This window comes from Lelliottia sp. 7254-16, assembly GCF_002922995.1.
GTDB classification, from domain to species: Bacteria; Pseudomonadota; Gammaproteobacteria; order Enterobacterales; family Enterobacteriaceae; genus Enterobacter; species Enterobacter jeotgali.
The window spans coordinates 113,254-169,527 of the sequence record NZ_PQVS01000004.1 but is presented as its reverse complement, the minus strand read 5'-3'; the positions used below and the strand labels follow the sequence as shown (position 1 = coordinate 169,527).

59 protein-coding genes, 1 pseudogene and 1 other annotated feature (2 of these 61 cut by a window edge) are annotated in these 56,274 nt (G+C 54.0%); of the genes and pseudogenes, 34 read left to right on the top strand and 26 right to left on the bottom strand.

Annotated elements, in window-relative coordinates; all coding sequences use genetic code 11:
- On the bottom strand, positions 1–263 hold the 5' portion of the coding sequence (gene gapA / locus C3708_RS07700; RefSeq protein ID WP_095281667.1) for a glyceraldehyde-3-phosphate dehydrogenase. It extends 733 nt beyond the left edge of the window; the window shows 263 of its 996 coding nt (coding positions 1–263); the start codon lies at positions 261–263; its stop codon lies beyond the left edge, outside the window.
- A gap of 341 nt (positions 264–604) precedes the next feature.
- On the opposite strand from gapA, the gene msrB reads away from it, so the two are divergent.
- Entirely contained in the window at positions 605–1,018 is a 414-nt protein-coding gene (msrB, locus tag C3708_RS07695) for a peptide-methionine (R)-S-oxide reductase MsrB (protein WP_095281668.1), read from the top strand.
- A gap of 41 nt (positions 1,019–1,059) precedes the next feature.
- Complete coding sequence (locus C3708_RS07690; RefSeq protein WP_095281669.1) at positions 1,060–1,332, top strand: YeaC family protein; 273 nt, start codon at positions 1,060–1,062, stop codon at positions 1,330–1,332.
- A 111-nt stretch (positions 1,333–1,443) separates the two neighbouring features.
- On the opposite strand, the gene C3708_RS07685 is transcribed toward C3708_RS07690, so the two are convergent.
- The 5 genes from C3708_RS07685 to sppA form a co-directional block, all read right to left on the bottom strand.
- Positions 1,444–2,700, bottom strand: a complete 1,257-nt coding sequence (locus C3708_RS07685; RefSeq protein WP_103948569.1) for a glycoside hydrolase family 18 protein — start codon at positions 2,698–2,700, stop codon at positions 1,444–1,446.
- Between the two features lie 187 nt (positions 2,701–2,887).
- Positions 2,888–3,232: an HNH nuclease YajD gene (gene yajD, locus C3708_RS07680; protein ID WP_095281671.1), complete on the bottom strand. Its 345-nt coding sequence runs from the start codon at positions 3,230–3,232 to the stop codon at positions 2,888–2,890.
- A gap of 35 nt (positions 3,233–3,267) precedes the next feature.
- A complete protein-coding gene (gene pncA, locus C3708_RS07675; RefSeq protein ID WP_103948568.1) occupies positions 3,268–3,909 on the bottom strand; it encodes a bifunctional nicotinamidase/pyrazinamidase in 642 nt (213 codons plus the stop codon).
- Between the two features lie 9 nt (positions 3,910–3,918).
- Complete coding sequence (ansA, locus tag C3708_RS07670) at positions 3,919–4,935, bottom strand: asparaginase (RefSeq protein ID WP_095281673.1); 1,017 nt, start codon at positions 4,933–4,935, stop codon at positions 3,919–3,921.
- Between the two features lie 60 nt (positions 4,936–4,995).
- On the bottom strand, positions 4,996–6,852 hold the full coding sequence (gene sppA / locus C3708_RS07665; RefSeq protein WP_095281674.1) for a signal peptide peptidase SppA: 1,857 nt from the start codon (positions 6,850–6,852) through the stop codon (positions 4,996–4,998).
- A 167-nt stretch (positions 6,853–7,019) separates the two neighbouring features.
- Between sppA and C3708_RS07655 the strand changes: the two genes are divergently transcribed.
- The 3 genes from C3708_RS07655 (at position 7,020) to C3708_RS07645 (ending at position 10,642) form a co-directional block, all read left to right on the top strand.
- Positions 7,020–7,571 (top strand): NAD(P)H nitroreductase, encoded by a 552-nt coding sequence (locus C3708_RS07655; protein ID WP_095281675.1) that lies wholly within the window; start codon positions 7,020–7,022, stop codon positions 7,569–7,571.
- Between the two features lie 115 nt (positions 7,572–7,686).
- On the top strand, positions 7,687–8,730 hold the full coding sequence (gene selD, locus C3708_RS07650; RefSeq protein ID WP_103948567.1) for a selenide, water dikinase SelD: 1,044 nt from the start codon (positions 7,687–7,689) through the stop codon (positions 8,728–8,730).
- 4 nt (positions 8,731–8,734) lie between these two features.
- The gene (locus tag C3708_RS07645; protein WP_103948566.1) at positions 8,735–10,642 is read left to right on the top strand and encodes a DNA topoisomerase III; all 1,908 of its coding nucleotides are present in this window, start codon (positions 8,735–8,737) and stop codon (positions 10,640–10,642) included.
- Positions 10,643–10,762: 120 nt separating this feature from the next.
- On the opposite strand, the gene gdhA is transcribed toward C3708_RS07645, so the two are convergent.
- A complete protein-coding gene (gene gdhA, locus C3708_RS07640; RefSeq protein WP_103948565.1) occupies positions 10,763–12,106 on the bottom strand; it encodes an NADP-specific glutamate dehydrogenase in 1,344 nt (447 codons plus the stop codon).
- A 235-nt stretch (positions 12,107–12,341) separates the two neighbouring features.
- Here gdhA and C3708_RS07635 point away from each other — a divergent pair, with 235 nt between their 5' ends.
- Positions 12,342–12,614, top strand: a complete 273-nt coding sequence (locus tag C3708_RS07635) for a YnjH family protein (RefSeq protein WP_095281680.1) — start codon at positions 12,342–12,344, stop codon at positions 12,612–12,614.
- On the opposite strand, the gene C3708_RS07630 is transcribed toward C3708_RS07635, so the two are convergent.
- Positions 12,574–12,990, bottom strand: a complete 417-nt coding sequence (locus C3708_RS07630; protein ID WP_103948564.1) for a pyrimidine (deoxy)nucleoside triphosphate diphosphatase — start codon at positions 12,988–12,990, stop codon at positions 12,574–12,576. The genes C3708_RS07635 and C3708_RS07630 overlap by 41 nt on opposite strands.
- Before the next feature lie 75 nt (positions 12,991–13,065).
- Here C3708_RS07630 and C3708_RS07625 point away from each other — a divergent pair, with 75 nt between their 5' ends.
- Positions 13,066–13,635: a carboxymuconolactone decarboxylase family protein gene (locus tag C3708_RS07625; protein WP_103948563.1), complete on the top strand. Its 570-nt coding sequence runs from the start codon at positions 13,066–13,068 to the stop codon at positions 13,633–13,635.
- Complete coding sequence (locus C3708_RS07620) at positions 13,628–14,245, top strand: CDP-alcohol phosphatidyltransferase family protein (protein ID WP_103948562.1); 618 nt, start codon at positions 13,628–13,630, stop codon at positions 14,243–14,245. Before C3708_RS07625 ends, C3708_RS07620 begins: the two co-directional genes overlap by 8 nt.
- On the opposite strand, the gene C3708_RS07615 is transcribed toward C3708_RS07620, so the two are convergent.
- The 6 genes from C3708_RS07615 to xthA all read right to left on the bottom strand — a co-directional run bounded on the left by C3708_RS07615 (position 14,242) and on the right by xthA (position 20,424).
- On the bottom strand, positions 14,242–15,543 hold the full coding sequence (locus C3708_RS07615; protein WP_103948561.1) for a sulfurtransferase: 1,302 nt from the start codon (positions 15,541–15,543) through the stop codon (positions 14,242–14,244). The genes C3708_RS07620 and C3708_RS07615 overlap by 4 nt on opposite strands.
- A gap of 77 nt (positions 15,544–15,620) precedes the next feature.
- The gene (locus tag C3708_RS07610; RefSeq protein WP_103947568.1) at positions 15,621–16,238 is read right to left on the bottom strand and encodes an ATP-binding cassette domain-containing protein; all 618 of its coding nucleotides are present in this window, start codon (positions 16,236–16,238) and stop codon (positions 15,621–15,623) included.
- Positions 16,238–17,773: an ABC transporter permease subunit gene (locus C3708_RS07605; protein ID WP_103948560.1), complete on the bottom strand. Its 1,536-nt coding sequence runs from the start codon at positions 17,771–17,773 to the stop codon at positions 16,238–16,240. The genes C3708_RS07610 and C3708_RS07605 overlap by 1 nt, the downstream gene beginning before the upstream one ends.
- Positions 17,746–18,909 carry an ABC transporter substrate-binding protein gene (locus tag C3708_RS07600; RefSeq protein ID WP_233210408.1) on the bottom strand — a complete coding sequence of 388 codons (1,164 nt, stop codon included), beginning with the start codon at positions 18,907–18,909 and terminating at the stop codon, positions 17,746–17,748. The genes C3708_RS07605 and C3708_RS07600 overlap by 28 nt, the downstream gene beginning before the upstream one ends.
- 21 nt (positions 18,910–18,930) lie before the next feature.
- A complete protein-coding gene (locus C3708_RS07595) occupies positions 18,931–19,611 on the bottom strand; it encodes a TVP38/TMEM64 family protein (RefSeq protein ID WP_103948558.1) in 681 nt (226 codons plus the stop codon).
- Between the two features lie 6 nt (positions 19,612–19,617).
- Positions 19,618–20,424 (bottom strand): exodeoxyribonuclease III, encoded by an 807-nt coding sequence (gene xthA, locus C3708_RS07590; protein ID WP_095284245.1) that lies wholly within the window; start codon positions 20,422–20,424, stop codon positions 19,618–19,620.
- Between the two features lie 433 nt (positions 20,425–20,857).
- Between xthA and C3708_RS07585 the strand changes: the two genes are divergently transcribed.
- From C3708_RS07585 to ves, 7 genes are all read left to right on the top strand, one after another.
- Positions 20,858–22,078 carry an aspartate aminotransferase family protein gene (locus tag C3708_RS07585; RefSeq protein ID WP_095281689.1) on the top strand — a complete coding sequence of 407 codons (1,221 nt, stop codon included), beginning with the start codon at positions 20,858–20,860 and terminating at the stop codon, positions 22,076–22,078.
- Positions 22,075–23,109, top strand: a complete 1,035-nt coding sequence (gene astA, locus C3708_RS07580; RefSeq protein ID WP_103948557.1) for an arginine N-succinyltransferase — start codon at positions 22,075–22,077, stop codon at positions 23,107–23,109. The genes C3708_RS07585 and astA overlap by 4 nt, the downstream gene beginning before the upstream one ends.
- Positions 23,106–24,593 (top strand): succinylglutamate-semialdehyde dehydrogenase, encoded by a 1,488-nt coding sequence (gene astD / locus C3708_RS07575; protein WP_103948556.1) that lies wholly within the window; start codon positions 23,106–23,108, stop codon positions 24,591–24,593. The genes astA and astD overlap by 4 nt, the downstream gene beginning before the upstream one ends.
- On the top strand, positions 24,580–25,905 hold the full coding sequence (gene astB / locus C3708_RS07570) for an N-succinylarginine dihydrolase (RefSeq protein WP_103948555.1): 1,326 nt from the start codon (positions 24,580–24,582) through the stop codon (positions 25,903–25,905). Before astD ends, astB begins: the two co-directional genes overlap by 14 nt.
- Before the next feature lie 9 nt (positions 25,906–25,914).
- Positions 25,915–26,880, top strand: coding sequence for a succinylglutamate desuccinylase (gene astE / locus C3708_RS07565; RefSeq protein ID WP_103948554.1), 966 nt, complete (start codon positions 25,915–25,917; stop codon positions 26,878–26,880).
- 326 nt (positions 26,881–27,206) lie between these two features.
- Positions 27,207–27,695, top strand: coding sequence for an ATP-independent periplasmic protein-refolding chaperone Spy (gene spy / locus C3708_RS07560; RefSeq protein ID WP_103948553.1), 489 nt, complete (start codon positions 27,207–27,209; stop codon positions 27,693–27,695).
- A 299-nt stretch (positions 27,696–27,994) separates the two neighbouring features.
- Positions 27,995–28,552 (top strand): environmental stress-induced protein Ves, encoded by a 558-nt coding sequence (ves, locus tag C3708_RS07555; protein WP_103948552.1) that lies wholly within the window; start codon positions 27,995–27,997, stop codon positions 28,550–28,552.
- Here ves and cho read toward each other — a convergent pair.
- Both cho and nadE read right to left on the bottom strand, forming a co-directional pair.
- A complete protein-coding gene (gene cho / locus C3708_RS07550; RefSeq protein ID WP_103948551.1) occupies positions 28,530–29,408 on the bottom strand; it encodes an excinuclease Cho in 879 nt (292 codons plus the stop codon). The two genes, ves and cho, sit on opposite strands and share 23 nt — an antisense overlap.
- 244 nt (positions 29,409–29,652) lie before the next feature.
- A complete protein-coding gene (nadE, locus tag C3708_RS07545; protein WP_095281698.1) occupies positions 29,653–30,480 on the bottom strand; it encodes an ammonia-dependent NAD(+) synthetase in 828 nt (275 codons plus the stop codon).
- A 231-nt stretch (positions 30,481–30,711) separates the two neighbouring features.
- On the opposite strand from nadE, the gene osmE reads away from it, so the two are divergent.
- From osmE to chbG, 7 genes are all read left to right on the top strand, one after another.
- Complete coding sequence (gene osmE, locus C3708_RS07540; RefSeq protein ID WP_095281699.1) at positions 30,712–31,053, top strand: osmotically-inducible lipoprotein OsmE; 342 nt, start codon at positions 30,712–30,714, stop codon at positions 31,051–31,053.
- A 263-nt stretch (positions 31,054–31,316) separates the two neighbouring features.
- Positions 31,317–31,637: a PTS N,N'-diacetylchitobiose transporter subunit IIB gene (gene chbB, locus C3708_RS07535; protein WP_095281700.1), complete on the top strand. Its 321-nt coding sequence runs from the start codon at positions 31,317–31,319 to the stop codon at positions 31,635–31,637.
- 81 nt (positions 31,638–31,718) lie between these two features.
- A complete protein-coding gene (chbC, locus tag C3708_RS07530; protein WP_095281701.1) occupies positions 31,719–33,077 on the top strand; it encodes a PTS N,N'-diacetylchitobiose transporter subunit IIC in 1,359 nt (452 codons plus the stop codon).
- A 46-nt stretch (positions 33,078–33,123) separates the two neighbouring features.
- Positions 33,124–33,471 carry a PTS N,N'-diacetylchitobiose transporter subunit IIA gene (gene chbA / locus C3708_RS07525; RefSeq protein ID WP_095281702.1) on the top strand — a complete coding sequence of 116 codons (348 nt, stop codon included), beginning with the start codon at positions 33,124–33,126 and terminating at the stop codon, positions 33,469–33,471.
- Positions 33,472–33,495: 24 nt separating this feature from the next.
- Entirely contained in the window at positions 33,496–34,317 is an 822-nt protein-coding gene (gene chbR / locus C3708_RS07520) for a transcriptional regulator ChbR (RefSeq protein WP_095281703.1), read from the top strand.
- A 115-nt stretch (positions 34,318–34,432) separates the two neighbouring features.
- Complete coding sequence (locus C3708_RS07515) at positions 34,433–35,782, top strand: 6-phospho-beta-glucosidase (RefSeq protein ID WP_103947557.1); 1,350 nt, start codon at positions 34,433–34,435, stop codon at positions 35,780–35,782.
- Positions 35,783–35,793: 11 nt separating this feature from the next.
- Positions 35,794–36,552 carry a chitin disaccharide deacetylase gene (gene chbG / locus C3708_RS07510; protein WP_095281705.1) on the top strand — a complete coding sequence of 253 codons (759 nt, stop codon included), beginning with the start codon at positions 35,794–35,796 and terminating at the stop codon, positions 36,550–36,552.
- 171 nt (positions 36,553–36,723) lie between these two features.
- On the opposite strand, the pseudogene katE reads toward chbG, so the two are convergent.
- A pseudogene (katE, locus tag C3708_RS07505) lies at positions 36,724–38,802 on the bottom strand (catalase HPII); the annotation flags it as partial.
- A 79-nt stretch (positions 38,803–38,881) separates the two neighbouring features.
- Between katE and cedA the strand changes: the two are divergent.
- Together cedA and C3708_RS07495 are read left to right on the top strand one after the other, a co-directional pair.
- Positions 38,882–39,265: a cell division activator CedA gene (cedA, locus tag C3708_RS23980; RefSeq protein WP_103948549.1), complete on the top strand. Its 384-nt coding sequence runs from the start codon at positions 38,882–38,884 to the stop codon at positions 39,263–39,265.
- A 371-nt stretch (positions 39,266–39,636) separates the two neighbouring features.
- Positions 39,637–42,342 (top strand): hypothetical protein, encoded by a 2,706-nt coding sequence (locus C3708_RS07495; protein ID WP_103948548.1) that lies wholly within the window; start codon positions 39,637–39,639, stop codon positions 42,340–42,342.
- A 69-nt stretch (positions 42,343–42,411) separates the two neighbouring features.
- On the opposite strand, the gene C3708_RS07490 is transcribed toward C3708_RS07495, so the two are convergent.
- From C3708_RS07490 to hxpB, 4 genes are all read right to left on the bottom strand, one after another.
- A complete protein-coding gene (locus C3708_RS07490) occupies positions 42,412–43,803 on the bottom strand; it encodes an L-cystine transporter (RefSeq protein ID WP_095281709.1) in 1,392 nt (463 codons plus the stop codon).
- 127 nt (positions 43,804–43,930) lie between these two features.
- Positions 43,931–44,521, bottom strand: coding sequence for a metal-dependent hydrolase (locus C3708_RS07485; protein ID WP_095284247.1), 591 nt, complete (start codon positions 44,519–44,521; stop codon positions 43,931–43,933).
- Between the two features lie 94 nt (positions 44,522–44,615).
- Positions 44,616–45,377 carry a 2-dehydro-3-deoxy-D-gluconate 5-dehydrogenase KduD gene (gene kduD / locus C3708_RS07480; RefSeq protein ID WP_103948547.1) on the bottom strand — a complete coding sequence of 254 codons (762 nt, stop codon included), beginning with the start codon at positions 45,375–45,377 and terminating at the stop codon, positions 44,616–44,618.
- Positions 45,378–45,524: 147 nt separating this feature from the next.
- Positions 45,525–46,193, bottom strand: a complete 669-nt coding sequence (gene hxpB, locus C3708_RS07475; protein ID WP_103948546.1) for a hexitol phosphatase HxpB — start codon at positions 46,191–46,193, stop codon at positions 45,525–45,527.
- A gap of 147 nt (positions 46,194–46,340) precedes the next feature.
- Between hxpB and C3708_RS07470 the strand changes: the two genes are divergently transcribed.
- Positions 46,341–46,877 carry a YniB family protein gene (locus tag C3708_RS07470; protein ID WP_095281712.1) on the top strand — a complete coding sequence of 179 codons (537 nt, stop codon included), beginning with the start codon at positions 46,341–46,343 and terminating at the stop codon, positions 46,875–46,877.
- A 36-nt stretch (positions 46,878–46,913) separates the two neighbouring features.
- Here the strand turns inward: C3708_RS07470 and C3708_RS07465 are convergent, their stop codons facing one another.
- The 3 genes from C3708_RS07465 to pfkB form a co-directional block, all read right to left on the bottom strand.
- Positions 46,914–47,774 carry a fructosamine kinase family protein gene (locus tag C3708_RS07465; protein WP_103948545.1) on the bottom strand — a complete coding sequence of 287 codons (861 nt, stop codon included), beginning with the start codon at positions 47,772–47,774 and terminating at the stop codon, positions 46,914–46,916.
- A gap of 105 nt (positions 47,775–47,879) precedes the next feature.
- Positions 47,880–48,170, bottom strand: a complete 291-nt coding sequence (gene ghoS / locus C3708_RS07460) for a type V toxin-antitoxin system endoribonuclease antitoxin GhoS (protein ID WP_095281714.1) — start codon at positions 48,168–48,170, stop codon at positions 47,880–47,882.
- A gap of 104 nt (positions 48,171–48,274) precedes the next feature.
- A complete protein-coding gene (gene pfkB / locus C3708_RS07455) occupies positions 48,275–49,207 on the bottom strand; it encodes a 6-phosphofructokinase II (protein ID WP_103948544.1) in 933 nt (310 codons plus the stop codon).
- A gap of 293 nt (positions 49,208–49,500) precedes the next feature.
- On the opposite strand from pfkB, the gene C3708_RS07450 reads away from it, so the two are divergent.
- Positions 49,501–50,259, top strand: coding sequence for a YdiY family protein (locus tag C3708_RS07450; protein WP_095281716.1), 759 nt, complete (start codon positions 49,501–49,503; stop codon positions 50,257–50,259).
- 265 nt (positions 50,260–50,524) lie between these two features.
- Positions 50,525–50,758, top strand: coding sequence for a hypothetical protein (locus C3708_RS07445; protein ID WP_095281717.1), 234 nt, complete (start codon positions 50,525–50,527; stop codon positions 50,756–50,758).
- 168 nt (positions 50,759–50,926) lie between these two features.
- Here C3708_RS07445 and yniD read toward each other — a convergent pair whose 3' ends face one another.
- Both yniD and yncL read right to left on the bottom strand, forming a co-directional pair.
- Entirely contained in the window at positions 50,927–51,037 is a 111-nt protein-coding gene (yniD, locus tag C3708_RS07440; RefSeq protein WP_095281718.1) for a small membrane protein YniD, read from the bottom strand.
- Positions 51,038–51,103: 66 nt separating this feature from the next.
- A complete protein-coding gene (gene yncL / locus C3708_RS07435; RefSeq protein WP_095281719.1) occupies positions 51,104–51,196 on the bottom strand; it encodes a stress response membrane protein YncL in 93 nt (30 codons plus the stop codon).
- Positions 51,197–51,508: 312 nt separating this feature from the next.
- Here yncL and thrS point away from each other — a divergent pair, with 312 nt between their 5' ends.
- The 7 genes from thrS to pheT all read left to right on the top strand — a co-directional run.
- Entirely contained in the window at positions 51,509–53,437 is a 1,929-nt protein-coding gene (gene thrS, locus C3708_RS07430; RefSeq protein ID WP_095281720.1) for a threonine--tRNA ligase, read from the top strand.
- 3 nt (positions 53,438–53,440) lie between these two features.
- Positions 53,441–53,983: a translation initiation factor IF-3 gene (infC, locus tag C3708_RS07425; protein WP_071818735.1), complete on the top strand. Its 543-nt coding sequence runs from the start codon at positions 53,441–53,443 to the stop codon at positions 53,981–53,983.
- Between the two features lie 96 nt (positions 53,984–54,079).
- Positions 54,080–54,277, top strand: coding sequence for a 50S ribosomal protein L35 (rpmI, locus tag C3708_RS07420; protein WP_001124225.1), 198 nt, complete (start codon positions 54,080–54,082; stop codon positions 54,275–54,277).
- Positions 54,278–54,332: 55 nt separating this feature from the next.
- Entirely contained in the window at positions 54,333–54,689 is a 357-nt protein-coding gene (gene rplT, locus C3708_RS07415) for a 50S ribosomal protein L20 (protein WP_012017122.1), read from the top strand.
- Positions 54,690–54,763: 74 nt separating this feature from the next.
- Positions 54,764–54,887 (top strand) — a sequence feature (Phe leader region).
- Positions 54,769–54,813, top strand: coding sequence for a pheST operon leader peptide PheM (gene pheM / locus C3708_RS23705; protein ID WP_001386830.1), 45 nt, complete (start codon positions 54,769–54,771; stop codon positions 54,811–54,813). (Overlaps the previous feature by 45 nt.)
- A gap of 40 nt (positions 54,888–54,927) precedes the next feature.
- A complete protein-coding gene (gene pheS, locus C3708_RS07405; RefSeq protein WP_103947552.1) occupies positions 54,928–55,911 on the top strand; it encodes a phenylalanine--tRNA ligase subunit alpha in 984 nt (327 codons plus the stop codon).
- Positions 55,912–55,926: 15 nt separating this feature from the next.
- Positions 55,927–56,274 carry the start of a phenylalanine--tRNA ligase subunit beta gene (gene pheT / locus C3708_RS07400; RefSeq protein ID WP_103948543.1) on the top strand. 2,040 nt of this gene lie beyond the right edge of the window, so the window shows 348 of its 2,388 coding nt (coding positions 1–348); its start codon is at positions 55,927–55,929; the stop codon falls past the right edge of the window.

Here is a 56,274-nt window from a genome sequence, read left to right as displayed (position 1 = left end):
ACTTCGTTCCATTTCAGGTTAGCCGGGTCACGTTCAGCAGTCACACGGATAGTTTTACCGTTAACAACCAGGTGGCCGTCTTTCACTTCAACGGTGCCGTTGAAACGACCGTGAGTTGAGTCGTACTTCAGCATGTAAGCCATGTATTCAGCGTCTAACAGGTCGTTGATTGCAACGATCTCAATGTCAGAACGTTCCTGAGCAGCACGGAAAACAATACGGCCGATACGGCCAAAACCGTTGATACCTACTTTGATAGTCATATATTCCACCAGCTATTTGTTAGTGAATAAAAGGTTGCCTGTAAAATTACAAAAACCTTACGCAGCGTCAAGCGGAATCGTGTCAATCATTGCGACAAATCAATCCTGCGCATAACCTTTGTGCGACTGAGAGCCTCACTTTCCTTTTGAGCTAGCAACCACATGGGGGCTGCGCCCGGAATTTTAAAGGGCTAACAGGATAAAAATGTGAGATAGATCACAATTGACCGACTGCCGTACGGTAACGCATAAGTTTAGAACAAAAGATCACACTTGGGTGTTAATGTTTTGTTAGAATTCGCCATGAAAAGGTAACTGTTTCTACAGCGAGATCAGAGCATATGTCGAATCAACGTAACCCTGACGAACTCAAAAAAAATCTAACAGAAATGCAGTTCTACGTGACACAAAACCACGGGACTGAGCCCCCATTCACCGGGCGTTTGCTGCACAATAAGCGCGACGGCGTGTACCACTGTCTGGTGTGCGACGCTCCTTTGTTTAATTCGCAAACAAAATACGATTCTGGCTGCGGCTGGCCGAGCTTCTACGAGCCCGTCAGCGACGAAGCAATTCGCTATTTAACCGACTCTTCACACGGTATGCAGCGCACAGAAATTCGCTGTGGAAACTGCGATGCTCATCTGGGACACGTTTTCCCGGACGGCCCACAGCCAACAGGCGAGCGTTTCTGCGTCAATTCGGCGTCAATGAGCTTCTCAGATGACGAAAATGGCGACCAGACCAAAGGTTGAAGAACCGATTCAGCAAATTATTCCATCACAGCGGATTTCTGATGAATATTGATGACATGATTAGCAGCATGACGCCGGAAGTGTATCAGCGCCTGGTGACAGCCGTAGAGCTGGGGAAATGGCCTGATGGCGTGGCGCTGACGGCAGAGCAAAAAGAGAACAGCTTGCAATTGGTGATGCTGTGGCAGGCGCGCAATAACAACGACGCGCAGCACATGACAATCGACACGAAGGGGCAGATGGTCATGAAGAGTAAGCGCGAGCTGAAAGAGGACTTTGGCATCACGCCAAAACCTATCGCCACATTCAAATAACCGAAACCGTAGGCCGGGTAAGGCGAAGCCGCCACCCGGCATTAAACGGGTGTGCGGCCTGTTGCCCTCACCCTAACCCTCTCCCACAGGGAGAGGGAACAAGCACTGATTTTACTTCTGTTTAATATCCAACGACGTCGCCAACTGCTTCGCCAGCTGGTTTTGGTCGTCGGCGCCATACTCCCAGAACATTGCGCCACCCAGACCTTTCTCTTTGATGTACTGCGCCTTCAGGTCAACGGAACGCGGGTTCTCATAGGACAAAGCGAACAGCTCCTTACCTTCCGCCGATTTTACCGACAGCCACGGCACTTTCGCCTGGTCGTCCCAGTGCTCGGTAAAGCGTTTCTGCGGATCGTTAATCAGCTTGCTGACGATATCGTTGTATTTCACGTAGGTGTCTTTGCTGAGGTCATAGCCCAAGCCTTTGAACAGATCGATTTCTTGTGCGCTAAAGTACGGTTGCGTCACCGGATTTTTCTCGGCGTCGGCTTTGGTCCAGTCGATGCCTGGCTCAACGCTGCGTTTCGGGACTCGTCCATAAAAACCGATCCCCAGATTTACCTGTTCAGGCTTAAGTCCAGCGGCAAGATAATTGTTGACGACAAAATCAGCGCTGTATTTATCTGCCGCTGCCACGGTCGGCCATTTGGTCGAGTCGTACAGATTCGAGTTGAAATACTGCGTGCCGTAGGCCATATCGTAAGTCATCAGATTGATGTAATTCAGATACGGCGCGATCGCTTTCACATCGACCCAGCTTTTCGGGCTTTCCGCATTCGCGCCCAGGGCAACGGTCACCAGCTTCTCTTTTGGTAATGCTTCGCGGATCTCTTTCAGCAGGGCGGTAAAGTTAGCTTTATCCGCAGGTTGCTTGTCGACCAAACCCCACGCGCCATTTACCGGGTATTCCCAGTCGAGGTCGATGCCATCCAGGCCGTAGGTTTTGACGATATCCTGCACCGAGCGAATAAACACAGCACGGCTCTCTTTGCTGTCCGCAGCGCCGGAGAATCCGCGTGCGCCCCAGCCGCCAACTGAAAGCAGCACTTTCAGATGTGGGTTTTGCTTACGCAGTTCAGGGATTTTATGCAGGTCGGCCATCACTTTCGGTGACAGCCAGATCTGGTGCAATTTGCTGGCGTCTTTCAGCGCGTCGTTGGTTTCACCGGCTTCGTTGTTGTAGATAAGGCCAAACGAGTAGTTGAGATGGGTGATCTGGCGCACGTCCAGTTTGTCGATATCACCGCCGGGGCCGGCAGTCACATCACCACCGCCGTTAAAGTAGCCGACGGACATCAGATCGGCGGCGAAAAGGTATGGCGCGCAGAGCAGGGGTAATGCTGCCATCACAGGCAATAGCTTCATAACGTATCCTCTTTGACTTAAAAAAAGTAAGCCACATCAGGGATGTGACAAAAAACAGCCAATTGAGGATAGCAGTGCCGCTTCGTTTGTGTTGCGAGGGAGTTCACTTTACAGGAGATTGCCGGGTGGCGGTTTCAGATGGTAGGCCCGGCAAGCGTAGCGCCACCGGGCGTTTACAGGTGCGCGATTACTTCTTATCGATCATCGACTTGAGATTAGCAAAAGGGTTATACGTCGCTTCACCAACGCTTTTCTGTGCATCTTCGCCCGCGACCACCGTTGAGCCGTACAAATCCGCTTCGGTGTATTTGGAGTGCTCATGGTCGTGACAGAACAGGCACAACATCTCCCAGTTGCTGCCGTCTTCCGGGTTGTTTGAGTGATCGTGATCGATGTGGTGCACCGTCAGCTCACGCAGATTAGAGTAGACAAACTCACGGCTACAGCGACCGCACACCCACGGGAAAAGCTTCAGCGCTTTTTCGCGGTAACCGACTTCCAGTCGGGCATAGTTTTTAGGGATAAAAGCCATAACACTGGCACTCCTGAATAGATTAAAAAATGCGTTTACGCCTGCGTCTCTTGCCAGTCTGCCAGCGTGTACAGCGTCGCGCCTGCGGTCGACATCTCCATGAAGGCCAGCGCGCTGTCCTGCGCCTGAATGTTTACGCCGCGGCAGCCGTCGGTGATCACGCTGACGTTATACCCCAATTTTAGCGCATCGAGCACGGTGAACTTCACGCAGTAATCCGTCGCCAGCCCCATCACAATCAACTCACTGATTTCGTGATGACGCAGCCACGCGTCTAGCGCGGTTTTTTGCCGATGCTCGTTATCGAAAAAGGCGCTGTAGCTGTCGATATTCGGATTTTCGCCTTTATGAAACACCGCGTCGAGAGCCTTCTGATCCAGCAGGGGATGCAGTTCCGCCCCTTCGGTCTGCTGGATACAGTGATCCGGCCAGAAGGTCTGTGCCAGCCCGTCCAGTTCACCCTGAGTAAAAGGCTCGACGTTATGCTGGCTGGCAAAACTGCCGTGATTCGCTGGATGCCAGTCCTGGCTTGCGACCACCGCTTCGCCGCGCGCTTTACACCAGGCGATGAGCGTATTGGCGACATCCACGGTGCTATCGCCACCGGCGACGGCCAAAGCACCACCGGCGCAGAAATCATTTTGCAGATCGACCAGCAGCAGGGCTCGTTGCTTCATAGAAACTCCTTATTCGTCCGGCGTCAGCTCACCGCGCAGGTTTTGCATCATCGCGGCACGCATGGATTGCACGTCCAGATTCTGGCTGAGTAAGTAGTGAAGTTTAGTCAGCGTGGCTTCGACCGTCATATCATACCCGCTAATGACGCCCGCATGTGCCAGCGCGTTGCCGGTGGCGTAACCACCCATATTGACTTTGCCGGACATGCACTGGGTCAGGTTAATCACCAGGATGCCGCGATCGCTCGCTTCCTGTAGCTCTTTCAGGAACTCGCCGTTCTGCGGGGCATTGCCCACGCCATAAGAGCGCAGGATCAGTGCTTTCACCGGCTGGCGCAGGAAGTTACGCACCACGTCGGCAGAAATGCCCGGATAGATGGTCACCACGCCAATTGGCTGCGGGGTGATCGGATGAACAATCAGTTCGCCCGCCGTGTGCGGGGCAGGTGGTGTACCCAAACGACGAATGTGGATGCCCGCTTCAAGCAGCGGCTGCAAATTTGGCGACGCAAAGGCGTCGAAACCGTCGGCGTGGGCTTTGGTGGTGCGGTTCCCGCGATAGAGGCGATTATTGAAGAACAACGACACTTCGTTGATCGGATAATTGGCCGCCACGTACAGGGAGTTCAGCAGGTTAATCTGCCCGTCGGAACGCAGTTCGGCCAGCGGGATTTGCGACCCGGTAACGATCACCGGTTTGCCCAGATTCTCCAGCATGAACGACAGCGCCGAGGCGGTAAATGCCATCGTGTCGGTGCCGTGCAGGATCACAAAGCCGTCGTACTCGTCGTAATGGGCTTTGATATCTTCGGCGATATGCTGCCAGTCTTCCGGCGTCATATCTGACGAATCCATCAGCGGATCGTACTCGTGAATGGTGAAGTCCGGCATCTCCTGGCGATGGAACTCAGGCATCAGCGCCAGTTGGCGCTGCAGATGACCGGAAACCGGGATATAGCCATTTTCAGAGCGCTGCATACCGATAGTACCGCCGGTATACGCCACATAAATCGATTTCTTCTGCATGGTTTTCAATTCTTGTGCTTCAAAGAAAAATCCCCCCTTCGCGAGAAGAGGGGACGGGGTTTAGCGTACGTTAGCGCAGGTGAGGCAGAACGCGTAACGGTTTTGCGGATCGTTAAAGGCGGCGAGCTTATCGCTTTCGGCTTTCACTACGCTTGCCGCAGTCGCCACCGGCGCAGGCAGATACGCCTGAATGGCAGCAGGCAACATCGCGCGTACTGAGCCGGACATGCTGTTCATCACCATATCGACGAACGTCGGCTCATCCTGGTAATAAGACACATGCCACTGTTTCAGTTTCGCCAGCTCAGCGGCTTTGGCGACGGCGTCGTCGAAGTCACCCAGGCTATCGACCAGACCGTTGCTCTTCGCGTCCTGACCGGTCCAGACATGGCCCTGCGCAATTTTATCGACCTGTTCCGGCGTGGATTTACGGGATTCCGCTACCAGGTTGATAAAGCGCTTATAGCCGTTTTCGATGCTCAACTGCATCATCTGTGACACTTCCGGCGGCAGCGATTTGGTCACCGCCACATCCGCCAGCGGCGATGTTGCCACGCCATCCGTGTGAACGCCCAGATAATCGAGGCTGTTTTCGACGGTGTTAATCACGCCAAAGATACCGATAGAGCCGGTTAAGGTGCTTGGGTTCGCTACGATGTAGTTCGCTGGCGTGGAGATCCAGTAACCCCCGGATGCTGCCATCCCGCCCATCGACACCACCACCGGTTTGCCCGCCGCACGCGCCGCAGCCAGTTCGGCACGGATCACTTCCGAGGCGCTGACGCTGCCGCCAGGGCTGTTCACGCGCAGGACAATGGCTTTCACTTTCGGGTCCAGACGCGCATCGCGGATCTGCGACGCAGTCGTATCTCCGCCCACGTTCCCCGGCGTTTCTTCGCCGTCCATGATCGCGCCGTTGGCGAAGACCACGGCCACGCTGTCGCCCGATTCATCCGGTTTTTTCGGTGTGTAATCGTAGAGACTAATGGCGCTGTAATTCTTGTCTTCTTTGCTCCAGCCAAACTGTTTGGTCAGCGCTTTTTCGATCTCCGCGCTGGAGCCAAGCGTATCAACCAGTTTGTTATCCAACGCGTATTTCGCCGTATCGCCGCCGACTTTGGTCAGGCCATCCAGCATCGCCTGTGCGCCAGGGAAGACCTGTTCAGGCGTGATTTGTCGGTTTGCCGCCACGGTAGCGAGATAGTTTTGCCACAGTTCGCCGATCCAGCGGCTGTCCGCTTCACGCGCGGCAGGGGACATATCATCACGAATAAACGGTTCAACGGCGGATTTATAGGTGCCGACGCGGAAGACGTGGGTGGTGACTTTCAGCTTATCCAGCAGCGATTTGTAGTACAGACCGTTGGTGGCAAAACCGTGCAGATCGACGGTGCCCTGTGGGGAGAGCCAAATTTTATTGGCAAAACTCGCCAGATAATATTGCCCCTGGCTGTAGCTATCCCCGACCGCAATCACCGGTTTGCCGCTGTCGCGGAATTCGCGCAGTGCTTTACCGATGTACTGCATCGAAGGCTGGTCGGCCCCGGCGAAGTTTTTAAGGTCCAGCACGATGCCGGTAATGTTGCGATCGTCCTTGGCCTGACGAATGGCGTCGACGATATCAAACAGGGAGTTTTCCTGCATGCGATCGGACGTAGAGCCGAGCAGCTGACGGCCAATGACGCCCAGACGATTGCTGGTGGAAGGCTTATCGACAATCACACCAGTGATATCCAGCAGCAGCGCGCCGCGTCCGGAATGCTGGGCCTGATTGCTGCTACTGATATGCAACCAGATCCCTACGCAGACCAGGATCAGGAAGATGAAAAAGACATTCATCACCAGTTCGCGGACAAAATTGAGCAACCGCCACGTCCATTTAAAGAAACCGGCAAAAATTCGCCAAAGGGTTCGCATGTATTCTCCCAAACCAGATAATGACCGTTTCCGTCGCGACTGGACGGCAATGTGGGGTTATCGTAATGACCCAACCGCCACTTGTCAGCAGGAATCGCCCACTGCGCTGTAACAAATTCTGCTCTCGTGTTAATTTTGTGAATAAATTTCAAGACAGGAGTTAAACAATGGACGCACTCGAACTGCTTGTTAACCGTCGTAGCGCTTCACGTCTGGCGGAACCTGCGCCTGCGGGCGAACAGCTGGAAAACATTCTGCGCGCCGGTATGCGGGCGCCGGATCACGGCACGCTCACCCCGTGGCACTTCTTCATTATCGAAGGCGCGGGTCGCGACCGCTTCAGTACGTTGCTTGAGAATGGCGCGATGGCCGCCGAGCAGGATGAAAAGGCGATTGATAAAGCGCGCAATGCGCCGTTTCGCGCGCCGATGATCATTGCGGTGGTGGCAAAATGCCAGCCTGAGCATAAAGTACCGGTCTGGGAGCAAGAAATGTCCGCAGGCTGCGCGGTGATGGCGATGCAAATGGCTGCCGTCGCCCAGGGCTTTAACGGCGTCTGGCGCACCGGCCCGCTGACCGACAGCCCGGTGGTGCGTGAAGGATTCTCCTGCGCAGAGCACGATAAAATCGTCGGCTTCCTCTATTTAGGCACGCCGCAGCTGAAAGCCTCGACCACAATCTCAACGCCAGACACCGCTCCGTTCGTCACCCGTTTCTGATAATCACGCTAAACTGTCTGGATTATGAGCAAGCGTCGCATAATTCAGACAGTCATACTTACCTCATCACGGAATGAGCGCTACCATAGCGCGATTGCAATGACAGGAGATGTCCATGAGCGAGCAAACCATTCGTTTAACGCAATACAGCCACGGAGCGGGTTGCGGTTGTAAAATTTCCCCTAAAGTGCTGGAAACCATCCTGCACAGCGAACAGGCGAAGTTTGTCGACCCGAACCTGCTTGTCGGCAACGAAACGCGTGACGATGCGGCAGTGTACGATTTAGGTAATGGCACCAGCATCATCAGCACCACTGACTTCTTTATGCCCATTGTCGATAACCCGTTTGATTTCGGGCGTATCGCGGCGACCAACGCCATCAGCGACATCTTCGCGATGGGCGGTAAACCGATTATGGCGATCGCCATTCTCGGCTGGCCAATCAACACTATTCCACCAGAAATTGCACGCGAAGTGATCGAAGGCGGTCGCTTTGCCTGCCAGCAGGCGGGCATCGCGCTGGCGGGTGGACACTCCATCGACGCGCCAGAACCGATCTTCGGCCTCGCCGTTACCGGCGTGGTGCCGACCGAGCGCGTGAAGCGCAACAGTACCGCGCAGGAAGGCTGCAAACTTTTCCTCACCAAACCGCTGGGGATTGGTGTGCTCACGACTGCGGAGAAAAAATCCCTGCTTAAGCCAGAACATATCGGCCTCGCCACGGAAGTGATGTGCCAGATGAACCTGGCGGGCGCGGCATTTGCCAATATCGACGGCGTCAAAGCGATGACCGACGTCACCGGTTTTGGTCTGCTCGGTCACCTGAGCGAAGTCTGCCAGGGGGCGGGCGTTCAGGCGCAGGTCTGGTATCAGGACATTCCAAAACTACCTGGCGTGGAAGAGTACATTGCGCAGGGCGCGGTGCCGGGCGGTACGCAGCGTAACTTTGCCAGCTACGGTCATCTGATGGGCGACATGCCGACAGAGTGGCGCGATCTGCTTTGCGATCCGCAAACCTCCGGCGGTCTGCTGCTGGCCGTTACCCCTGACGCGGAAGCTGAAGTCAAAGCCACCGCCGCCGAATACGGCATCAGCCTGAGCGCCATTGGCGAGCTGGTCAGCGCGCGCGGCGGTCGTCCGATGATTGAGATCCGTTAATTCGATGCGTTTGTTTATTGCGGAAAAGCCGAGCCTGGCCCGTGCGATTGCCGATGTGCTGCCCAAGCCGCATCGCAAGGGCGACGGCTTTATCGAATGCGGAAACGGACAGGTGGTCACCTGGTGTATCGGTCACCTGCTCGAACAGGCGCAGCCGGATGTCTACGACAGCCGTTACGCGCGCTGGAATCTCAATGATCTGCCGATCGTGCCGGAAAAGTGGAAACTGCAGCCGCGTCCCTCCGTCACCAAACAGCTTAACGTCATCAAACGTTTTCTCCACGATGCCGAAGAAGTGGTTCACGCGGGTGACCCGGACAGGGAAGGGCAACTTCTGGTGGACGAGGTGCTCGACTACCTCGAACTGGCGCCGGAAAAGCGTCAGCAGGTTCAGCGCTGCCTGATCAACGATCTCAACCCGCAGGCGGTGGAGCGTGCGATTACGCGTCTGCGCGCCAACAGCGAATTTATCCCGCTGTGCGTTTCGGCCCTCGCGCGAGCCCGCGCCGACTGGCTGTACGGCATCAACATGACACGTGCCTACACGATTCTGGGGCGTAACGCCGGTTATCAGGGCGTGCTCTCCGTCGGGCGCGTCCAGACGCCAGTGCTTGGGCTGGTGGTGCGCCGCGATGAAGAGATCGAAAACTTCGTGGCGAAAGATTTCTTCGAGGTGAAAGCGCATATCGTCACCCCGAAAGACGAACGTTTTACTGCCACCTGGCAGCCGAGCGATGCCTGCGAATCGTACCAGGATGAAGAGGGTAGACTGCTGCATCGTCCGCTGGCGGATCATGTGGTCAACCGTATCGGCGGCCAGCCTGCAATAGTCACCAGCTATAACGATAAACGGGAATCAGAACCCGCGCCGCTGCCGTTTTCTCTCTCTGCGTTGCAGATTGAGGCCGGTAAACGCTTCGGCATGAGTGCGCAGAACGTGCTCGATATCTGTCAAAAACTGTACGAAACCCACAAGCTGATTACCTATCCGCGTTCAGACAGCCGTTACCTGCCGGAAGAGCATTTCGCCGGGCGCCACGCGGTGCTGAATGCGATTGGCGTTCACGCGCCGGACCTGCTCCCGCAGCCCGCCGTGAACCCGGACACCCGCAACCGCTGCTGGGATGACAAAAAAGTCGACGCGCACCATGCGATTATCCCGACGGCGCGCGCCAGCAACGTTAATCTCAGCGAGAACGAAGCGAAGATCTATAACCTGGTGGCGCGTCAGTATCTGATGCAATTCTGCCCGGATGCGGTATTCCGCAAATGTGTGATTGAGCTGGAGATCGCCAAAGGCAAATTCGTTGCTAAAGCGCGTTTCCTGGCGGAAGCGGGCTGGCGCACGCTGCTTGGGAATAAAGAGCGCGACGAAGAAAACGACGGCACGCCGCTGCCAGTGGTCGCAAAAGACGACGAACTGCTGTGCGAAAAGGGCGAAGTGATCGAGCGACAAACCCAGCCGCCGCGCCACTTTACCGACGCCACGTTGCTTTCGGCGATGACCGGAATTGCCCGTTTTGTGCAGGACAAGGATCTGAAAAAGATCCTCCGTGCGACCGACGGATTAGGCACCGAAGCAACGCGCGCCGGGATTATCGAGCTGCTGTTTAAGCGCGGATTCCTGATTAAAAAAGGGCGCTATATCCATTCGACCGATCCGGGGCGGGCGTTGATTCACTCCCTGCCGGAACTGGCTGCGCGACCGGACATGACGGCGCACTGGGAGTCGATCCTGACGCAAATCAGCGAGAAGCAGTGTCGCTATCAGGACTTTATGCAGCCGCTGGTGGGGACGCTATTTGAGTTGATTAATCAGGCGCGGAATACGCCGGTGAAATCGTTCAGAGGGATGGTGGCACCGGGCGGCGGTGACGCCAGGAAAAAGTTTAAGAAGAAGAGTGCGGCCTAAAACGCCCGGTGGCGGAGGTCAAAAGCAAAAGGCAACCGCAAGGTTGCCTTTTTAGTGTTTTCTCCCTCTCCCCGTGGGAGAGGGCCGGGGTGAGGGCACCCGGCCGCACGGATTACCCCGTTAAACCACCCCTTGCCCGATCATCGCATCCGCCACCTTCACGAATCCGGCGATATTCGCGCCGCGCACGTAGTTGGTTTGCTCCGCTTCACCACCGTACTCCACACACGAATGATGAATATCCAGCATGATGTGATGCAAACGCGCATCCACTTTCTCGGCTTTCCAGCCCAGACGCGCGGCGTTTTGCGCCATCTCCAGCCCTGACGTTGCCACGCCACCGGCGTTCGCTGCTTTACCCGGTGCGAACAACACACCTGCTTCGAGGAACAGATCTGTTGCTTCGATAGTGGTCGGCATATTCGCCCCTTCCGCCACCGCTTTCACGCCGTTTTTGATAAGCGTACGCGCCGCGTCCACATCCAGTTCGTTCTGCGTTGCGCACGGCAGGGCGATATCCACCGGCACCGCCCACGGCTGCTTGCCTTCCAGATAGGTCAGGCCAAATTCGCGCGCGTAATCCGCTACGCGACCGTCGCGGCTGGCTTTGATTTCGCACAGGCGCGCCAGTTTTTCGGCTGTGAAGCCCGATTCATCCACGACCGTACCGCTGGAGTCCGACGCCGTCACCACGCGTGCGCCAAATTGCATTGCTTTTTCGATAGCATATTGCGCCACATTGCCGGAGCCCGACACCGCCACGCGCATTCCTTCGAAGCCCAGACCGTGACGTTTTAACATCGCTTCGGTGAAGTACACCAGGCCGTAACCCGTCGCTTCGGGGCGGATCAAACTCCCGCCGAACGACAGCCCTTTCCCGGTAAACACGCAGGCGCTGTTGTTAGAAAGTTTTTTCATCATCCCGGCCATAAAGCCGACTTCGCGTCCGCCCACGCCGATATCGCCCGCAGGCACATCGGTGTCTGGGCCGAGATGGCGATACAACTCCGTCATCAGCGCCTGGCAGAAACGCATCACTTCGCCTTCGCTTTTGCCTTTCGGGTCGAAATCGCTACCGCCTTTACCGCCGCCCATTGGCAGGGTGGTCAGCGCGTTTTTAAAGGTCTGCTCAAAGCCGAGGAACTTCAGGATCGACAGGTTCACGGAAGGGTGGAAGCGCATTCCGCCTTTGAACGGACCAATCGCGGAACTGAACTGGACGCGCCACGCGCGGTTCACCTGCACCTGATTTTTGTCGTCCACCCACACCACGCGGAACTGAATCACACGTTCGGGTTCAACCAGGCGTTCAAGCAGGGACATCTGACGATAACGCGGGTTTTCTTCAAGGAAAGGCCAAAGGGTGGTCATGACTTCCCGAACGGCCTGGGCAAACTCGCTCTGATGCGGGTCGCGCTGTTGAACGTGGGTAAGAAACGATTCCAGAGAGCGTGTCTGATCCATAGATATAAGAACCTCTTATAAAAATTTTTCTAATTTTGTGTGTTGTGTGGGTGATTTGTGGTCGTTTTCGACTATACCACCCGTTCCGCTTTGCGAGGCAAGGGAAAATTGGTCATGAAAGTGAAATTAATCAGCGGCCCTGCGTCATAACTAAAAACGATGACGCGAGAAATTAAAGGTTCAACGCTGAAGAGCCGTTATAGTCATTATCAGGACACAACAGGAAGAGACGTCTATGAATCGTTACGTGATTACCGCGCTGTTTGCTCTTTTATCCGCAGGGGCTCAGGCCGACCGCATTCGCCCGGACGTCGAAGTTAACGTACCGCCTGAAGTCTTCAGCTCCAGTGGTCAGCGCGCGCAGCCCTGCAATCAGTGCTGCATCTATCAGGATCAGAACTATTCGGAAGGGGCAGTGGTGAAAGCCGACGGCGTGCTGCTTCAGTGTCAGCGCGATGAGAAAACCATCAGCACGAATCCGCTGGTCTGGCGGCGCGTAAAAGGATAAAGGCTTCCAGCAGCGGAATATCGGCGGGCGCGAGATCATACGCGAACGCCTCCTGCGGCGTACACCACACCAGATTGCTGTGATAGTGCGCGGTCGGCTCGCCGCTGAAGGTCGGGACGTACCAGGCGTGCAGATGAATCAGCCGCCCGGAGACTTCCCGCTGATGGCTGGCGACGTACTGCGTCGGCTGCGCTTCTATCCCTAACTCTTCGCGCAGCTCGCGGGTCAGCGCTTCAGGCTGCGTTTCATTGGCTTCCACTTTACCGCCAGCGAACTCCCACATTCCAGGTTGATCCGCTTGTGCAGGACGCTGGGCGAGAAGAATTTTGCCTTCTTTTTCAAGGATGGCGGCAACAACATCGAGAGTTTTCAGCATGGTCGTCAATAATTGCAGTTTAAAAACGACATATTATCGTCGACTTGCAAAGAGTCCAGCCATCAGGAGTGTTCGGTGAAAGAAACATCCGCCTGGGTCCAGCCCGTAAAATCCATCCCCGCTAGCCTAAAGCCCATTGCAGCAGTGCAGAAAAAACACTTCGGTGTGGTGCTCAATCCCACCCGCTGGTGGGGAAGAATGCCGCGTCTTTTCTGGCTGGTGGCGCTGTTTGTCGGTTTCCTGGAACGCAAAAATGCACGACTGGAACCTAAGTTGCGTGCGCTGCTGATGACCCGCATTTCGCAGCTCTGTCACTGCGCGTTTTGTATTGACGCAAACAGCCTGCGTCTGGCCGAACGCTGCGGCGCGCTGGATAAGGTTCAGGCGGTGAGCGACTGGCGAGAGTCTGCGCTGTTCAGCCCGGAGGATCGTGCCGCGTTGGATTACGCCGAAGCAGTGACCGCCACGCCGCCGCAGGTCACAGATGCAATCAAAACCGAATTGAAGCGCTATTACAGCGATGAACACATCACCGAAATGACGGCCTTGATTGCTTTTCAGAATCTCTCGGCGCGTTTTAACGCCGCGCTGGAGATCCCATCGCAGGGCCTTTGCGACGCATCCAAAGGAAAACCGCATGTTTGATCGTCATCTTCATCCTCGCCTTAAACCTGCGCTCAACCGCCTGGTGGCGCTGATTGATAAGCCGTACATCAGCGCCGACGGCATGACGCTGGCGGGTTTTGCTATCGGCGTACTGGCCCTGCCTTTTCTGGCGTTGGGCTGGTATGTCGCCGCGCTGGTCGCCATTATACTGAATCGCTTATTCGACGGGCTGGACGGCGCACTGGCCAGGCGTCGCGGATTATCGGACGCGGGCGGATTTCTCGATATCGCACTCGATTTTCTGTTTTATGCCCTGGTGCCGTTTGGTTTTGCGCTCGCCGCGCCGCTGGAAAATGCGCTGGCCGCCGCCTGGCTGCTGTTTGCGTTTATCGGCACCGGCAGCAGTTTTCTGGCCTTTGCAGCGCTGGCTGCAAAGCACGATATTGATAACCCAGGCTATGCGCATAAGTCGTTTTATTACATCGGGGGATTAACGGAGGGGACGGAGACCATCGCGTTGTTCGTGCTGTGCTGCCTGTTTCCGGCGCACTTTACGCTGTTCGCCTGGATCTTTGGCGCGTTGTGCTGGCTCACCACCACAACGCGCATCTGGAGCGGGTATCAGACCCTGAAAGCGATCAAACCTTAAAGGGTGCTTTCCGGCGTCAACGGACCGGTGGTGATCGGGTTACTCGGGTGGCTGCTCCATTCGTACCAGCCCCCGTCATAGACTGAGACGTTTTTCCAGCCCATCGCACGCGCGTACATGAAGGTTTCTGACGCGCGCCAGCCAGTGCCGCAGTAGAAGGCGACGTGCTGATCGGGCAGGATATTCCATTCTTTCCACATCGCGGCGATATCATCGGCGCTGCGCATGGTGCCGTCCGGGTTGTGGAAATCTTCCATATGGGTGGCATCGCTGCCCGCATGGCCCCAGCGTGCGCCCGCAATTTCACCTTTTGGCTTGATGTAGCTGTAGCCGCTGGTTTCGCCGGTGAATTCCGGCCATGAACGAATGCTCACCAGCGACGCGTCTTTGCGATGCAGCATCCCGCGCGCCTGTTCCATATCCACCATCAGCTGCGGCTGGCCTGGAATCGGTGCGCCGAAATCATTGGCTGGTGTCACTTTCGCTGGCATTCCGCGCTCGACCGGCAGACCGGCGTCGGACCAGGTTTTCCAGCCGCCATCCAGAAGACGCACATCTTTCACTCCCGCGTAGAGCATAATCTGCGCCACACGCGCCGCGGCATACACGTCGCGACCATACAGAATCACGGTGGTGTCGTGGCGAATACCTTGTTTTGCCAGCAGCGCTTTCAGTTTGTCGTCAGAAACTTTATTCCACAGCGGCTCGCTTTCCACGTCGTTGGTATCGATATAGCCTGCGCCCGGGATGTGGTTCAGCAGATAGAATTTTGGTGCCCCCCAGGCAGCTTCGATAATTTTATAATCGCCTGCAGGAGCGGCAGCGACTTTTTTGCCCTGCATCAACTGATGCAGCCACTCGGGATACACCAGCTGTTCGAAATGTGGCAGGCGCTGCAGGCGATCGGCATTTTGCAGCGCATCGCCCAGGGTGGAAACGTGCTGATACCCGGCTTTGGCGAGGCGTGCTTTCACCGCCTGGTTATCCGCATCGCTGCCGTACAGGCCGATGGCGGAAGCCGGCGCGAGATTATGTTGTTTGGCCCAGTCGGCGAGCTGCTCATCGCTCATGATTTTCAGCCAGTTGGCTGACAGATTCAGGGCGGCGGGTTCATGCCCGGAGGTGCCGGACAGCGTCTGCGGCCAGCCGTTATAGAAGGCGCTGGCACGGGTGTCGATCACCGCGCCATGCTGCTGTTGCAGCTGGGCCAGCGTCACAGAAGAGGCCATATCAGCGGCGAAAGTGGAGAAACTGGCAAGACAAAGCGCCAGCGCGGTCAGTTGAGAAACACGTTTCATCGAAGAACCTGACGTGAAATAAAAGGTGCGTCATTTTCGTCTTCCCCTAAACAGAATTCCTTGCGTTAGCACAGGGTTTATTGCCACCCGGCGAGCTGAATTACCCGGCCATCCGCCGGAATATCGTCTTCATCGTGCGTCACCAGTACCACCGGGATATTGAGTGCGTGAACTTGTCCGAACACCCAGGTTCTGAATGTTTCCCGCAGTTTCTTATCCAGGCGACTAAAGGGTTCGTCCAGCAGCAGCGCCTGCGGTTGCGCCAGCAGGGCGCGGAGCAGACTTATGCGAGCGCGCTCACCGCCCGACAGCGTCGCCGGATCGCTGGCATAAAACCCCTCCATACCTGCACTTGCCAGAGCCTGTTCAACCTGCTCACGCCGCGCCGTTCGAACGTGCGCCGGGAGCGCCAGCATCAGATTTTGTCCGACGCTAAAGTGATCGAACAGCAGCGCGTCCTGGAACAAAATCCCAATCCCCCGTTTTTCGACCGGGCGCGCATCCAGACGCTCATCGTCGAGCCACAGCTCGCCCTGCGCGTGAAAATCGGTGGACAGTGCGCCGACCATCCACGCAAACAGACTCGATTTTCCGCTGCCCGAAGGCCCCATCAGGGTGAGGATTTCGCCGCGTTCAACGCTGAAATTCACCTCGCGCAGAAGCGGTCTAAGAGTAAGATTTTTGACGGTCAACATCAGCGTAGCCCTTGTCGATAGAGTCCTGCGAGGCGGGATAATCCTGCCGCGAGGGCAAATGCTGCCGCAGTCAGGGCCAGCAACCACAGCGCGCGTCCCGCAAGTATGGCGCTACTGCCACCGCTGCTAAGCGCCACGGCTTCCGTGGTGAGCGTGGCGAAACGCCCGGCCCCGAGCCACAGCGTCGGCATGTATTGCGCCATGCTCACCGAAAACCCGGTGGCAAAAGCGATCAGAATAGGGCGCACCAGCAGCGGACATTTGATGCGCCAGAATATTTTACCTCGATGCATTCCGAGGGTTTTGGCGATCAAAATAAGTCGAGGATCGAGCCTGCGCCAGGCGGGTTGTAACACCAGAAGCGTCCACGGCAGCACCCACAGCAGATGTCCCCACAGCACCGCAGCATAGCTCCCGTCAAAGCCAAGAGACAATGCCAGACTGTACTGCCCGGACACCAGCGGCAGGGCGGGCAATGCCAGCGGCAACCATAAGCAGAGTGTGCCGCGCGATGGCCCCCACTCGAGCCACAGCAAAACTGTGCCCAGCGCAATCAGGGCGGAAAACAGGGCAAAAGAGAGGCTGGCGCTAAACGGTGCAACGTCAAAATCACTCTGTTTTGCCAGCACGAGCAGCACCACGGCGCATATCAGCCCGCTCAGGGGCAGCAGCCAGCCCAGCGCCGTTCCCACGATCGGCGGCCCGGCTTCGTGGCGTTGACCAGACACCGAAGGGATCGCGCGTCGCCACCGTTTCCACAGAGCGACGCCAACGGCGGCAAACGCACCCAACAGGAGAAATAAAACCAGACACAGCAATGTCCCCTTGATGTGCTGATCCGCATCGCCCTGGCTGAGCCACTGCCAGGCCAGCACCGCCAGCGTCGGCGGGTTGCCCGGTCCGAGAATTATCGCGACATCCACCACCGACAACGACCAGGCGATGACTGCCAGCATCACTGCACCCAGCGCCGGAGCAATTGTCGGCAACACCAGCCACAGCAACCCCTGAAGGCGCGAATAGCCGAGGGTTTGCAGCACCACCATTTTCTGCGCCAGCGTCTTTTCCGGCAGCACGGCGTAGATCGCCCACAGCACAAAGGCGCTCTCTTTGACCGCAAGCGTCAGGCCGAGGCCGATTCCGTAGCGATCCAACAGAGGCGAACAGGCGCTGCAAAGCTGATAAAACGCGCCGCCTTCTGCGAACAGCAGCAGCACGCTGGTGGCGAACGCGACGTGCGGGACGGCCAACAGCCACGGCAAACGGGCGTTCATCTGCTGCCAGCGCTTTCCGGGCCACAGCGCCGCCACAATGCAGAGGGCGATAAACAGCGAACCGACGGTGGCGATTGCCGTGGAGACCAGGGTGGCGAGCAGCGCCTGGGGCAGTTGCGGATCGCTAAACAGGGATTGCCATCCGGCGATGGATAACGCCGGTTCCAACAGCATCACGGTGGCGGGGAACAGCGGCGCGTAAATCGCCACTATCGCCAGCCACACCAGCCAGCCTAGCGGGTGCCGTAGCGACGCAACCATTCCTGCTCCAGAGCGTTCACCCAGGCCGCGTGCGGCTCAGGCTGCATGGTCGGTAAGCCCGCCGGAATAAACTGGCGCAGTGCGCTGGCCTGTTCAGCAGGCAATTTTTGCGGGTCCAGCACGCTCGGATCTCCCCAGATTTTTGGGTCAGCTTTGCGAATTTGCGCATCGGGTGAGAGCAGGAAATTGGCAACCACTTTGGCCCCCGCGCTGACGCTGCTGTTGGCCGGGATCGCCACGAAATGCACATTCCCAATCGTTCCGTCGGCAAAGCCGAAGCTGAAAGTGTCAGCAGGCAGTTCACCGCTGGCGACTTTTTGCTGTGCGTGCGCCGGATTAAAGGTCAGGGAGAGATTCAGATTGCCGCTGGCGAGCAGGGCGTCCATGCGCGCGGGTGACGGCGGGAAATCTTTGCCTTCGCGCAAGAGTTGCGGGTGAAGCTGATCCAGATAACGCCACAGCGGGGCGGTGACGGCGTTAAAGGTGTGCGGGTCGGGCGCAGTTTTCAGCGCATCCGGCGTTGTTGTCAGGTTCAGCAGGAGCTGTTCCAGAAACGCAGTGCCGGTAAAATCAGGCGGGCGCGGATAAGTCACTTTGCCTGGATGTTGTTTTGCGTAGTCGAGCAGGGTAGCAGGATCGCGCAGTGACGCTGAGAGCGTAGATTTGCGGGCAATAAAGGTCAGCTGCGCCGCGCCCCACGGGGATTCTGCGCCGTCAGTGGCGATGGCAAAATCTTCGGTTACCGGTTTGGTGGTATCGACATACTGCCAGTTTGGCAGCATTTGCGCCCAGCCCGTTTGCAGCAGATTCGCCTCTTTTAACGTGCGGAAGTTCTCGCCATTGACCCACAGCAAATCGACTGAACCTTTGGTCGTGCGTCCGGCCTGAAATTCGGTCTGGATACGTTTCACCGCATCGGCGGCGTCAGCCAGATGCACAATTTTCAGGTTAATCGCGTAGTGAGTTTTCATCTCCTCGCTCACCCAGTCGATATAACGATTCACCGCAGGGTCACCGCCCCAGGCGTTGAACCAGACCGTCTGACCTTTGGCTTGCTGTTGAATAGTTTGCCAGTCACTGGCGGCGAGGGCCGGGGTTGCCAGCAGCAGCCCGGTCAGAAACATGCAAGAACGCACACGGCGCATAATGCCTCCCTGTTAATGAGATGAAGGGGAAAAACGAGTGAAGAGCCAGCGGGTGACCAGCGGCAATAGCCCTAATAGTGTAAAGGCGATAAGCATTCCCGGCGACAGAATATCGCGCAGGGACGTCAACTCCCCCAGTTCGCGCCCGGCGTTGAGGAAAATCACCGTCGCAGGCAGCATCGCCAGCTGGCTAACCCACCAGTAGCGCGCTACGCCAATAGACGTTAATCCTGAAAGCAGATTAACCAAAAAGAACGGGAACACCGGCATCAGGCGCAGGGCAAACAGATAAAATGCGCCGTCGCGCGCCACGCCTTCGTTCACCGTCCGCATCGGTTTAACGAAGCGGCGTTGTACCCATTCGCGCAGCACATAGCGGCTGGCAAGCATCGCCAGCGTTGCTCCCAGCGTGGAAGCGAACGACACCAGTACCATCCCTTCCCAGAAGCTGAACAGCGCTCCGCCCAGCAGCGTCAACAGCGCCGCACCGGGAATCGAAAACGCAGAGACCCCCACATAAAGCGCAAAATAGAGCATCGCACTTTGCACCGGGGCGCGATGGACGTAATCAACCAGCATCAGCCGGTGCGATCGGAGTGATTCGAGAGAGAGAAAGCCCGGTGGCAGGAGCGCGATAAGCAAAGCAAATGCGCCCAACAGGGCGCACAGGAAGAGGATTTTTTGCGTTTTCACCGGTAATTACAGTTTGAATTTCGCCCAAACCGGCGCGTGATCGGACGGCTTTTCCATGCTGCGAATGTCGTAATCGATTCCGGTTTCGATGCAGCGCTCAGCCAGCGGTTGGCTTGCCAGCAGCAGGTCGATGCGCAGGCCACGGTTGTCGTCAAAACCTTTGGAACGGTAATCAAACCACGAGAAACGATCCTGTGTATCCGGGTTTGCGCTGCGGAAGGTATCCACCAGACCCCAACCCTTCAGTCTGTCCATCCACTCGCGCTCTTCCGGCAAGAAGGAGCATTTACCGGTGCGCAGCCAGCGTTTGCGGCTGTCTTCCCCGATGCCGATATCCAGATCCGTTGGGCTGATATTCACGTCGCCCATAATCAGCACCGGATTGTCTTTGTTCAACTCGGTGTTCAGATAATCTTGCAGATCCTGGTAGAACTTGGCTTTCGCCGGGAATTTGGTCGGGTGGTCGCGGCTCTCCCCCTGCGGGAAATAACCGTTGATCACCGTAATATTGCCAATAGGTGAAGGGATTTCCGCCATGATAATGCGACGCTGTGAGTCGTCGTCATCGCCTGGGAAGCCGCGACGCACGGAGACCGGCGTCTCTTTCGTTAACAGCGCGACGCCGTAATGGCCTTTCTGCCCGTGATAAAAGACGTTGTAACCCAGCTTCGCAACATCTTCGAGGGGGAACATATCGTCGTGAACTTTTGTCTCCTGCAGGCCGATCACGTCTGGTTGATGTTGTTCGACAATCGCTTCCAGTTGGTGAGGGCGGGCGCGCAGGCCGTTGATATTAAAAGAGACAAATTTCATAGTCGCTGCCAATGCAAGGTGAATAGTGCATGGATGGTAGCAGAATTTGCGCCGCCTGTTATCGGGTTCGGCCAATAACTGCAACAGATCGTCCCATTGGTGCAATTTTTGCACCATTTCGACGCGCCTTGCCCTCAAACAGGGCGTAAACGGTCGATAAATTTCGCCAGCGATCACAATTCCAGAATTATATTTTGCCTGTGCATAATATTTCTTGTTTTCGTCCCGCCAACCGCCGCTTGTGGTAAAAATATTCACTTATTATGCACTAACAGTGAATAACTCCATGTCCTAACATGTTGATATTCTGTCACCTCATCCCGTTTATGCATTTTTATCGCTGGCTGGCACGAACTCTGCAATCTACATTCACAGTGCAAACACTCAATTATTTAACATTTAAACAACTTATTATTTACCGGATGAGGTCGCTATGTCTCTGTCAATTACGCGTGAAAATTTTGATGAATGGATGATGCCGGTTTACGCTCCGGCGGCTTTTATTCCGGTACGCGGGGAGGGCTCACGCCTGTGGGATCAAGCAGGCAAAGAGTATATCGACTTTGCGGGCGGGATTGCGGTGAACGCGCTGGGACACGCACACCCGGCGCTGCGCCAGGCGCTGAACGATCAGGCGGCGAAGTTCTGGCACACCGGAAACGGCTACACCAACGAGCCTGCGCTGCGGCTGGCGAAAAAGCTGATCGACGCCACCTTTGCCGAAAAAATCTTCTTCTGTAACTCTGGCGCGGAGGCCAACGAAGCGGCCCTGAAGCTGGCGCGTAAATACGCTCACGACCACTTCGGCGCGCAGAAAAGCGGAATTGTGGCCTTCAAAAATGCCTTCCACGGACGCACGCTGTTTACCGTCAGCGCCGGTGGACAACCGGCCTATTCGCAGGATTTCGCGCCGTTACCGCCGGATATTCGTCACGCGGTGTTTAACGATCTGCAATCCGCCAAAGAGCTGATTAACGACAATACCTGTGCGGTGATCGTCGAGCCGATGCAGGGCGAGGGCGGTGTGGTCCCGGCGGAGAAAGCCTTCCTGCAAGGTCTGCGCGAGCTGTGCGATCAGCACAACGCGCTGCTGATCTTTGATGAAGTCCAGACCGGCGTGGGTCGCACCGGCGAGCTGTATGCCTACATGCACTACGGCGTCACGCCTGACGTGCTGTCGACGGCAAAAGCGTTGGGCGGCGGCTTCCCGATTGGCGCAATGCTGACCACCAACAAATGCGCCAGCGTGATGGTTGTCGGCACCCACGGCACCACTTACGGCGGTAACCCACTGGCCTCCGCGGTCGCCGGGCAGGTGCTGGATATCATCAATACGCCAGAAGTGTTGAACGGCGTGAAGCAGCGTCACGACTGGTTTGTTGAGCGCCTGAATGCGATCAACAGCAAGGTCGGCATGTTCAAAGAAATTCGTGGTCTGGGGCTGTTAATTGGCTGCGAACTGACGGCTGAATTTGCCGGAAAAGCTAAACTTATTTCACAGGAAGCAGCAAAAGCGGGTGTGATGGTGCTCATCGCGGGCGCCAACGTGGTGCGATTTGCCCCCGCGTTGGTGGTCAGTGAAGAAGAAGTCACCACCGGATTAGACCGCTTTGCGCTGGCCTGTGAACAGGTGAAATCCGGGGTGTCATCATGATGGTCATCCGTCCCGTTGAGCGCGGCGATCTTGCCGGGCTCATGCAGCTTGCCGGTAAGACGGGAGGCGGGCTGACCTCGCTTCCTGCCGACGAAAAAACGCTGTCGGCGCGTATTGAGCGCGCCATTAACACATGGCTTGGGACGGTGCCGAAAAGCGAACAGGGATACGTCTTTGTTCTGGAAGATACTGACACAGGAACCGTGGCCGGAATTTGCGCCATCGAAGTGGCGGTCGGCCTCAACGAACCCTGGTACAACTACCGGGTCGGCACGCTGGTTCACGCCTCGAAGGAGCTGAACATCTACAATGCGCTGCCGACGCTCTCTCTCAGCAACGATCACACCGGCAGCAGCGAGCTTTGCACACTGTTCCTCGATCCTGAATGGCGCAAAGAGGGCAATGGCTATTTGCTCTCCAAATCGCGCTTCATGTTTATGGCCGCCTTCCGCGATCGCTTTAACGAAAAAGTGGTGGCAGAGATGCGCGGCGTGATCGACGAGAAAGGCTACTCCCCATTCTGGGAAAGCCTCGGCGAGCGCTTCTTCTCGATGGAGTTTGCTCGTGCGGACTACCTGTGCGGCACCGGGCAGAAAGCGTTTATCGCCGAGCTGATGCCGAAACATCCAATTTATACCGATTTCCTCAGCCCCGAAGCGCAGGCGGTGATTGGCGAAGTTCACCCGCAAACCGCCCCGGCGCGTGCGGTGCTGGAGAAAGAGGGTTTCCGCTACCGTAATTACGTCGATATTTTTGATGGCGGCCCGACGCTGGAGTGCGATATCGATCGCGTGCGTGCGATCCGCAAAAGCCGCCTGGTGACGGTCGCCGAAGGGCAGCCAGCGCCAGGTGAATGGCCGGCCTGTCTGGTGGCGAATGAACAATACGACCATTTTCGCGCCATGCTGATCCGCGCGAATCCAAAATGTGAACGTCTGGTGCTGACCGCAGCCCAGCTGGATGCCCTGAAATGTAGCGCAGGCGACACGGTTCGCCTGGTGCGACTCTGCCCCGAGGAGAAAACAGCATGAGTTTATGGATTAATGGCGACTGGGTGACGGGCGAAGGCGAACGCCGCGAGAAAACCAATCCGGTAGGTAAAGAAGCGCTGTGGGCCGGAACCGATGCCAGCGCCGCGCAGGTGGAACAGGCGTGTAAAGCGGCGCGTGCCGCATTCCCGGCATGGGCGAAACAGCCGTTTAGCCTGCGTCAGGCGGTGGTTGAGAAATTTGCGACGTTGCTGGAAGCCAACAAAGTCGAGCTGACCAGCATAATCGCCCGCGAAACCGGTAAACCGCGCTGGGAAGCGGCGACCGAAATCACGGCGATGATCAACAAAATCGCCATTTCGGTGAAGGCCTACCACACCCGCACCGGCGAGCAGCGCACGGATATGGCCGACGGCGCGGCGACCTTGCGTCACCGCCCGCATGGCGTGCTGGCGGTGTTTGGCCCATATAACTTCCCTGGCCATCTGCCGAACGGCCACATTGTGCCTGCGCTGCTGGCGGGCAATACCGTGATTTTCAAACCGAGCGAGCTGACGCCGTGGAGCGGCGAGGCGGTAGTCAAACTGTGGGAGCAGGCCGGTCTGCCGCCGGGCGTGCTGAACCTGGTGCAGGGTGGACGCGAAACCGGTCAGGCGCTGAGCGCATTGAGTGATATCGACGGACTGCTGTTTACCGGTAGCGCAGGCACGGGTTATCAGCTGCATCGCCAGCTGGCGGGGCAGCCGGAGAAAATTTTGGCGCTGGAGATGGGCGGCAACAACCCGCTGATTGTCGACGACGTGGACGATATCGACGCCGCCGTGCATCTGACCATCCAGTCGGCGTTTGTCACCGCCGGACAGCGCTGCACCTGCGCGCGCCGTCTGCTGGTCAAGCGCGGAGCACAGGGCGATGCGTTCCTGGCGCGGTTAGTGGAAGTGAGTGCGCGTCTGGTTCCCGACGCATGGGACGCCGATCCGCAGCCGTTTATCGGCGGACTGATTTCTGAACAGGCGGCGAACAACGTGGTTAAGGCCTGGCATGAACACGTGGCGCGCGGCGGGAAAAGCCTGCTGGAGCCGAAGCTTGTCCAATCGGGGACGTCGCTGTTGACGCCGGGGATTGTGGAGATGAGCGGGGCGAGCAATGTCCCGGATGAAGAGACTTTCGGGCCACTGCTCTGCGTCTGGCGTTACGATGATTTCGATCAAGCCATTGCGATGGCGAACAACACCCGCTACGGCCTGTCGAGCGGGCTGATCTCCCCGGACCGTGAGAAGTTCGACACGCTGCTGATTGAAGCGCGCGCCGGGATTGTGAACTGGAACAAACCGCTGACCGGTGCGGCAAGTACCGCGCCGTTCGGTGGCGTGGGTGCCTCGGGTAACCATCGTGCCAGCGCCTGGTATGCGGCGGATTACTGCGCGTGGCCGATGGCGAGCCTCGAAACGCCTGCATTGACCCTGCCGGAAAGTCTCAATCCGGGGCTCGATTTTACGCAAGGGGATCGTCATGAAAGCGCATGAGGTCAACTTTGACGGGCTGGTGGGGCTGACTCACCACTATGCCGGGCTGTCGTTTGGCAATGAGGCCTCAACGAAGCACCGCTTCCAGATTTCCAATCCGAAACTGGCGGCGAAGCAGGGCCTGCAAAAGATGAAAGCCCTGGCGGATGCCGGTTTCCCGCAGGCGGTGATCCCGCCGCAGGAGCGCCCGAACGTTGAGGTTTTGCGCCAGCTCGGGTTTAGCGGTAGCGACGAACAGGTGGTAGAAAAAGCCGGAACCCAGGTGCCGCACCTGCTGTCGGCGGCGAGTTCGGCTTCGTCCATGTGGGTCGCTAATGCGGCCACCGTTGCCCCTTCGGCGGATACGCTGGATGGCAAAGTGCATCTCACCGTCGCGAACCTGAATAACAAATTCCATCGTGCGACTGAGGCGGTAACCACAGAGCGCGTGCTGCGTGCGATTTTCAACAACGCAGAACGGTTTAGCGTTCACGAGGCACTTCCTCAGGTCGCGATGTTTGGCGATGAAGGGGCAGCGAACCATAACCGTCTGGGTGGCCACTACGGCGACCCGGCGACACAGCTGTTTGTCTACGGACGCGACGAGAGCGGGCACAACGCGCCTGTGCGTTACCCGGCGCGTCAGACCCTGGCGGCGAGCCAGGCGGTGGCGCGGCTTAATCAGGTTAATCCGGGGCAGGTAGTTTTTGCTCAGCAGAATCCAAATGTTATCGATCAGGGCGTGTTCCACAACGACGTGATCGCCGTGTCGAACCGCCAGGTGCTGTTCTGTCACGAACAGGCGTTTGCTCAGCAGGATAAATTGCTGGCGAACCTGGCTGATCGCGTGCCGGGATTTACGCCGATTCAGGTGCCAACGCACGCCGTCAGCGTGCAGGATGCGGTCGAAACCTACCTCTTTAATAGCCAGCTTTTGAGCCGTGACGACGGCAGCATGATGCTGGTGCTGCCGCAGGAGTCGGAAAATCATCAGGGCGTGTGGCGATACTTGAGCGAACTGGTGAAAGCAGATAACCCAATCAGCGAACTGAAGGTGTTCGATCTGCGGGAAAGTATGGCTAACGGCGGTGGACCGGCCTGTTTGCGTCTGCGCGTGGTGCTGACGCAAGCCGAAATGCAGGCGGTGAATCCGGCGGTAATGATGAATGACACGTTGTTTAACACGCTGAATAACTGGGTGGATCGTTATTATCGCGACCAGCTGACGCAGGCCGATCTGGTTGACCCGCAGCTTTTGCGCGAAGGTCGTGAAGCGCTGGACGCTCTGACGACGATCCTGCAACTGGGATCGGTTTATCCGTTCCAGCGCTAAGGAGAGGGTATGGAGAATTTACTGGCGCTGACCCTGGCGGACGAAACACCTGTTGAAACAGAGGGTGAAGGTGCGACATTTCGCTGGCAATGGTGGGGACGCGGGCTGCTCGAACTGACGCCTTTCGAGGAGGGCTCGCGTTCTCTGGTGCTTTCGGCGGGCGTACACGGGAATGAAACCGCGCCGGTCGAGATTGTCGATTTGCTGCTTCGTGCGCTGTTTCGCGGGGATATTCCTTTGCGCTGCCGCGTGCTGGTGGTACTTGGGAATCCTGTGGCACTGGCGAACAACAAGCGCTATCTGAACAGCGACATCAACCGGATGTTTGGTGGGCGTGCCGCGCAGTTTGCGCCGTGCGAAGAAACTGAACGTGTGCTCGTGCTGGAAAAGGCGGTGAGCGATTTCTATGCAGCAGCCGGAGAGGATCGCTGGCATCTTGATCTGCATACGGCAATTCGCGCCTCGTATCATGTTCGCTTTGGCGTTCTGCCGCAGCGCGAGCAGCCGTGGGATGAAAGCTTCCTCCAATGGTTGGGCGATGCGGGGCTGGAGGCGCTGGTGTTCCATCAGTCACCGGGCGGCACCTTTACCCACTTTACCTGCGAGCATTTCGGCGCACTGGCCTGCACGCTGGAGCTAGGCAAAGCGTTACCGTTTGGTCACAACGATTTGACGCGTTTTGCGCCGACGCATCTGGCGCTGCGGGCGTTGCTTTCTGGCATCGAGCCTGAAGCACATACGGAACCCGTTGAGCGCTATCGGGTGGTGCAGCAGATCACCCGTCGCAGCGAGGCGTTCCGGTTGCATATGGCGGCGCACACTCTGAACTTCACGCCGTTCCGACATGGGATTTTGCTGGCTGAAGACGGAGAGGATCGTTACGAGGTGCAGAAAACCACGGAGTATGTGTTATTCCCTAATCCGTCGGTAGCGTTCGGCTTACGGGCCGGATTGATGCTCGAAAAAATAACCTGAAGTGTAATTTTCCTCTCTGTTTCGCGGGAGGGAAATTATCTATTACGCTGGTCACATAAAATTTACAGATTATTCCTGGTTAACTGCTTTATTATTAATCTGCACTTCGCTATACTTCTTCAAAATCTCTTTAAAATCATTATATTGAATATTTCCGTTTCAACTCTCCATGTTTTATCCTTAATTTCTCCACATTTGGCGATAAATTGTTTTTTACACTTTCATTGTTTTACTGTTGCTCTGACTAATTGACGATAAACCCCGTAAAGTTAATCTCGTCAACACGGCATAGCGCCGAAGAATAACTGAAAGAAAGGAAAACAATTATGCGTAAATTAACTGCACTGTTTGTTGCTTCTACCCTGGCTCTGGGCGCTACCGGCATGGCGTTCGCTGCGGATACCGCGACGACCACCGCTGCACCGACCGAAGGCAAGATGATGCATCACAAGGGCAAGCCGGGTATGCATCACGACATGATGTTTAAAGATCTGAACCTGACCGATGCCCAAAAACAGCAGGTTCGCGACATCATGAAAAGCCAGCGTGACCAGATGAAACGTCCACCGCTGGAAGAACGCCGCGCCATGCATGACCTGATTGCCAGCGACAGCTTCGATAAAGCAAAAGCTGAAGCGCAGATCGACAAAATGACCGAGCAGCACAAAGCCGGAATGCTGGCCCGCATGGAGACTCAGAACAAGATCTACAACATTCTGACCCCGGAACAGAAAAAGCAATTTAATGCCAATTTTGAGAAGCGTCTGACAGAACGTCCGGCACCAGAAGGTAAAATGGCTCCGCCTGCTGAATAAACAGCACATCATATTAAGACCGCCGGACACCTGTTCACATAAGCGCAATTGCTGTGGACAGGTCCGGCGGTTTTTTCTTTCATACCCTCTTGTCACCCGCCGCCATCACGGTATGCTCCTGTAGTCGGTAATAAGAACTGTCTGAAGAGTCAGCGCGTTAGCGTTTTTTTTCTCTCTTCGCTAAGGCATCAAAGCAACGCTGCCGATAATACGTCTGTGATTACCCAACGATAACAATCAAGACAGCGACGCTATACGTATCGTCGCTCTGGCGCTGATTGCGTCTTTCAGGAGTGGTGATGGAGTTTTTTGATATCCGCAAGATGCCGGTGAACCTCTGGCGAAACGGCGCGGGCGAAACCCGCGAGATTTGTTGCTTTCCCACTGCGACCCGTGATTTTCACTGGCGTGCCAGTATTGCCTCTATCGCCAGCAACGGCGAATTCTCTCTCTTTCCAGGCGTCGATCGGGTCATTACCCTGATTGAAGGCGGCGAAGTGACCCTCGATGCAGGCCAGACCTTTTGCCATACCCTGAAGCGTCACCAGCCGTTCAGCTTTGCGGGCGATCATCCGGTGAAAGCGAAACTCACCGAAGGGCAGATGTCGATGGATTTTAATATCATGACGAAGCGGGATTACTGCCAGGCCAAAGTGCGGGTGGCCGATCGCACCTTTACGACTTTTGCCTCGCGCGGCGGCGTGGCGTTTGTTCTGAGCGGGGCATGGCAGTTAGGTGACAAACTCCTGACTGCCGACCAGGGCGCAAGCTGGCAGGACGGAACCCACACCCTGCGCTTACTGGAATCCGAAGGTACGTTGCTGTTCAGTGAAATTACATGGCTGCCGGGGCATTAAGCTCAATAATTTCATACTCGCCACAGAGCAGCGGCTTACAGAGAATTTTGTAGCCGTCGTGATCAAATCCGGCGGGGGTTTTCAGCAGGGCCGTTGCCTCTTTTAAGGTGTTGACGGCACCCAGCCACAGCCAGTTGTGAATGATGTGGTAATGCGTCATCGCCTGGCTACCTTCTTTCAGCGCAATTGCGCCTTCCCACGGCCAGCAGGTCACGCGCAGCGCAGCCAGCCCGGCTTGTAATCTCGCCTGATGATCTTCCACGCTCTCTTTGCCACAGCATGCGCCGGCACAGCGTTTTAACGCTGAGCGAAAACAGGCGCGTCCGCGCGTCATCGATTCCAGGCCTAATAATCCGTAGCACAGCTTCTCGGCGTCGGCGAGGGTTTGCAGAGCCTGTAGCGCCGCGCGGCGGTTAGCAAACAGCCCGTATAAATTTGGCGCGTGAGAAAAATCAATGTCGCGGGCATACACCACCTGCGGTTTGCCGTCAGTGATTTGCAGCGAACACAGCTGACGATTGCGGCGCAGACGTTTATTGAACAACGGTTGCTGTTCTTTAATGAGCCTGGCCTCCAGCAGTAACGCGCCCAGTTCACCTGCGGTTTGTATCCAGGTAATTCGTTGTGACTGGCGCAGCATGGCGGCTTCGTCAGGAGTGCGTAGGTGCGACAGCACCCGGCTGCGGATATTGACGCTTTTGCCGATATAGAGCGGCATTGCATCGCTTTCGCCATGAAAAAAATAGACGCCAGGCTGCTTTGGCAGTGCTTCGAGCCAGGGGCGAAGATGTTCGGGATATTCGTAGATAGCCGCCGCTTCAAATTCAAGACGCGGGGCGGATTGACGCCTGCTCACAAAAGACTCCTGATACTGTTCAGGTATACAGTGTAACAGAGAGGTGCCGGTTAAAAAAGAGACAAATTCCGGGTGGCGGCTTCGCCTTACCCAGCCTGGCTGACCGGTGCGGACTGGTGCCCTCACCCCAACCCTCTCCCACCGGGAGAGGGCGCAAACATTAAAAACGGCAACTTGCGTTGCCGTTTTACATTTACCTTGTAGGCCGGATAAGCGCAGCGCCATCCGGCAACAGGTACGGAAATTACCGTTTCCAGAAGTCGTCGAAAATTGTAATCGGCGTATGGCGCTTGTGCTCGGTTTTCAGATACCAGCTTTCAATGGTGCGAGCGATTTTCTCATCGAGCGTTTTACCTTCCAGATAATCGTCGATGTTTTCATATGTCACACCCAGGGCAACTTCATCCGGAAGAGAAGGGCGATCGTCTTCGAGATCGGCGGTTGGGGCTTTCTTATATAAGTGTTCCGGGCAGCCAAGCGTGGCGAGCAGTTGCTTACCCTGGCGTTTATTGAGGCGGAAAATCGGGTTGATGTCGGTCCCGCCGTCGCCGTATTTGGTGAAGAAACCGGTGACGGCCTCTGCCGCATGATCGGTGCCGACCACCACGCCTTTGGTCATTCCGGCGATGCTGTACTGGGCTTTCATGCGCTCGCGCGCTTTTTCATTACCGCGAACGAAATCGCTCAGCTCGATTCCGGCGTCACGCAACGCCTGCTCGCTGGCTAAGACTGCGCCTTTGATGTTCACAGTGAGAACACGATCCGGCTGGATAAACGCAATCGCATCCTGACAATCTTGCTCGTCGGCCTGCACACCATAAGGAAGGCGCACGGCGATAAACTGCAGCGCATCGTCACCGGTTTCCTGACGCAATTCTGAAATAGCCATCTGGCACAGTTTGCCGGTCAGCGTCGAGTCCTGGCCGCCGCTGATCCCCAGCACCAGAGACTTAAGGAACGAATTGGTTTTCAGATACGATTTCAAAAAATCGATGCTGCGGCGGATCTCATGATTGGCATCGACTGATGGCGTTACGCCAAGCGCCTGAATAATCTCTTGTTGCAGAGCCATTACGCCCTCCATTAGCAAAAACGAAGCAGAATGAGTATTCGTTAAAACTAACCCTTTGGGCGTAAAACGACAAGGATCACAGTTTCGAGTGCGGCAAATTGCGACGATTTAGCAGGTTATCGTTGTTTTATTAGAATTTTCCGAAAAACCTACCGCTTCGTCGTCAAAGTTGATGAATAGGAATTTTTGTTCCATGCTTAGATAACACGCTGATAAACAAGAGGACGGAATATGAACAAGAATGTAGCGGGAATTCTAAGTGCAGCGGCGGTATTGACTATGCTGGCAGGCTGTACAGCTTACGATCGTACATCCGATCAATTTACACAGCCGGTCGTAAAAGATGTGAAGAAAGGCATGAGCCGTGCGCAGGTTGCGCAGGTCGCGGGTAAACCTTCTTCTGAAGTCACGATGATCCACGCACGTGGTACTTGTCAGACCTATATTCTGGGTCAACGGGATGGTAAAGCGGAAACCTACTTTGTTGCACTGGATGATACCGGACACGTAATCAACTCCGGTTACCAGACCTGCGCTGAGTACGACACCGACCCGCAGGCCCCTAAAGCGTAATTACCTGCTTGCCTGAGCAATATCACAAACCGGCCAATGAGCCGGTTTTTTTGTGTCTGTAATAATCTTATTTCTTTGCGCGAATTATTTGCCTAAAATGTGAGGGCAGTCAAAACGACAGGTCAAGGAGAGACAATTGTGACTCCTTCGGAATTATCCCCTCCCTGTGCCATGCCGTATACTCCTATTCAATGACAAACAAGAGTAACACTCACTAGCGGGCTGAAGGGCGATGGTGAGGGTCATACAAGAGGGAAGTTGCTATGGAAAAGAAACATATCTATCTGTTCTGCTCTGCGGGCATGTCAACGTCGCTACTGGTTTCCAAAATGCGTGCGCAGGCCGAAAAGTATGAAGTTCCTGTCATCATCGAAGCGTTTCCTGAAACGCTGGCAGGCGAGAAAGGCCAAAACGCAGATGTCATTCTGCTGGGGCCGCAAATCGCATACATGCTGCCTGAGATCCAACGTTTATTACCGAACAAGCCTGTTGAAGTGATCGATTCTGCGCTGTACGGCAAAATTGATGGTTTGGGTGTGCTTAAAGCTGCAGTCGCATCAATTAAAAAAGCTGCCGCTAATTAAAATTTAAATTTTTCCCGTCAAAGAGTTATTTCACACACTTACGCCGCAATATTTTCATTGCGGCATTTAAGGGTAATTTCTATGAGTCAAGTTATTAGCTCTCTTGAAAAGGTCCTCCTTCCTTTTGCTGTTAAAATAGGAAAGCAGCCGCATATTAATGCGATCAAAAACGGCTTTATTAAATTAATGCCGTTGACTCTCGCAGGGGCGATGTTTGTTTTAATCAATAACGTCTTTTTAAGTTTCGGCGAAGGCTCGTTTTTCTATTCTATGGGCATTCGGTTAGACGCTTCCACCATTGAAACCCTGAATGGCTTTAAAGCCATCGGCGGCAACGTGTACAACGGTACGTTGGGCATTATGTCGCTGATGGCACCTTTTTTCATTGGTTCCGCGTTAGCTGAAGAACGAAAAGTTGACCCGATGGCCGCCGGTCTTTTAGCGGTGGCGGCCTTTATGACCGTGACCCCTTACAGCGTCGGTGAAGCCTATGCAGTCGGTGCCAACTGGCTCGGTGGTCAGAACATTATCTCCGGGATGGTGATTGGCCTGATCGTGGCAGAAATGTTTACCTTTGTGATTCGTCGCAACTGGGTCATTACTCTGCCGGACAGCGTGCCGTCCTCCGTTTCACGCTCTTTCTCCGCGTTGATTCCTGGCTTCCTGATTTTGTCTATCTTCGGCATTATCTCCTGGCTGCTGGCCAACCACGGCAGCAACTTCCACCAGATCATTATGGACTCAATCTCCACGCCGCTGGCATCAATGGGCAGCGTAGTGGGCTGGGCTTACGTTATCTTTAACTCCCTGCTGTGGTTCTTCGGCGTGCACGGTTCACTGGCGCTGACCGCGCTGGATAACGGCATCATGACCCCGTGGGCACTGGAAAACATCGCGCTCTACAACCAGTACGGTTCTGTTGAAGCAGCGATTGCCGCTGGTAAAGAGTTCCACTTCTGGGCGAAACCGATGCTGGATTCCTACATCCTGCTGGGCGGTTCCGGGGCTACGCTGGGTCTGATTATCGCTATCTTCATCGGTTCACGCCGCGCGGATCACCGTCAGGTAGCAAAACTGGCGCTGCCGTCAGGTATCTTCCAGATTAACGAACCGATTCTGTTTGGTCTGCCGATCATCATGAACCCGGTGATGTTTATCCCGTTCGTACTGGTTCAGCCGATTCTGGCCGCCATTACCCTGGCCGCTTACTCGATGGGGATTATCCCGCCGGTCACCAACCTGGCACCGTGGACAATGCCTACTGGTCTTGGCGCCTTCTTCAACAGTAACGGTAGCATCGCAGCACTCTGCGTAGCCCTGTTCAACCTGGGCGTCTCGACGCTGGTTTACCTGCCATTCGTGGCGGTATCGAATAAGGCGCAGGCGGTACTTGATGAGCAGGAAAGCGAAGAAGACATCGCGAATGCACTGAAGTTCTAAGATTGTCTGGCGCGGGGCAACCCGCGCCTGTAAAAGGAGACGTAAGATGTTTGATTTGGATAACATTGCAGCAGAAGAAGCGGTAGAGAACGATCTGGAAGAAGTGGTGATGGGACTTATCATCAATTCTGGACAGGCACGCAGCCTGGCATATGCTGCACTTAAGCAAGCCAAGCAGGGTGATTTTGCCGCTGCAAAACGTATGATGGATCAGTCACGCACCGCACTGAATGAAGCACATCTGGTACAAACTAAGCTTATCGAAAGCGACCAGGGTGAAGGTAAAATGAAGGTCAGTCTGGTGCTGGTTCATGCCCAGGACCATTTAATGACCTCGATGCTGGCGCGTGAGCTGGTTGCTGAGCTCATCGAGCTTCACGAGAAAATGCAGTAAGTCAGGCCCCAGGAGGTAATCACGATGGAAATTAAAACCGCATTTGAGCAGCAATTGTTTAACGGCAAGAATTTTCACGTGGTTATCTACAACAAAACTGAAAGCGTGAGTGGTCTGCACCAGCATGATTACTACGAGTTCACCATTGTGCTGACCGGGCGCTATTACCAGGAGATCAACGGCAAACGCGTCCTGCTGGAGCGCGGTGACTTTGTGTTCCTGCCGATGGGTTCGTATCACCAGAGCTTTTATGAATTTGGTGCCACGCGCATTCTGAACGTCGGCGTGAGCAGACGTTTCTTCGAAAAACACTACTTACCGCTCGTGCCATTCTGTTTTGTTGCCTCGCAGGTCTATCGCATTAAAAATGGGTTCATGACCTGGATCGAAACGGTTATCGCCTCACTTAACTTCCGTGACAGTGAGTTTGATGAGTTTATTGAAACGGTCACCTTTTATGTGATGAACCGCCTGCGCCATCATCGTGATGAGCAGCAGGTGATCGATGATATCCCGCAATGGCTGCGGACCACCGTTGAGTTAATGCACGACAAACGTCAGTTTGGTGACAGTGCGCTGGAAAATATGATCGCCTTGTCGGGTAAATCGCAGGAATATCTTACCCGCGCCACCCAGCGCTATTATCAAAAAACGCCGGTGCAAATTATTAACGGTATTCGTATTAATTTTGCCAAAAAACAGCTGGAAATTACCAACTATTCGGTCACCGATATTGCCTACGAGTCGGGTTACAGTAGTCCGAGCTTGTTTATTAAAACCTTTAAAAAATTCACCTCATTCACGCCGAATAGCTATCGGAAGAATTTAACGGTAATGAATAACTAATTCACTCGTGGCGAATTTATTCGCCAGGAATATTGACTTAAAAGCTTGCCCAAAATAGCGGGAACGTCACGCTATACTTTACAGGCGGCTAACCTGATACGCGAAGGGAGATATTATGCAAAAGAAATTGAAAGTCGTAACAATTGGCGGCGGCAGCAGCTATACCCCGGAACTGCTCGAAGGTTTTCTGAAACGTTATCATGAATTACCGGTCAGCGAATTATGGCTGGTTGACGTAGAAGAAGGGCAGGAGAAGCTCGATATTATTTTCGACCTGTGCCAGCGCATGGTGCAGAAAGCCGGTGTTCCATTAACTGTACATAAAACCCTGGATCGTCGTCTGGCGCTGAAAGACGCGGACTTCGTTACCACCCAGCTGCGTGTCGGCCAGCTGAAAGCGCGCGAACTCGATGAGCGCATTCCGCTGAGCCACGGCTATCTGGGCCAGGAAACCAACGGCGCAGGTGGCCTGTTTAAAGGCTTACGCACGATTCCGGTGATTTTCGATATCATCAAAGATGTGGAAGAGATCTGCCCGCAGGCGTGGGTGATTAACTTCACTAACCCGGCCGGGATGGTGACGGAAGCGGTCTATCGCCACACCGGTTTCAAACGCTTTATCGGCGTATGTAATATCCCGATTGGCATGAAAATGTTTATTCGCGATGTGCTGAAATTGACCGACAGCGACGATCTCTCCATCGATCTGTTCGGCCTGAACCACATGGTGTTTATCAAAGATGTGATTGTGAATGGCGAATCCCGTTTTGCTGAACTGCTGGACGGCGTGGCTTCTGGCCGTCTGACCGCCGGTTCGGTGAAAAACATCTTCGACCTGCCGTTCAGCGAAGGGCTGATTCGCTCGCTGAATCTGCTGCCATGTTCTTATCTGCTCTATTACTTCAAGCAGAAAGAGATGCTGGCCATCGAAATGGGCGAGTACTATAAAGGCGGTGCGCGTGCGCAGGTGGTGCAGAAGGTTGAGAAACAGCTCTTTGATTTGTATAAAGATCCTAATCTCAACGTCAAACCGAAAGAGCTGGAACAGCGCGGCGGGGCATACTATTCCGATGCCGCTTGTGAGGTCATTAATGCGATTTACAATGACAAACAGGCTGAGCATTATGTGAACGTGCCGCATCACGGCCATATCGACAATATCCCGGCAGACTGGGCAGTTGAGATGACCTGCATCCTGGGGCGCGACGGTGCGAAGCCACATTCCCGCATCACCCATTTCGATGACAAAGTAATGGGACTGATTCACACCATTAAAGGCTTCGAAATTGCAGCCAGCCACGCGGCGCTGAGCGGTGAGTTCAACGATGTGCTGCTGGCGCTGAACCTCAGCCCGCTGGTGCATTCTGACCGCGATGCGGAATCGCTGGCCCGCGAAATGATTCTTGCGCATGAGAAATGGTTGCCAAACTTTGCGGCAGCGACTGAGAAACTCAAACAACGCTAAGAGGAACAGAAATGGAAAATCTGTTGATCGTTAATGCCGATGATTTTGGCCTGTCAAAAGGGCAAAACTACGGTATTGCCGAAGCCTGTCGTCACGGCGTCGTGACATCCACCACTGCGCTGGTCAACGGCGAGGCGGTGGAACATGCGGCGGCGTTGAGTCGCGATCTGCCGAAGCTCGGCGTGGGGATGCACTTCGTGCTGACGCTTGGTATGCCGCTTTCCCCGATGCCTGGACTGACGCGTGACGGGCTGCTGGGGAAATGGATCTGGGAGATGGCAGAGCAGGGCACGCTGCCGCTCGACGAGATTGCGCGTGAACTTGACTGCCAGTTTAACCGTTTCGTCGACCTCTTTGGCCGTGAACCGACGCATCTCGACAGCCATCATCATGTGCATATGATCCCGGCGATTTTCCCACTGGTGGCAGAGTTTGCAGCACGTAAAGGTGTGGCGATGCGCGTTGACCGTCAGGTGCAAGCTTTGCACGCTCTTACTCTGAGTGATGCGCCGACCACTGACGGTTTCAGCAGCGATTTCTACGGGGACGAGATCAGCGAAGCGCTGCTGTTACAGGAGCTGGATGCTTCTGCTGCCCGCGGAGAACGTTCGCTGGAAATCATGGCTCACCCGGCGTTTGTTGATAATACGGTGCGTAAAAGCGCCTATTGCTGGCCGCGTCTGGCGGAGCTGGACGTGCTAACGTCGCCGTCGCTGAAGTATGCGATTGCGGAACGTGGGTATCGATTAGGAACGTTTAGCGATCTGTAAGCATTGCCGGTTGGCGCTAGTGCTTACCCGGCCTACGGGGTTCGTGCGGTTTGATGCCCTCACCCCAACCCTCTCCCACGGGAGAGGGAGAAAACATCAAAAACGGCAACCTTCGGGTTGCCGTTTTGCATTGACCTTGTAGGCCGGATAAGCGCAGCGCGTCCGGCGGTTTTACGCCGGAATCTGAGCGATTTTACTGCTGCGCGACCACACCCGGTGTGCCGCCAGCAGCTCGAACAGCTGATCCATAAACGGCCCAGCGGCTTTATCACCCTCCACAATCCCTTCTTCGCCTTTATCCGCCACTTTAAGCAGCGATTTAAACTGACGCGCATCACCTGCCAGCGCAACAGGCTTCAGGTGCTTATAGGCTTCCAGTAGGTAATAAGCCGCATCGCCATTGTCGAGCAGACTCTGAATGTCCCCGCCTGGTACAATCACCGCATCGACGGTAAGGGACGGAGACCCGGCAAAGGTGCCGACAATCGGCAGCGTGGAACCATCGTCCGCTTCCACTTCCCCCATACGCTTATAGAGCAACTGGGCATGCACGCCTTTGGCTTGTAGCGCTTTCAGGATCGCCAGCACATCTTTTGCGGAAGTTTTGTCGTTGAGCAGTACCGCCACTACGCGCCCTTTGATCGTTCCGCCCGGCACGGCATACAGGCTCAGTGATGCATCTTTTTTTAGCCCATTAACGTCTTTCGGCGGGGTGGTATTACGTTGCTCGTCGCTAAGCGTGACCCCAAGATTATCCGCCACGCCCTGGGCCAGTTGAATGTCGATATGCGCCAGCTGATCCACCACGCGTTCTCGAATATAGGTCCGCACCACTTTGCCTAATTCAAAGCTAAAACTGCCGATGATGTGTTCCTGCTCAATCGGGGTCTGGCTTTGCCAGAACAGGCGAGGGTGGGCGTAATGTTCACCGAACGATGGGCTGCGTTCACGAATTTTTGTCCCTTCAACACGCTCCTGATAGGACTCAAATCCGCCACTTTTTGGCCCCGGCGGGGTTTCGCGCGGCCAGTTATCGTTGATCGAGTTCGGTTCATAGTTGGCCGGATTGGTGTCGATATCCTGACGATGCATCCCGTCACGCTGGAAATTATGGTACGGGCAGGTTGGGCGATTGATCGGGATTTCGTGGAAGTTCGGCCCGCCGAGACGGCTGATCTGCGTATCGGTATACGAGAATAAACGCCCCTGCAGAAGCGGATCGTTGGTGAAGTCCAGCCCCGGAACGATGTGCCCCGGATGGAATGCCACCTGCTCGTTTTCGGCAAAGAAGTTGTCCGGATTGCGATTGAGCACCATTTTGCCGACCAGTTGTACCGGGACCAGTTCTTCCGGGATCAGTTTGGTCGGGTCGAGTAGATCGAAATCAAACTTAAACTCGTCTTCCTCAGGAATCAGCTGAAGCCCCAGTTCGTACTCCGGGAAATCGCCCGCTTCGATGGATTGCCACAGCTCGCGGCGATGAAAATCGGGATCGCGCCCGGTGAGTTTTTGCGCTTCGTCCCAGACCAGAGAGGCCTTCCCGGCTGCCGGTTTCCAGTGAAAACGCACGAATGTCGCTTTCCCTTCGGCATTAATCAGACGGAAGGTGTGGATGCCGAAACCTTCCATCGTGCGGTAACTGCGTGGGATACCGCGATCGGACATCGCCCACATCACGTTATGCAGCGTTTCCGGCTGGAGCGAAACATAGTCCCAGAAGGTGTCATGCGCGCTTTGTCCCTGCGGAATAGCCCAGTGAGGCTCTGGCTTTACCGCATGGACAAAGTCAGGAAACTTGTGCGCATCCTGAATAAAGAACACCGGCGTGTTGTTGCCGACGAGATCAAAAATGCCTTCTTCGGTATAGAATTTGGTGGCGAAACCGCGAATATCACGCACGGTGTCGGCCGAACCCGCGCCGCCCTGAACCGTCGAAAAACGCACAAAGACCGGAGTGATTTTGTTCGGATCAGAAAGGAAGTCGGCTTTGGTGATATCGTTTAACGCTTTATATGGCTGGAAGTATCCATGCGCGGCAGAGCCACGGGCGTGTACTATGCGTTCTGGTATACGTTCGTGGTCAAAATGGGTGATTTTTTCGCGCAGGATGAAATCTTCCAGCAGCGTTGGGCCACGGTTCCCCGCGCGCAGGGAGTTCTGGTCATCGGCGATACGTACGCCCTGATTAGTGGTGAGCGGAGAGTCCGTCCCGTTTTTGCGAAATGGCTCTAACTTTTTGATTTTATCGTTCTTCGACATTGCACGCGTCTCCTGTTTTCATTGCTGAAATACGGTCGTTGTGGCGAAAGGCCCCATTAACTATAGAGCAATGCGCTATACAGACAGGCAAACTGAGAGTTTTCGGGGCGTGTGCTTGCGGGAATGTCGCACGCAAGGCGCGACGCGAAGGGGCGGAATCGGCTATGATTGGTTTTTCCTGTTTCCAGAATTTGCTTTAGTGAACCAGTCGCTTATGAAATCATTTCGTCAACAAAACCGTCGTGTCATTAGCTACGTGCCTCGCGTCGAACCTGCGCCGCCCGATCACGCTCTGAAGGTGGACGGCTTTCGTGATGTCTGGCAGCTACGAGGAAAATACGTGGCGTTTGTCCTGATGGGGGAACATTTCCGCCGCTCGCCGACGTTTACGGTTCCGGAAGCCGCGCAGCGCTGGGCGGCGCAAATCCGCCAGGAAGACGATATTCAGGAATAATGTTCTATAACAGGTGCAGCGACGGAGTGTTAGCTGAAGAAGTAAAACTCCGGTAAAACATGTCTGCGTCTGTCCGACTTTTCTATGTTCTCATTATTATCTTCCGCATTAATACATCATTTCCCCATTACAAAAATTAATAGATGCTTTGAGTGTTCAGGGACAGCATAACCTAATCATCTCGTTTATCAGTAATACACGCATTTTCGTATTATTAATTAAGCTCACTGAATAAATAATTAAATGATGTTTTTTTATCTTGTGTGATTTTTGATACCGTTTCGCGTTACTTAGCGTGGTTACCTTGCTTTAGATTCTAGACGGTATCGTCGAGGATTAAATTTAAAGCTCTATCACATAAGGAATTAGAAATGGCTTCATCATTAAAAATAATGGGTGCTCGTAGCCAAAACTCTACGAGTTATTTAGCGGCACGTCATCGTCTGGTGGCGCTTGATAGCCTGACATTATTGCCAGTTGTCGCTGAATGGAATTACGAAGGGGAGACTGTTTCAGCCATCAATAGCGCCTTCACAGATATTCATCCAGAAAAAAAACTGTATGCCCGTGCCGCAGGCTATATGGGCCGGGTTCCGCTTAATCCTGCCAATATTGACGGGAATCTTTTCGCTGCTGTCGCGCGGAAAAATGACGGTACCGTAACCTCATGGGGCCTGGATAGTTGCGGCGGTGTACCTCCCGTCAGTACCCGCAATCATGACGTCATCAGTTTTGCCGGTTTTAACCAGGCACTGTGTGCCCTGAATACAGAGGGGCAGGTGTTTGACTGGGGCTTCGAGACGGGCGAGGGTGGGCAACTTGCTATTCCCGATGATATCGCCGCGTTGCGCGATATCGTGAGCATTCGGGGGGCTAAAAACGCAATGGTAGCATTGCGTGCGACAGGTCAAGTTGTTGCCTGGGGAAGTGAAACTCCTGCGGCCATCGTGCCGGCGGAAATCGCTGCCCTGACAGACATTGTCGATATCGTGTCCAGTGATGACGCTTTTGTCGCACGCCGGGCTACAGGCCATATTGTTGCGTGGGGTTCAGGCGAATATGGCGGTAGCCTGTCAGCGGAAATTGCATTGCTCACCGATATCGTTGATGTGCAATCCACCTTTTCCGCCTTTGCCGCACGCCGTGAAAATGGCCAGGTTGTTGCGTGGGGGAATAGCGCACAAGGCGGCCAGGTGTCAGCGATGGTGGCGGAACTAAGCGATATCAAGGATATTGCAGGCTCCGTTGACACCTTTGTTGCGCGTCGCGCGACGGGTCATGTGGTTGCCTGGGGTGTTAATGCTGAACTGTCAGCGGAAATAGCGCTGCTAGACGACATAGTTGATGTGCAAATGACAGACGGCGCGGTAATTCTGCTCCGTGCTAATGGTCACGTTGTCGCATGGGGCGATGTTGCATCAGGGGCTGCGTTACCTACAGCATTAAGCGATGTTGTTGCACTTACGACCTCAACCAATTCTGTTGCGGCCTTAAAAAGTGATGGTCGTGTCGTCGGCTGGGGAAAATATTCCACGGAAGGTCTGCTACTGGAATTGCAGAATATCGCAGCGGTCTATGCCAATCGCGACAGTTTTTTTGCCATCAACGCAGATAGCGAACTAGTTGTTTGGGGCAACAAAGGTAGCGGCGGAAATATGGCCGATGTGCCGAAAGATTTGCAGGGGAACATTAGTTATACCACGCCAATAGATCAGCTCAAGGTGATGGGGGCAAGATCGAACCACATGGTTATGAAACGTTTAGTGGCTCTGGATCCTGAAACCTTACTGCCAGTCGAAGCTAACTGGCGCTACGTCGGTGAAGATAGCGTATTTACGGGGAAATATTTCACTGATACCGGATGGGCAAAACGTTTAGAAATCAAAATAGATAACTCTGCTCCCGTAATTTTAAATGCACTGAATGTTGCTTGTCAGCAGTGGAGTTACTCCGCAATAAAAAAGGATGGCAAAGTAGTTGCTTGGGGAACTGATGATTCAGGTGGATATACCCCGACTGATGTGCGAAATAAAAATGTACTGGAAATTGGCTCCAATTCTTTTGCTCCTTGTGCTCGCAACGCTTCCGGGCAATTGTTTGCCTGGTTTGGTCAAAATAAGTATGTCATTCCTGCCAGTATTGCAGCATTAACCGATGTGGTTAAAATTATCGGTAGTGGGAACACATTTACAGCTTTACGTGCTAATGGATCTGTCGTGACATGGAATAAGAGTGATACCCTCTTGCCACCGTTTACTTTACCGCCAGATATTGCTGCACTGAGTGATATTGTCGATATATACACATCGAGTTTTGGATCTTATGCTGCCCTGCGTACCACAAGGCAAGTTGTCGCATGGGGAGAGAACGGTTATAAAAGTACCTCGGTGCCTGATGATATTGCTGTACTAACAGATATCGTATCTGTGAGTGAAGGTGGCAATGATATTTTCATTGCGATGAGGAGTAATCATTCTATTGTTCAATGGGGGGAAACGGCAGGTCATATGGCATTACCTGATGATATCGCGGCATTAACCGATATTGTTGAAGTGCGCAATTGGGCCTGGGGAGGCTGTAAAGATAATGTAGCATTTCGTTCCACGGGGCATATTGTTTACTGGGGAAATGGCAGTGTTTTACCTGCAGATATTGCGGCGCTCACAGATATTGTCGATGTACAGTCCAATGGCACTGTTTTAGGTGCATTAAGGTCTGATGGTACCGTTGTGCTCTGGGGTAATACAGTAAACCCGAAAGATTTAGTGGTTCCTGAGGGATTGTCCGATGTGGTGATATTGGCTAGTTCATGTGGAGCATTTGCTGCTTTGCGAAGTGATGGAACTGTTGTCCGGTGGGGAAACGATCTGGTTGGGTTTGATGATATCCGCTTTATTGAGCCACAATTAAATAATATTTGTGCGGTCTACGGGAGTCCATATGACCCCGCTTTTTGCGTACTTAAGAATGACCATTCCGTACTGGCTTGGGGCGGAAGCAGAGGAATGAGATACCAGGTATGGGATGTTCCTGCCGACCTTCAGGGTAATATATCCTATGAAGTCTCAAATGTTTAAAGAGCATTAACACCTCAGTAAAACTAAAAAAGGCCCTCACGATGAGGGCCTTTTATCGTTCGTAGTCGATTAACGATGCGCCAGTTCAGCGTTCTCTTCGCTATCGAGGATTTCTTTGTCAGTCTGCTTCAGCCACTGGCTGGTGAGCGTACCGGCGGTCATGGAACCGTTGACGTTCAACGCAGTACGACCCATGTCGATCAGCGGCTCAACGGAGATCAGCAGGGCAACCAGCGTGACCGGCAGGCCCATCGCAGGCAGTACGATCAGTGCCGCGAAGGTTGCTCCACCACCGACACCAGCAACACCGGCGGAGCTGACTGTGACGATACCGACCAGCGTTGCAATCCACACTGGATCAAGTGGGTTGATACCAACCGTTGGTGCCACCATCACTGCCAGCATCGCCGGGTACAGACCGGCACAGCCGTTCTGACCAATAGTCGCGCCAAAAGAGGCGGAGAAGCTGGCGATAGATTCCGGCACACCCAGACGACGGGTCTGCGCTTCCACGTTCAGTGGAATAGACGCAGCGCTGGAGCGGCTGGTGAAGGCGAAAGTCAGCACTGGCCAGACTTTGCGGAAGAATTTCAGCGGGCTCACGCCGTTCACACCCAGCAGGATGCCGTGCACTACAAACATGATGGCCAGACCGAGATATGAGGCAATCACGAAGCTGCCCAGTTTGATGATGTCCTGCAGGTTAGAACCTGCAACGACTTTGGTCATCAGTGCCAAAACGCCGTAGGGGGTCAGCTGCATCACCAGACGTACCAGCTTCATCACCCAGCTTTGCAGCGTGTCGATAGCGGTCAGTACGCGCTGGCCTTTTGGTGCATCGTCTTTCAGCAGTTTCAGCGCAGCCACACCCAGGAAGGCGGCAAAAATCACGACGCTAATAATCGACGTCGGGTTCGCGCCAGTCAGGTCAGCAAACGGGTTTTTCGGTACGAAGGACAGCAGCAGCTGAGGCACGCTCAGGTCAGCCACTTTACCGGCGTAGTTGGTTTGAATGGCGGCCAGACGTGCGGTTTCCGCGGTGCCCTGCACCAAACCTTCAGCGGTCAGACCAAACAGATTTGTGACCAGCACACCGACCAGCGCGGAAATCAGCGTGGTGAACAGCAGGGTGCCGATGGTCAGGAAGCTGATTTTGCCCAGTTGTGACGCGTTATGCAGACGGGCAACGGCGCTCAGAATGGAGGCGAAGACCAACGGCATGACGATCATTTGCAGCAGTTGCACATAGCCGTTACCGACCACATTAAACCACTGGATAGAATCTTTCAGAACCGGGTTATCGGAGCCGTAAATTGCCTGCAACGCCAGACCAAATACCACACCCATTCCCAGACCGACGAGTACCTTCTTCGCCAGGCTCCACTGCTTATGACGCGTCTGCGCCAGCAGCAATAGCAAGACAACGAACACCACGATGTTCGCAATTAGTGGAAAATTCATCCCCGTTCTCCTGATCTCTATTCCGACCGGTATATTCCGATCCTGTTGGCGCAAGGTTAGCAGAAGTGTGATGTAGCGCTTATATCCAAATGGAATGGATTATGACAAATGATATTGTTTTGTAGGTTTATTGTTCAATCTGGTGATGAATAAAACGATTAAACTGAAATTGCAGCGTATTAATCATCTGCGATGACCAACGAACTGCACCATTTTCGGGCAGCGTTTGCGGCATCCAGACTGAATACGCAAACAGGGCCATGCACAATACACGCTCCAGTTGATTGCCTTTTTGCGGGGCCAGAATCGGAAAGCGAAAACGCCAGCGGCACGGCCACAGCAGCGGAACGCCCGCGGGTGTGAGCATATCGGCCAGAATATGGCTCAAGTAGCCGAGCACCATACCCTGAATAGCATCAGCGGGAACAATCCAGCTTTCGGGGATCTTTAAATAGAAGAAGGTCAGCAGTATAAATACCGCCAACAGACTGTGGGTAAAACCACGATGGCCGAACGCCCTGGCGATGGGTTTTGCTATCCATTTCAGACGCTGACCCAGGAAAGACTTCGGATGATCGATATCCGGCAGCAAACAGGTTAGAACCGCAGAAGGAACAATATGCCACCAGTCACCCTGCGCCAGAACAGGGGTTAGCTCAGCGTTTTTGGCAAACACTGCGCAGGCAATAGAAAATAGGAGATGGCCTTCCGCCGTCATGATGAAACCCATGAAACTGTCAATTCATACAGTATAGGGTTTTTGTACAGTAGGCGGAAGAGGTTACGGTGTAACTCTTTGTCACAAACTGGCGTTACCGCGCCAGCCAGCCTCCGTCAACGGCCAGCGTATATCCGTTGATATAATCCGATGCGCTGGAGGACAGGAAAACCACCGGGCCTTGCAGATCTTCGGGTCGTCCCCAGCGTGCGGCGGGTATGCGTTCCAAAATCTCCTGACTACGCTGGGCATCGTCACGGAGTTCCTGCGTATTGTTCGTCGCCATATAGCCTGGCGCAATCGCGTTCACATTTATGCCGTGTTCAGCCCACTCGTTTGCCAGCAGGCGCGTGATGCCTAATACGCCACTTTTGGATGCGGTATAGGACGGCACGCGGATCCCGCCCTGGAAAGAGAGCATCGAGGCGATATTAATGATTTTGCCGCCTTCACCCTGGGCAATAAATTGACGTGCGACGGCCTGAGAGAGAAAAAAGACTGATTTCAGGTTCAGGTTCATGACGTCATCCCAGTTTTTTTCACTGAATGACAGGGCGTCCTCCCGACGGATTGTCCCGGCGTTGTTCACCAGAATATCGATATGCCCCATCTCCGATATCGCCTTAGCCACAACGGTTTCTATGGATTCCTGTTGGCTGAGATCGGCCTGAATCGCCGTAAAACGTCGGCCCAGGGCTTTCACTTTTGCTGAAGTTTCTTCGGGAATTTTGCGGTTAACGCCCACGATATCGCATCCTGCTTGCGCCAGTCCCAGCGTCATTCCCTGGCCTAAACCGGTATCGCAGCCGGTGACGATGGCCACTTTTCCCGCCAGATTAAAGGCATCCAGTATCATATTTACCTCAGATTGTAGGGTTATTATCGTTCTGAGAGTAAGAATAGGAGGCACTTCGCAGAAATACAAATAAAAATGAAATGATGTTTTAAAAATGGACCGAGAGTCATATTTTCGGGCAACTGAACGTTGCCCGAAGGGGAGTGATTAGTCGCGCAAATGGGCTACGGTGAGGTCGTTCAGCGTCACCAGTTTAGCGTCTGCAAGGGCAAAACGCGGATCGTGCTGGCCTTCTTCTGCCGGGACCACGATGGAACGCATCCGCGCTGCTTTGGAGGCGATCATACCGTTGACCGAATCTTCCAGCGCCACACAGGCCAGCGTATCAACGCCGAGTTTTGCTGCACAATCCATATAAACCTGCGGATGCGGCTTGCTGTACGGCAGCTTTTCCGCCGAAGCCAGTGCGTCGAAGCTGCTGCGCAAATCGAACATTTCCAGCACTTTTTCCAGCATGTGCAGCGGTGACGCGGATGCCAGACCGACTTTCAGCCCCTGCGCTTTACACAGGGCGATGGCTTCACGCGCGCCCGGCAGCAAGGGGCGATTTTCTTCGACCAGAGAAATCGCACGGCTGATAATACGGTCGGTCACTTCCTGGCGGCTTGGGCCGTTCCACGGCTGGTGGGCATACCAGAGTTCAACAACCATATCGATGCGCAGTCCCAGCGTGTCCGGGAGTTCGCTACGGCGGCTGATATCCACTCCAATGCTGGCCATGACATCCAGTTCGGCACGATCCCACAGTGGTTCGGAATCGATCAACAATCCATCCATATCGAAAATGGCAGCAACAATCTGGCGCGGGGTCGACATAACGATATCTCCATTCACAGGTTTTCAAGACGAGAGCAGTCTAAAGTTACCCCGCAATTTAGCATAATTGGCCTTAAAGAACGGGCGAAATTCGTAAGCAGAAGGTAAACTTAGGCTCTTAAAGAGCGTCTTAATGAAGGGGAACTGATGACGTATCAACAAGCTGGACGCATAGCGGTACTAAAACGCATTGCCGGATGGGTGATTTTTATTCCGGCCGTGATTTCCACGCTGATCTCTGTGCTGAAATTCATGTATGAGCACAGTGAAAAACAGGCGGGTATCAATGCAGTTATGCTTGATTTTGCGCATGTCATGATCGAGATGATGCGCTTTAATACGCCGTTTCTTAATGTCTTCTGGTACAACTCACCGACGCCTGATTTTCATCAAAAGCTGAATCTTGTGTTCTGGATTATCTTTGCGCTGATATTCATCGCGCTGGCGTTACAGGCATCCGGCGCGCGGATGAGCCGTCAAACTCGATTCTTGCGTGAAGGGGTGGAAGACCAGCTGATTCTGGAACAAGCGAAAGGTGCAGATGGGCTCACTCGCGAGCAGATTGAATCGCGCATTGTGGTGCCACATCACACCATTTTCCTGCAGATTTTCCCGCTGTATGTCCTGCCGGTGATTATTATCGTTGGCGGCTATTTCTTCTTTTCATTGCTTGGTTTTCTATAAAGCAAAACGGGTGGTTTTTGCCACCCGTTTCTACTGTTACGCCGCTAATACCCGCTCAAGCGCACGCTGCGCATTCACCAGATGGTCGCCTCCGAACAAAATCGCCCGGTTAAAGAGCGTATAGAGTTGGTAGATTGGCTGTCGTTCGAGAAATCCTGCGGGCAGGGGGGAAACTGACTGATAGCCATCGTAGATTTGCGGCGGCTGTTCCGGATGCAGCGGCAACATTGCCAGGTCACACTCGCGGTCGCCCCAGTAGCAGGCCGGATCAAAAATGTAAGGCCCGTTCGGCCCTAATGCACAGTTTTCGGACCATAAATCGCCATGCAGGAGCGAAGGTTGCGGCTGATGCGAGGAAAGTCGCTGCTGGATATGTTCCACGATGGCGTCGATATTGCCAAATTCCAGCCCTTTTTCCGCAGCAAGCTCCAGCTGCCATCCGATGCGTTGTTCGGCAAAGAATGTAGACCAGCGGCGCTGCCAGGCGTTGGGTTGTGGCGTGGTGGAAAGATCGTTATCAAAATCAAGACCAAACTGCGGCTGATCGCTCCATTGATGCAGACGAGCAATTTGCTGGCCCAACAGAAACGCGTTGTGCGCGTCCAGCGGACGGGCAGGGAGATAATCCATCACCAGAAAGCTGTAGTCGCGATCGCTGCCAAGCGCCCAGACCTGAGGGACTGAGACGGTTTTGCTGCGCGACAATAATTCCAGCTGATCGGCCTCGGCAGTGAAGATAGGAAGCAATTCCCGCTCATCACATTTGACGAAAAAATCGTGTCCCGCGAAGCGTAGATGCCATGCGGCGTGGATCTCACCGCCCGGCAACTCGTTTCGCAGCTCAATTTCTCCGTCGCCCAGTTGCTCGCTTAAAAGATGACTGATAGCCTGCCACATGATGATTCTCCCATGTTGTCCGCCAGATCATAACGTTAGCGCATAACCGCTATCAATTAATACGAGCTAACGCACACCTGAGCCGTATGGATCGTTACAGGGCATTTATTGTTCTATCTTTTGCCACTCTTCCCAGGTGTTCACGGCGATGTCAGCGTCTTTGCCTGTTGCGCTCTCGACCAGCCCGCTGGCCAGTGCTTTCACTTCATCAGCATTGAGAGTGCTTATCAGACCGAAGGTATTGATACCCAGATCGTGAACGTTGCCCTCGTCATCGGTTAGCGTCAGCAAAAAGCCGCCGCGAGAAAAGTGGTTGGTTATCTCGTTGAGTTCAGTCAGCGAGTCTTCATGAATTTTGATGGTTACGACGTAGCGGGTGATGTCACCACTGCTCATATTTCACCTCTTTGTTATCGCGAAAGTTTTCTTAGCATAGTCGATAGCGCCAGTTTGGCGACTCAATGAGCACTTCCCCTCGCATTGAGGGGAAGCCTGCTGCGTTAGCTGCGGGTAAGGTAATCGACAATTTTTTGCGTATCGTCGAGTGAACACAGCCGCGTACCGTGATTGATGGTGGCTGCGCTACCGGCGGCAACGCCATAGCGTGTCATTTCCAGCAGTGACGCGCCTTGTGCCAGTTTTAAGGTCATTGCGCCGACCATACTGTCACCGGCACCCACGGTGCTTTGGCTTTTCATTGGCGGCGGGACGACCTGCACCGAACCGGTTTCATCGACCCCGAGCGCACCCTGTGGCCCCAGTGACACTACGACGCGACGCGCTTTGCCGTTACGCACCAGCTCCTGGGCGGCGGAACGAACGTCATCGGGCTGGGTTAACGGACGATTGACCAGCGCACTCAGCTCTTTTTGGTTCGGTTTGATCAGTTCCAGATTGCCGGATTCCAGCGCGGCGGTCAGCGCTTCGCCGGAACTGTCGACAATACAGCGCAGGCCTTTCTTCTTGGCTGCATCTATCAAGTGGGTGAGTTTTTCGCATTTAACGCCCGGCGGAAGGCTGCCGCTGATGACCAGAATGGCACCGCTTTCGATTGCGAGTACTTTCTCTTCCAGCTGGCGAAACTCATTGTCTTCCAGCATGGCGCCTGGCATGACGAAACGGTACTGTTCGCCGCTCGATTCGACGTGGACATGCAGGTTCTGTCGTGTCCAGTCTTTGGCTTCCACCGTATCGACGGCCACGTGTTCATTGGCCAGCAACGCCACCAGATGTTCACCGGTCGCACCGCCCGCCGGGAAAATAGCCGTGGCTGTCCCACCGAGATGAGTGATGGCTCGTGCGACGTTAATCCCGCCGCCGCCTGGCTCAAAGACAGGGGCGCTACAGCGGAGTTTACCTTCAGGATAAATTTGTGGGGTGAGGGTCGCGCTGTCGAGAGAAGGGGAGAGCGTCAGCGTATAAATCGGTACCATTATGACCTCCTTTTTATATGGACTCAGCTAAGCATGGCACAAATAGCCGGAAGAGAAAGTAAATAACAGTATGATTTTAAATATAAATGTTTAGGCCGTTAGTGCCTTTTTATTATGAATTAAATAGCGATTTAAGATCGTTCTTATTCAAAAATTGAAATAAGAAATCATTGCTATGTTAAATGAGCCTTTTTATAATTTGTTACCTTTCTAAGGATGCCTTGTCATTGATCCTCAAGAAAGTTTCCGAGACCGTGATGGTCTCTTTTTTTGTTGTACGGACTCCTTTATAAATGAAGCTCTTGAAGACAGTACCTGCCGCAATGATGCTGGCGGGTGGCGTGTTTGCCTCGATGTACGCAGCCGCTGACGATACCGTTTTTACTGTCATGGATGACCCATCCACTGCGCAGAAACCGTTTGAAGGTAACCTTAACGCTGGCTATCTGGCGCAATCAGGTAACACCAAAAGCTCCTCCCTGACCGCAGACACCACCATGACCTGGTACGGCAATACCACCGCCTGGTCCCTGTGGGGTAACGCTAGCAACACCTCCTCTAACGACGAGCGCTCCTCTGAGAAGTATGCAGTGGGTGGCCGTAGCCGTTACAACATGACGGATTATGACTATCTTTTCGGCCAGGCAAGCTGGCTAACTGACCGCTACAACGGCTATCGCCAGCGTGACGTCTTCACAGCAGGTTATGGTCGCCAGTTCCTGAACGGTCCCGTCCACAGTTTCCGTTTCGAATTCGGTCCTGGTGTACGTTATGACGAGTACACCGATGGTGATACCAAAACGCAGCCGCTGGGTTATGCGTCCGGTACCTACGCCTGGCAATTTACCGATAATGCTAAATTTACTCAGGGCGTTTCCGTGTTTGGTGCAGACGACACGACACTGAACTCTGAAACTGCATTGAACGTGGCGATCAATGAACACTTTGGTCTGAAAGTCGCCTACAACGTGACCTGGAACTCGGAGCCACCGGCTTCTGCGCCAGAGCACACCGATCGCAGAACGACGATCTCTTTAGGGTATAAAATGTAATATCAGCGGGCCGATATATTATCGGCCCGCATTTTTATTTTAACAAACTGTGCTATTAAATATTGAACAGCGTTTTAAATTAATACCCCAGCTGTATTCTCCATAATTTCTTCATAATTACCTTTCGAGATTAATAATCAGTTTATTTGACACGATTTGATAAATAAATTGACTATGCAAAAGTGTGATCCAGATCTACACTAACAATACAGGCGATTAATTGCCTCAAGGTGTTCTGCATTAATTCAGATAGAGAAGAATCATTATGAATAAAATCAAAACCGCTGCAGCAGCAATGGTGCTTTCCGCACTTTCATTTGGTGTATTTGCTGCTGATTCAGTAACGCAACCTGCCAGTGACACCACCAGCCAGATCGGCATTACTCGTGCCTCTGATGTAGAAGCCGGCTCTAACATCGCACCAGGCTCTCAGTCTACAGGCCAGTCAATGAATGACGCTTTCGATGTGCACAAACTGGTTGCGGGTGAGTGGTCTTAATTAGCCAATAGCCACCCCAGTGAAAAAACCGGATAATGATGTACCGGTTTTTCGCATTATAGGTAGCGTAAACTTATTTCAGAATTGATATAGTTATGTCGTACGAACGGACAGTAAAGCGTTCACCCGAATGATTAATCCGCTAATACATTTCATCTTCAGCAAAATCTACTCACCCCAAATCATCGCCGCCCAACGTAATAACAACATGGCACCACAGATAGCGATTAACACCACCACCATTTTCCAGTGTTTTTGAGCAAAGCGTTTTGATGGCATAAACCGTTCCTTCGTCAGTTGATAATCTGAGTCTATCAAAAACGATCAGACGGCGTCACCTCGGGTTCAGAACCAGTGAAATTTATCCGCAAGGATCATCACCAGTGCTGCTGCTGAAACAAGATTCAATATCACCACTGTTCTGCTGGAAACGTTCATATCATGCCCCCGGTTGTTAGGACCTTTTCAAGATTAGCTCAGCAAAATGGGAATGCGAGCGTTGAACCGCGAAACTCATACAAAAGTATGAGAGGCATCAAACTGGTCGCAGAGGGTGCATTCACCCTTTTTTTAGTGTTACCATCGCAAGGCAGATCGTAAATCAGGCTTTGTCTGATTCGATCCTGTAGCAGACTGCGAGCCAATTTGACGATTGTTGGTCAGATGGTGTCGCAATCTATTGTTAAAATACGATTATTTTCTTTGTATATGCTCTTATGTGTGGGGCATCACTGCAAATAAGGATATAAAATGCCTGTAATTACTCTTCCTGATGGCAGCCAACGCCATTACGACCGCGCCGTTAGCCCGATGGATGTTGCCCTGGACATTGGTCCTGGCCTTGCAAAAGCCACCATCGCTGGCCGTGTAAATGGTGAACTGGTTGATGCTTCCGATCTGATTGAAAACGACGCACAGCTGTCCATCATCACCGCGAAGAACGATGAAGGTCTTGAGATCATTCGTCACTCTTGTGCGCACCTGTTAGGCCATGCCATCAAACAGCTGTGGCCAAACACCAAAATGGCGATCGGCCCGGTTATCGACAACGGCTTCTACTATGACGTTGATCTTGACCATACCCTGACCCAGGAAGATATCGACGCGCTCGAAAAACGTATGCACGAGCTCGCTGAGTCGAACTACGATGTCATCAAGAAAAAAGTCAGCTGGCACGAAGCGCGTGAGACCTTTGTGAAGCGTGGCGAGAACTATAAAGTTTCGATCCTTGATGAGAACATCGCGCATGATGACAAGCCTGGCTTGTATCATCACGAAGAATATGTCGACATGTGCCGTGGACCGCACGTGCCGAATATGCGTTTCTGTCATCACTTCAAACTGATGAAAACCGCAGGCGCCTACTGGCGTGGCGACAGCAACAACAAGATGTTGCAGCGTATTTATGGTACCGCATGGGCAGATAAAAAAGCCCTGAGCGCCTACCTGCAGCGTCTGGAAGAGGCCGCGAAACGCGACCACCGTAAAATCGGTAAACAGCTCGACCTGTATCATATGCAGGAAGAGGCACCAGGTATGGTGTTCTGGCATAACGACGGCTGGACTATCTTCCGTGAACTGGAAACTTTCGTGCGCTCCAAGCTGAAAGAGTACCAGTATCAGGAAGTGAAAGGCCCGTTCATGATGGACCGTGTGCTGTGGGAAAAAACCGGCCACTGGGACAACTACAAAGATGCGATGTTCACCACCTCTTCTGAGAACCGTGAATACTGCATCAAGCCAATGAACTGCCCTGGCCACGTTCAGATCTTTAACCAGGGTCTGAAATCTTACCGTGACCTGCCGCTGCGTATGGCGGAGTTTGGTAGCTGCCATCGTAACGAGCCATCAGGCGCGCTGCATGGTCTGATGCGTGTTCGTGGCTTTACTCAGGATGATGCGCATATTTTCTGTACTGAAAATCAGGTGCGTGATGAAGTCAACGCCTGTATTCGTATGGTCTACGATATGTATAGCACCTTTGGCTTCGAGAAAATCGTCGTCAAACTCTCAACTCGTCCAGAAAAGCGTATCGGTAGCGACGAGACCTGGGATCGTGCTGAGGCGGATCTGGCTGTTGCGCTGGAAGAAAACAATATCCCGTTTGAGTATCAGGTGGGTGAAGGCGCATTCTACGGTCCGAAAATCGAATTTACACTGTATGACTGCCTCGATCGTGCTTGGCAGTGCGGAACAGTCCAGCTGGACTTCTCTCTGCCGCAGCGTTTAAGCGCCTCTTATGTGGGCGAAGACAACGAGCGTCAGGTGCCGGTTATGATTCACCGCGCAATTCTTGGGTCTATCGAACGCTTTATCGGCATTCTGACCGAAGAATTCGCTGGCTTCTTCCCAACCTGGCTTGCGCCGGTGCAGGTCGTGGTCATGAATATCACCGATTCTCAGGCCGATTACGTTAAAGAATTGACGCAGAAACTACAAAATGCGGGCATTCGCGTAAAAGCGGACTTGAGAAATGAGAAGATTGGCTTTAAAATCCGCGAGCACACTTTACGTCGGGTCCCGTATATGTTGGTCTGTGGTGATAAAGAGGTGGAAGCAGGCAAAGTTGCCGTTCGCACCCGCCGTGGTAAAGACCTGGGGAGCCTGGACGTAAGTGAAGTGATTGAGAAGCTGCGACAAGAGATTCGCAGCCGCAGTCTTCAACAACTGGAGGAATAAGGTATTAAAGGCGGAAAACGAGTTCAAACGGCGCGCCCGAATCGTATTAACAGCGAAATTCGCGCGCAAGAAGTTCGCTTAACAGGTCTGGAAGGCGAGCAGCTTGGTATTGTGAGTCTGAGAGAAGCTCTGGAAAAAGCTGAAGAATCCGGAGTAGACTTGGTCGAAATCAGCCCTAACGCCGAGCCGCCAGTTTGTCGTATCATGGATTACGGCAAATTCCTCTATGAAAAGAGCAAGTCTTCTAAGGAACAGAAGAAAAAGCAAAAAGTTATTCAGGTTAAGGAAATTAAATTCCGACCTGGCACCGACGATGGCGATTACCAGGTAAAACTCCGCAGCCTGGTACGCTTTCTGGAAGAGGGTGATAAAGCTAAGATCACGCTGCGTTTCCGCGGTCGTGAGATGGCTCACCAGCAGATCGGTATGGAAGTGCTTAATCGCGTCCGTGACGATCTGAGTGAACTGGCAGTGGTCGAATCCTTCCCATCGAAGATCGAAGGCCGCCAGATGATCATGGTGCTCGCTCCTAAGAAGAAACAGTAAGGCCTTCAAGTAGCAATTCCTGTGGAGCCTACGGGCTTCGCAGGTTTTGTTCGCCTATGTTTCGTTTATTAACAATGCGAAGTGGAAGTTATTAAAATGCCAAAAATTAAGACCGTACGCGGTGCTGCTAAGCGCTTCAAAAAAACCGGTAAAGGTGGTTTTAAGCACAAGCACGCTAACCTGCGTCACATTCTGACTAAGAAAGCTACCAAGCGTAAACGTCACCTGCGTCCTAAAGCCATGGTTTCCAAAGGCGATCTGGGCCTGGTAATCGCGTGCCTGCCGTACGCATAAGTCGTTTAACGTTTTTTAACCTTTTTTAACTTAGAATAGATACAGGAGAGCACATATGGCTCGCGTAAAACGTGGTGTAGTTGCCCGTGCACGTCACAAGAAAATTTTGAAACAAGCTAAAGGCTACTACGGTGCGCGTTCTCGCGTATACCGCGTTGCCTTCCAGGCTGTTATCAAAGCTGGTCAGTATGCTTACCGTGACCGTCGTCAACGTAAGCGTCAGTTCCGTCAACTGTGGATTGCGCGTATCAACGCAGCAGCACGTCAGAACGGTATTTCTTACAGCAAATTCATCAACGGCCTGAAAAAAGCCTCTGTTGAAATCGACCGTAAGATCCTGGCTGACATCGCAGTATTCGACAAATTAGCGTTCACCGCTCTGGTCGAAAAAGCGAAAGCAGCACTGGCGTAAGCCAGTTGAGAGAGGGGGCTTTGCTCCCTCTTTCATTTCCACCCTATCCGGGACGATTAAAACACAAGGTAACGCAAGCATGAATGCTGCTATTTTCCGCTTCTTCTTTTACTTTAGCACCTGAATTCAGGGGGCTTGCGCGTGAAAGATGAAACGAAAAACAGCGCCAGAAAGCCTCCTGATGGAGGCTTTTTTTGTTTCTACCGCTTATGAATATCGCCACATAACGAGGAAAACCATGTCACATCTCGCAGAGCTGGTTGCCAGTGCCAAGGCAGCCATTAACCAGGCGTCAGATGTTGCCGCTTTAGACAATGTCCGCGTCGAATATCTGGGCAAGAAAGGGCATTTGACCCTGCAAATGACCACCCTGCGTGAATTGCCGCCAGAAGAACGCCCGGCAGCGGGTGCGGTGATTAACGAAGCCAAAGAGCAGGTTCAACAGGCACTGAATGCGCGTAAATACGATTTAGAAAGCGCCGCACTGAATGCCCGCCTGGCTGAAGAGACCATCGACGTTTCTCTGCCTGGTCGTCGTATTGAAAACGGCGGTCTGCATCCGGTCACGCGCACCATCGACCGCATTGAAAGTTTCTTCGGTGAGCTCGGCTTTACCGTGGCGACTGGCCCGGAAATCGAAGATGACTACCATAACTTCGATGCCCTGAACATTCCTGGCCATCATCCGGCACGCGCTGACCACGACACTTTCTGGTTTGACGCGACGCGTCTGCTGCGTACCCAGACCTCTGGCGTGCAGATCCGCACCATGAAAGAACAAGAGCCGCCGATCCGCATTATCGCGCCGGGCCGTGTGTATCGTAACGACTACGACCAGACGCATACCCCGATGTTCCATCAGATGGAAGGCCTGATCGTTGATAAAAACATCAACTTCACCAACCTGAAAGGTACGCTGCACGACTTCCTGAACAACTTCTTTGAAGAAGATCTGCAGGTTCGTTTCCGTCCGTCCTACTTCCCGTTCACCGAACCGTCTGCGGAAGTGGACGTCATGGGCAAAAACGGCAAATGGCTCGAAGTGCTTGGCTGCGGCATGGTGCATCCAAACGTTCTGCGTAACGTCGGTATCGATCCAGAAGTCTATTCCGGCTTTGCCTTTGGTATGGGTATGGAGCGTCTGACTATGCTGCGTTATGGCGTGACCGATTTGCGCGCATTCTTCGAAAACGATCTGCGTTTCCTCAAACAGTTTAAATAAGGGCAGGACAGAACAATGAAATTCAGTGAACTGTGGTTACGCGAATGGGTGAATACCGCTCTCGATAGCGAAGCGCTCTCTAACCAAATTACCATGGCAGGCCTGGAAGTGGACGGCGTTGAGCCTGTTTCCGGTGCGTTTAACGGTGTGGTTGTCGGTGAAGTCGTCGAGTGCGGCCAGCACCCGAACGCAGACAAACTGCGTGTCACAAAAGTGAACGTTGGCGGCGAACGCCTGCTGGATATCGTCTGTGGTGCGCCTAACTGCCGCCAGGGTCTGAAAGTGGCCGTTGCCACGGTCGGCGCGGTATTGCCGGGCGATTTCAAAATTAAAGCGGCGAAACTGCGCGGCGAGCCGTCAGAA

What these genes read in the sequence shown, in the direction of transcription:
- C3708_RS07630 (WP_103948564.1), bottom strand. Translation starts at nt 12,990, where the DNA reads ATGCTGAAAACTCTCGATGTTGTTGCCGCCATCCTTGAAAAAGAAGGC.
- ghoS (WP_095281714.1), bottom strand. Translation starts at nt 48,170, where the DNA reads ATGAGCAGTGGTGACATCACCCGCTACGTCGTAACCATCAAAATTCAT.
- nadE (WP_095281698.1), bottom strand. Translation starts at nt 30,480, where the DNA reads ATGGCTCTGCAACAAGAGATTATTCAGGCGCTTGGCGTAACGCCATCA.
- C3708_RS07685 (WP_103948569.1), bottom strand. Translation starts at nt 2,700, where the DNA reads ATGAAGCTATTGCCTGTGATGGCAGCATTACCCCTGCTCTGCGCGCCA.
- msrB (WP_095281668.1), top strand. Translation starts at nt 605, where the DNA reads ATGTCGAATCAACGTAACCCTGACGAACTCAAAAAAAATCTAACAGAA.
- C3708_RS07585 (WP_095281689.1), top strand. Translation starts at nt 20,858, where the DNA reads ATGTCTCTGTCAATTACGCGTGAAAATTTTGATGAATGGATGATGCCG.
- C3708_RS07450 (WP_095281716.1), top strand. Translation starts at nt 49,501, where the DNA reads ATGAAGCTCTTGAAGACAGTACCTGCCGCAATGATGCTGGCGGGTGGC.
- C3708_RS07635 (WP_095281680.1), top strand. Translation starts at nt 12,342, where the DNA reads ATGAATCGTTACGTGATTACCGCGCTGTTTGCTCTTTTATCCGCAGGG.
- yncL (WP_095281719.1), bottom strand. Translation starts at nt 51,196, where the DNA reads ATGAACGTTTCCAGCAGAACAGTGGTGATATTGAATCTTGTTTCAGCA.
- C3708_RS07515 (WP_103947557.1), top strand. Translation starts at nt 34,433, where the DNA reads ATGCAAAAGAAATTGAAAGTCGTAACAATTGGCGGCGGCAGCAGCTAT.
- chbA (WP_095281702.1), top strand. Translation starts at nt 33,124, where the DNA reads ATGTTTGATTTGGATAACATTGCAGCAGAAGAAGCGGTAGAGAACGAT.
- C3708_RS07485 (WP_095284247.1), bottom strand. Translation starts at nt 44,521, where the DNA reads ATGACGGCGGAAGGCCATCTCCTATTTTCTATTGCCTGCGCAGTGTTT.
- hxpB (WP_103948546.1), bottom strand. Translation starts at nt 46,193, where the DNA reads ATGTCGACCCCGCGCCAGATTGTTGCTGCCATTTTCGATATGGATGGA.
- spy (WP_103948553.1), top strand. Translation starts at nt 27,207, where the DNA reads ATGCGTAAATTAACTGCACTGTTTGTTGCTTCTACCCTGGCTCTGGGC.
- chbB (WP_095281700.1), top strand. Translation starts at nt 31,317, where the DNA reads ATGGAAAAGAAACATATCTATCTGTTCTGCTCTGCGGGCATGTCAACG.
- yniD (WP_095281718.1), bottom strand. Translation starts at nt 51,037, where the DNA reads ATGCCATCAAAACGCTTTGCTCAAAAACACTGGAAAATGGTGGTGGTG.
- chbG (WP_095281705.1), top strand. Translation starts at nt 35,794, where the DNA reads ATGGAAAATCTGTTGATCGTTAATGCCGATGATTTTGGCCTGTCAAAA.
- pncA (WP_103948568.1), bottom strand. Translation starts at nt 3,909, where the DNA reads ATGAAGCAACGAGCCCTGCTGCTGGTCGATCTGCAAAATGATTTCTGC.
- C3708_RS07605 (WP_103948560.1), bottom strand. Translation starts at nt 17,773, where the DNA reads ATGGTTGCGTCGCTACGGCACCCGCTAGGCTGGCTGGTGTGGCTGGCG.
- sppA (WP_095281674.1), bottom strand. Translation starts at nt 6,852, where the DNA reads ATGCGAACCCTTTGGCGAATTTTTGCCGGTTTCTTTAAATGGACGTGG.
- astD (WP_103948556.1), top strand. Translation starts at nt 23,106, where the DNA reads ATGAGTTTATGGATTAATGGCGACTGGGTGACGGGCGAAGGCGAACGC.
- thrS (WP_095281720.1), top strand. Translation starts at nt 51,509, where the DNA reads ATGCCTGTAATTACTCTTCCTGATGGCAGCCAACGCCATTACGACCGC.
- C3708_RS07615 (WP_103948561.1), bottom strand. Translation starts at nt 15,543, where the DNA reads ATGAAACGTGTTTCTCAACTGACCGCGCTGGCGCTTTGTCTTGCCAGT.
- C3708_RS07645 (WP_103948566.1), top strand. Translation starts at nt 8,735, where the DNA reads ATGCGTTTGTTTATTGCGGAAAAGCCGAGCCTGGCCCGTGCGATTGCC.
- C3708_RS07470 (WP_095281712.1), top strand. Translation starts at nt 46,341, where the DNA reads ATGACGTATCAACAAGCTGGACGCATAGCGGTACTAAAACGCATTGCC.
- astA (WP_103948557.1), top strand. Translation starts at nt 22,075, where the DNA reads ATGATGGTCATCCGTCCCGTTGAGCGCGGCGATCTTGCCGGGCTCATG.
- C3708_RS07445 (WP_095281717.1), top strand. Translation starts at nt 50,525, where the DNA reads ATGAATAAAATCAAAACCGCTGCAGCAGCAATGGTGCTTTCCGCACTT.
- kduD (WP_103948547.1), bottom strand. Translation starts at nt 45,377, where the DNA reads ATGATACTGGATGCCTTTAATCTGGCGGGAAAAGTGGCCATCGTCACC.
- C3708_RS07490 (WP_095281709.1), bottom strand. Translation starts at nt 43,803, where the DNA reads ATGAATTTTCCACTAATTGCGAACATCGTGGTGTTCGTTGTCTTGCTA.
- C3708_RS07495 (WP_103948548.1), top strand. Translation starts at nt 39,637, where the DNA reads ATGGCTTCATCATTAAAAATAATGGGTGCTCGTAGCCAAAACTCTACG.
- ansA (WP_095281673.1), bottom strand. Translation starts at nt 4,935, where the DNA reads ATGCAGAAGAAATCGATTTATGTGGCGTATACCGGCGGTACTATCGGT.
- ves (WP_103948552.1), top strand. Translation starts at nt 27,995, where the DNA reads ATGGAGTTTTTTGATATCCGCAAGATGCCGGTGAACCTCTGGCGAAAC.
- gdhA (WP_103948565.1), bottom strand. Translation starts at nt 12,106, where the DNA reads ATGGATCAGACACGCTCTCTGGAATCGTTTCTTACCCACGTTCAACAG.
- pheS (WP_103947552.1), top strand. Translation starts at nt 54,928, where the DNA reads ATGTCACATCTCGCAGAGCTGGTTGCCAGTGCCAAGGCAGCCATTAAC.
- C3708_RS07655 (WP_095281675.1), top strand. Translation starts at nt 7,020, where the DNA reads ATGGACGCACTCGAACTGCTTGTTAACCGTCGTAGCGCTTCACGTCTG.
- astE (WP_103948554.1), top strand. Translation starts at nt 25,915, where the DNA reads ATGGAGAATTTACTGGCGCTGACCCTGGCGGACGAAACACCTGTTGAA.
- selD (WP_103948567.1), top strand. Translation starts at nt 7,687, where the DNA reads ATGAGCGAGCAAACCATTCGTTTAACGCAATACAGCCACGGAGCGGGT.
- C3708_RS07690 (WP_095281669.1), top strand. Translation starts at nt 1,060, where the DNA reads ATGAATATTGATGACATGATTAGCAGCATGACGCCGGAAGTGTATCAG.
- C3708_RS07465 (WP_103948545.1), bottom strand. Translation starts at nt 47,774, where the DNA reads ATGTGGCAGGCTATCAGTCATCTTTTAAGCGAGCAACTGGGCGACGGA.
- rpmI (WP_001124225.1), top strand. Translation starts at nt 54,080, where the DNA reads ATGCCAAAAATTAAGACCGTACGCGGTGCTGCTAAGCGCTTCAAAAAA.
- yajD (WP_095281671.1), bottom strand. Translation starts at nt 3,232, where the DNA reads ATGGCTTTTATCCCTAAAAACTATGCCCGACTGGAAGTCGGTTACCGC.
- xthA (WP_095284245.1), bottom strand. Translation starts at nt 20,424, where the DNA reads ATGAAATTTGTCTCTTTTAATATCAACGGCCTGCGCGCCCGCCCTCAC.
- cedA (WP_103948549.1), top strand. Translation starts at nt 38,882, where the DNA reads ATGCGCTATACAGACAGGCAAACTGAGAGTTTTCGGGGCGTGTGCTTG.
- C3708_RS07610 (WP_103947568.1), bottom strand. Translation starts at nt 16,238, where the DNA reads ATGTTGACCGTCAAAAATCTTACTCTTAGACCGCTTCTGCGCGAGGTG.
- pfkB (WP_103948544.1), bottom strand. Translation starts at nt 49,207, where the DNA reads ATGGTACCGATTTATACGCTGACGCTCTCCCCTTCTCTCGACAGCGCG.
- chbC (WP_095281701.1), top strand. Translation starts at nt 31,719, where the DNA reads ATGAGTCAAGTTATTAGCTCTCTTGAAAAGGTCCTCCTTCCTTTTGCT.
- osmE (WP_095281699.1), top strand. Translation starts at nt 30,712, where the DNA reads ATGAACAAGAATGTAGCGGGAATTCTAAGTGCAGCGGCGGTATTGACT.
- rplT (WP_012017122.1), top strand. Translation starts at nt 54,333, where the DNA reads ATGGCTCGCGTAAAACGTGGTGTAGTTGCCCGTGCACGTCACAAGAAA.
- astB (WP_103948555.1), top strand. Translation starts at nt 24,580, where the DNA reads ATGAAAGCGCATGAGGTCAACTTTGACGGGCTGGTGGGGCTGACTCAC.
- C3708_RS07620 (WP_103948562.1), top strand. Translation starts at nt 13,628, where the DNA reads ATGTTTGATCGTCATCTTCATCCTCGCCTTAAACCTGCGCTCAACCGC.
- chbR (WP_095281703.1), top strand. Translation starts at nt 33,496, where the DNA reads ATGGAAATTAAAACCGCATTTGAGCAGCAATTGTTTAACGGCAAGAAT.